General features: G+C 72.9%; 47 protein-coding genes (2 of these 47 only partly in view). 15 read left to right on the top strand and 32 right to left on the bottom strand.

Annotation, left to right across the window (positions count from 1 at the left end; translation table 11 throughout):
• From BS75_RS08935 to BS75_RS08960, 6 genes are all read left to right on the top strand, one after another.
• Positions 1–295, top strand: partial view of an ABC transporter permease gene (locus BS75_RS08935; protein WP_063771470.1) — the 3' portion only. Its footprint begins 515 nt before the window's first position; 295 of the gene's 810 nt are visible here — the last part of the coding sequence; its start codon lies off the left edge, out of view; it ends in the stop codon at positions 293–295.
• Positions 296–316: 21 nt separating this feature from the next.
• Positions 317–1,078, top strand: coding sequence for a hypothetical protein (locus BS75_RS08940; RefSeq protein WP_052069290.1), 762 nt, complete (start codon positions 317–319; stop codon positions 1,076–1,078).
• A 76-nt stretch (positions 1,079–1,154) separates the two neighbouring features.
• A complete protein-coding gene (gene dnaE, locus BS75_RS08945) occupies positions 1,155–4,721 on the top strand; it encodes a DNA polymerase III subunit alpha (RefSeq protein ID WP_231607723.1) in 3,567 nt (1,188 codons plus the stop codon).
• Positions 4,722–4,778: 57 nt separating this feature from the next.
• Entirely contained in the window at positions 4,779–4,991 is a 213-nt protein-coding gene (locus BS75_RS08950) for a hypothetical protein (RefSeq protein ID WP_034087831.1), read from the top strand.
• Between the two features lie 133 nt (positions 4,992–5,124).
• Positions 5,125–5,841 carry a hypothetical protein gene (locus BS75_RS08955; RefSeq protein ID WP_034087832.1) on the top strand — a complete coding sequence of 239 codons (717 nt, stop codon included), beginning with the start codon at positions 5,125–5,127 and terminating at the stop codon, positions 5,839–5,841.
• A gap of 142 nt (positions 5,842–5,983) precedes the next feature.
• Positions 5,984–6,760: a DsbA family protein gene (locus BS75_RS08960; RefSeq protein WP_034087833.1), complete on the top strand. Its 777-nt coding sequence runs from the start codon at positions 5,984–5,986 to the stop codon at positions 6,758–6,760.
• A 30-nt stretch (positions 6,761–6,790) separates the two neighbouring features.
• Here the strand turns inward: BS75_RS08960 and BS75_RS08965 are convergent, their stop codons facing one another.
• The 7 genes from BS75_RS08965 to BS75_RS08995 all read right to left on the bottom strand — a co-directional run bounded on the left by BS75_RS08965 (position 6,791) and on the right by BS75_RS08995 (position 16,766).
• The gene (locus tag BS75_RS08965; protein ID WP_081982197.1) at positions 6,791–8,242 is read right to left on the bottom strand and encodes a M1 family metallopeptidase; all 1,452 of its coding nucleotides are present in this window, start codon (positions 8,240–8,242) and stop codon (positions 6,791–6,793) included.
• A 22-nt stretch (positions 8,243–8,264) separates the two neighbouring features.
• A complete protein-coding gene (locus tag BS75_RS08970) occupies positions 8,265–12,119 on the bottom strand; it encodes a Pls/PosA family non-ribosomal peptide synthetase (RefSeq protein WP_042437654.1) in 3,855 nt (1,284 codons plus the stop codon).
• Positions 12,120–12,439: 320 nt separating this feature from the next.
• The gene (locus tag BS75_RS08975; protein ID WP_034087834.1) at positions 12,440–14,032 is read right to left on the bottom strand and encodes a Na+/H+ antiporter; all 1,593 of its coding nucleotides are present in this window, start codon (positions 14,030–14,032) and stop codon (positions 12,440–12,442) included.
• A 42-nt stretch (positions 14,033–14,074) separates the two neighbouring features.
• Entirely contained in the window at positions 14,075–14,542 is a 468-nt protein-coding gene (locus BS75_RS08980) for a GNAT family N-acetyltransferase (RefSeq protein ID WP_034087835.1), read from the bottom strand.
• Positions 14,529–15,467 carry an RluA family pseudouridine synthase gene (locus tag BS75_RS08985; protein WP_034087836.1) on the bottom strand — a complete coding sequence of 313 codons (939 nt, stop codon included), beginning with the start codon at positions 15,465–15,467 and terminating at the stop codon, positions 14,529–14,531. Before BS75_RS08985 ends, BS75_RS08980 begins: the two co-directional genes overlap by 14 nt.
• A gap of 39 nt (positions 15,468–15,506) precedes the next feature.
• The gene (gene lspA, locus BS75_RS08990) at positions 15,507–16,202 is read right to left on the bottom strand and encodes a signal peptidase II (RefSeq protein ID WP_052069291.1); all 696 of its coding nucleotides are present in this window, start codon (positions 16,200–16,202) and stop codon (positions 15,507–15,509) included.
• 69 nt (positions 16,203–16,271) lie between these two features.
• Complete coding sequence (locus BS75_RS08995) at positions 16,272–16,766, bottom strand: TraR/DksA family transcriptional regulator (protein WP_408022523.1); 495 nt, start codon at positions 16,764–16,766, stop codon at positions 16,272–16,274.
• A gap of 636 nt (positions 16,767–17,402) precedes the next feature.
• Between BS75_RS08995 and ileS the strand changes: the two genes are divergently transcribed.
• The gene (ileS, locus tag BS75_RS09000) at positions 17,403–20,540 is read left to right on the top strand and encodes an isoleucine--tRNA ligase (protein WP_034087837.1); all 3,138 of its coding nucleotides are present in this window, start codon (positions 17,403–17,405) and stop codon (positions 20,538–20,540) included.
• A gap of 358 nt (positions 20,541–20,898) precedes the next feature.
• Here the strand turns inward: ileS and BS75_RS09005 are convergent, their stop codons facing one another.
• The 16 genes from BS75_RS09005 to rsmH form a co-directional block, all read right to left on the bottom strand.
• Complete coding sequence (locus tag BS75_RS09005) at positions 20,899–22,158, bottom strand: DivIVA domain-containing protein (RefSeq protein WP_034087838.1); 1,260 nt, start codon at positions 22,156–22,158, stop codon at positions 20,899–20,901.
• 46 nt (positions 22,159–22,204) lie between these two features.
• Positions 22,205–22,489, bottom strand: coding sequence for a YggT family protein (locus BS75_RS09010; protein ID WP_034087839.1), 285 nt, complete (start codon positions 22,487–22,489; stop codon positions 22,205–22,207).
• Positions 22,490–22,597: 108 nt separating this feature from the next.
• Positions 22,598–23,173: a cell division protein SepF gene (locus BS75_RS09015; protein ID WP_034087840.1), complete on the bottom strand. Its 576-nt coding sequence runs from the start codon at positions 23,171–23,173 to the stop codon at positions 22,598–22,600.
• Positions 23,174–23,358: 185 nt separating this feature from the next.
• On the bottom strand, positions 23,359–24,123 hold the full coding sequence (locus BS75_RS46275) for a YggS family pyridoxal phosphate-dependent enzyme (protein WP_081982199.1): 765 nt from the start codon (positions 24,121–24,123) through the stop codon (positions 23,359–23,361).
• Positions 24,120–24,854 carry a peptidoglycan editing factor PgeF gene (pgeF, locus tag BS75_RS09025; RefSeq protein ID WP_034087842.1) on the bottom strand — a complete coding sequence of 245 codons (735 nt, stop codon included), beginning with the start codon at positions 24,852–24,854 and terminating at the stop codon, positions 24,120–24,122. The genes BS75_RS46275 and pgeF overlap by 4 nt, the downstream gene beginning before the upstream one ends.
• A gap of 48 nt (positions 24,855–24,902) precedes the next feature.
• Positions 24,903–26,198 (bottom strand): cell division protein FtsZ, encoded by a 1,296-nt coding sequence (gene ftsZ, locus BS75_RS09030; protein ID WP_034087843.1) that lies wholly within the window; start codon positions 26,196–26,198, stop codon positions 24,903–24,905.
• 272 nt (positions 26,199–26,470) lie between these two features.
• Positions 26,471–27,244, bottom strand: a complete 774-nt coding sequence (locus BS75_RS09035; protein WP_042437651.1) for a cell division protein FtsQ/DivIB — start codon at positions 27,242–27,244, stop codon at positions 26,471–26,473.
• Entirely contained in the window at positions 27,237–28,331 is a 1,095-nt protein-coding gene (gene murG, locus BS75_RS09040; RefSeq protein WP_034087844.1) for an undecaprenyldiphospho-muramoylpentapeptide beta-N-acetylglucosaminyltransferase, read from the bottom strand. Before murG ends, BS75_RS09035 begins: the two co-directional genes overlap by 8 nt.
• A 6-nt stretch (positions 28,332–28,337) precedes the next feature.
• On the bottom strand, positions 28,338–29,747 hold the full coding sequence (gene ftsW, locus BS75_RS09045) for a putative lipid II flippase FtsW (protein ID WP_081982201.1): 1,410 nt from the start codon (positions 29,745–29,747) through the stop codon (positions 28,338–28,340).
• Between the two features lie 42 nt (positions 29,748–29,789).
• On the bottom strand, positions 29,790–31,250 hold the full coding sequence (gene murD / locus BS75_RS09050) for a UDP-N-acetylmuramoyl-L-alanine--D-glutamate ligase (protein WP_034087845.1): 1,461 nt from the start codon (positions 31,248–31,250) through the stop codon (positions 29,790–29,792).
• Positions 31,247–32,308: a phospho-N-acetylmuramoyl-pentapeptide-transferase gene (gene mraY, locus BS75_RS09055; RefSeq protein WP_034092688.1), complete on the bottom strand. Its 1,062-nt coding sequence runs from the start codon at positions 32,306–32,308 to the stop codon at positions 31,247–31,249. The genes murD and mraY overlap by 4 nt, the downstream gene beginning before the upstream one ends.
• A 47-nt stretch (positions 32,309–32,355) precedes the next feature.
• Positions 32,356–33,774, bottom strand: coding sequence for a UDP-N-acetylmuramoyl-tripeptide--D-alanyl-D-alanine ligase (locus BS75_RS09060; protein ID WP_034087846.1), 1,419 nt, complete (start codon positions 33,772–33,774; stop codon positions 32,356–32,358).
• Positions 33,775–33,781: 7 nt separating this feature from the next.
• Positions 33,782–35,494 (bottom strand): UDP-N-acetylmuramoyl-L-alanyl-D-glutamate--2,6-diaminopimelate ligase, encoded by a 1,713-nt coding sequence (locus BS75_RS09065; protein ID WP_081982202.1) that lies wholly within the window; start codon positions 35,492–35,494, stop codon positions 33,782–33,784.
• A 69-nt stretch (positions 35,495–35,563) separates the two neighbouring features.
• The gene (locus BS75_RS09070) at positions 35,564–37,597 is read right to left on the bottom strand and encodes a peptidoglycan D,D-transpeptidase FtsI family protein (RefSeq protein WP_034087847.1); all 2,034 of its coding nucleotides are present in this window, start codon (positions 37,595–37,597) and stop codon (positions 35,564–35,566) included.
• Entirely contained in the window at positions 37,597–38,010 is a 414-nt protein-coding gene (locus tag BS75_RS09075; protein ID WP_052069292.1) for an FtsB/FtsL family cell division protein, read from the bottom strand. The genes BS75_RS09070 and BS75_RS09075 overlap by 1 nt, the downstream gene beginning before the upstream one ends.
• Before the next feature lie 28 nt (positions 38,011–38,038).
• On the bottom strand, positions 38,039–39,016 hold the full coding sequence (gene rsmH, locus BS75_RS09080; RefSeq protein ID WP_034087848.1) for a 16S rRNA (cytosine(1402)-N(4))-methyltransferase RsmH: 978 nt from the start codon (positions 39,014–39,016) through the stop codon (positions 38,039–38,041).
• A 581-nt stretch (positions 39,017–39,597) separates the two neighbouring features.
• On the opposite strand from rsmH, the gene BS75_RS09085 reads away from it, so the two are divergent.
• The 4 genes from BS75_RS09085 (at position 39,598) to BS75_RS09100 (ending at position 45,200) form a co-directional block, all read left to right on the top strand.
• Positions 39,598–40,170: a beta-class carbonic anhydrase gene (locus BS75_RS09085; RefSeq protein WP_042439289.1), complete on the top strand. Its 573-nt coding sequence runs from the start codon at positions 39,598–39,600 to the stop codon at positions 40,168–40,170.
• Positions 40,171–40,355: 185 nt separating this feature from the next.
• A complete protein-coding gene (locus tag BS75_RS09090; protein WP_042439291.1) occupies positions 40,356–41,366 on the top strand; it encodes an AAA family ATPase in 1,011 nt (336 codons plus the stop codon).
• A gap of 1 nt (position 41,367) precedes the next feature.
• Positions 41,368–42,786, top strand: coding sequence for a DUF58 domain-containing protein (locus tag BS75_RS09095; protein WP_034087849.1), 1,419 nt, complete (start codon positions 41,368–41,370; stop codon positions 42,784–42,786).
• Positions 42,783–45,200, top strand: a complete 2,418-nt coding sequence (locus BS75_RS09100) for a transglutaminase family protein (RefSeq protein ID WP_052069293.1) — start codon at positions 42,783–42,785, stop codon at positions 45,198–45,200. The genes BS75_RS09095 and BS75_RS09100 overlap by 4 nt, the downstream gene beginning before the upstream one ends.
• Before the next feature lie 72 nt (positions 45,201–45,272).
• Here BS75_RS09100 and BS75_RS09105 read toward each other — a convergent pair whose 3' ends face one another.
• The 4 genes from BS75_RS09105 to yczE all read right to left on the bottom strand — a co-directional run bounded on the left by BS75_RS09105 (position 45,273) and on the right by yczE (position 48,098).
• Positions 45,273–45,653 carry a DUF3040 domain-containing protein gene (locus BS75_RS09105; protein ID WP_034087850.1) on the bottom strand — a complete coding sequence of 127 codons (381 nt, stop codon included), beginning with the start codon at positions 45,651–45,653 and terminating at the stop codon, positions 45,273–45,275.
• Positions 45,654–45,972: 319 nt separating this feature from the next.
• Positions 45,973–46,725 (bottom strand): methyltransferase domain-containing protein, encoded by a 753-nt coding sequence (locus BS75_RS09110; RefSeq protein WP_231607724.1) that lies wholly within the window; start codon positions 46,723–46,725, stop codon positions 45,973–45,975.
• 67 nt (positions 46,726–46,792) lie between these two features.
• Entirely contained in the window at positions 46,793–47,353 is a 561-nt protein-coding gene (locus tag BS75_RS09115) for an SAV_6107 family HEPN domain-containing protein (protein ID WP_160312292.1), read from the bottom strand.
• Positions 47,354–47,456: 103 nt separating this feature from the next.
• Complete coding sequence (gene yczE / locus BS75_RS09120) at positions 47,457–48,098, bottom strand: membrane protein YczE (protein ID WP_034087852.1); 642 nt, start codon at positions 48,096–48,098, stop codon at positions 47,457–47,459.
• 131 nt (positions 48,099–48,229) lie between these two features.
• On the opposite strand from yczE, the gene yczR reads away from it, so the two are divergent.
• The 3 genes from yczR to BS75_RS09135 all read left to right on the top strand — a co-directional run bounded on the left by yczR (position 48,230) and on the right by BS75_RS09135 (position 52,324).
• Entirely contained in the window at positions 48,230–49,684 is a 1,455-nt protein-coding gene (gene yczR, locus BS75_RS09125; protein WP_042439293.1) for a MocR-like transcription factor YczR, read from the top strand.
• 550 nt (positions 49,685–50,234) lie between these two features.
• A complete protein-coding gene (locus tag BS75_RS09130; RefSeq protein WP_034087853.1) occupies positions 50,235–50,852 on the top strand; it encodes a DUF4126 domain-containing protein in 618 nt (205 codons plus the stop codon).
• An 11-nt stretch (positions 50,853–50,863) separates the two neighbouring features.
• A complete protein-coding gene (locus BS75_RS09135) occupies positions 50,864–52,324 on the top strand; it encodes a phytoene desaturase family protein (RefSeq protein WP_034087854.1) in 1,461 nt (486 codons plus the stop codon).
• A 10-nt stretch (positions 52,325–52,334) separates the two neighbouring features.
• Here BS75_RS09135 and BS75_RS44065 read toward each other — a convergent pair whose 3' ends face one another.
• Together BS75_RS44065 and metF are read right to left on the bottom strand one after the other, a co-directional pair.
• The gene (locus BS75_RS44065; protein WP_052069294.1) at positions 52,335–53,243 is read right to left on the bottom strand and encodes a hypothetical protein; all 909 of its coding nucleotides are present in this window, start codon (positions 53,241–53,243) and stop codon (positions 52,335–52,337) included.
• Positions 53,244–53,311: 68 nt separating this feature from the next.
• A complete protein-coding gene (metF, locus tag BS75_RS09145; RefSeq protein ID WP_034087855.1) occupies positions 53,312–54,229 on the bottom strand; it encodes a methylenetetrahydrofolate reductase [NAD(P)H] in 918 nt (305 codons plus the stop codon).
• A 159-nt stretch (positions 54,230–54,388) separates the two neighbouring features.
• On the opposite strand from metF, the gene BS75_RS09150 reads away from it, so the two are divergent.
• On the top strand, positions 54,389–55,546 hold the full coding sequence (locus BS75_RS09150) for a polyprenyl synthetase family protein (RefSeq protein ID WP_231607725.1): 1,158 nt from the start codon (positions 54,389–54,391) through the stop codon (positions 55,544–55,546).
• 36 nt (positions 55,547–55,582) lie between these two features.
• On the opposite strand, the gene thiE is transcribed toward BS75_RS09150, so the two are convergent.
• The 3 genes from thiE to BS75_RS09165 all read right to left on the bottom strand — a co-directional run.
• Complete coding sequence (gene thiE, locus BS75_RS09155; protein ID WP_034087856.1) at positions 55,583–56,254, bottom strand: thiamine phosphate synthase; 672 nt, start codon at positions 56,252–56,254, stop codon at positions 55,583–55,585.
• Positions 56,251–56,616 (bottom strand): Rv2175c family DNA-binding protein, encoded by a 366-nt coding sequence (locus BS75_RS09160; RefSeq protein ID WP_081982203.1) that lies wholly within the window; start codon positions 56,614–56,616, stop codon positions 56,251–56,253. Before BS75_RS09160 ends, thiE begins: the two co-directional genes overlap by 4 nt.
• 106 nt (positions 56,617–56,722) lie before the next feature.
• A protein-coding gene (locus BS75_RS09165; protein WP_034087857.1) for an NAD(P)/FAD-dependent oxidoreductase crosses the window boundary here: on the bottom strand, positions 56,723–57,671 show its 3' portion. 257 nt of this gene lie beyond the right edge of the window; 949 of the gene's 1,206 nt are visible here — the last part of the coding sequence; its start codon lies off the right edge, out of view — the gene reads right to left on this strand; it ends in the stop codon at positions 56,723–56,725.

Raw genomic sequence — 57,671 nt, forward strand, 5'->3', positions numbered from 1 at the left:
CGCGGCCTGCGGGCTGCTGGCGAGCCGGCAGGAGATCGCCACCCTGCTGGGCCAGCTGGGCATGTCGGCGGCGCTGCTGCTGGGCGTGCTGCCGCCGACCCACATGCCGGAGGCGATCCGCTGGGTGCGCGACCTGCTGCCGTCGACCTACGGCGTGGAGGCGCTGGCCCGCAGCTTCGACCGGCGCCCGGACTGGTCCGCGGTGGCGCTGGACCTGGCGGTCTGCGGGGCCGTCGGAGTGGTCTCGCTGGCCGTCTCCACGTGGGCCTACCGACGCGCCGCCACCCGCCGCTGATCTCCGTGGGACGATGACGCGATGACCGATCAGAACACCGATGCCGACGGCGGGTCCGGCCCCTCGCCCGAGCCCGGGTCCGGGCAGGCCGCGCCAGTGCCGCTGTCCAAGTCCGCGCCGGAGCCCCTGCCCGAGCCGGCGTCCCCGCCCGAGCCGGAGCCGCTGTCCGCGCCGCTGCCGGGCCACCCGGCCGAGGCCGCCGACGCGCCCGTACGGTTCTCCCGCGAGCTGCGGACCGACCTGCTGCTGGGGCTCGCCCTGATCGCCGGATCGGCCGTGCTGGGCCTGCTGATGGGGCTGCTGTGGGAGCGGGTGGCGCCGAAGGTGCCGCTCTACGCCGACACCTCCGACATCTACCTGTCGGATCCGGAGGGCGAGCAGGCGATCACCGCCGACGCCTACTTCGCGATCATCGGCGCGGTCATCGGCCTGCTGCTGGCGGCCCTGGCGTACTGGCGCACCCGCGCCCGCGACGTGGGCGTCGGGGTGCCGGTCGGGCTGGCCCTGGGCGGGCTGCTCGGCGGCTACCTGGCGATGCGGCTCGGGGTGCACCTGGGCCCGAGCAGCAACATCATCGCCACGGCCAAGAGCGTCGCCCTGGGGAAGACCTTCTACGGGCCGCTGGCGGTGACCGCCAACGGCGTGCTGCTGGCCTGGCCGGGGGTCGCGCTGGTCACCCTGATCGTCCTCACCAGGATCTTCTCGCCGAAGCCGAGCGCCCCGGAAACACTCTGGGCGCAACCCTTGTCACAAGCGTCACCGGAGCGCTCCGACACCCCTTAGCGCGCGCTAGGGTGGGTGCCTACCCCGCGCCGACACCTGGGCCGAACCCTGTGCCCACCCGCGTGCCGACCCTGCCATGAGGAGTGCCCGTACCGTGGCCGACAGCTTCGTTCACCTGCATGTCCACACCGAGTACTCGATGCTGGACGGGGCTGCCAAGAACGGCAAGCTGATCGCCGAGGTGGAGCGGCTGGGCATGCCCGCCGTGGCCATGTCGGACCACGGCAACATGTTCGGCGCGTACGAGTTCCAGCAGATCGGCAAGAAGTCCGGGGTCAAGCCGATCATCGGGATCGAGGCGTACGTCGCGCCGGAGTCCCGGTTCCACAAGAAGCAGGTCTTCTGGGCGCCGGGCGGGCAGCGCGTCGCCAGCAGCGACGGCGAGGGCGGCAAGGACGTCTCCGGCGGCGGCCGGTACACCCACATGACCATGTGGGCGGAGAACGCCGAGGGGCTGCGCAACCTCTTCCGGCTCTCCTCGCTGGCGTCCATGGAGGGCTACTACATGAAGCCCCGGATGGACCGGGAGCTGATCGCCGCCAACGCCAAGGGCATCATCGCCACCACCGGCTGCCCCTCGGGCGAGGTGCAGACCCGGCTGCGGCTGGGGCAGTTCGACGAGGCGATCAAGGCCGCCAGCGCCTACCAGGACATCTTCGGCAAGGAGAACTACTTCCTGGAGCTGATGGACCACGGCCTGGACATCGAGCGCAGCGTCCGCGAGGACCTGCTCCGGGTGGCCAAGCAGCTGGGCATCCCGCTGCTGGCGACCAACGACTCGCACTACGTCACCGAGGACCAGGCGGACGCCCACGACAACCTGCTCTGCGTGGGCGTGGGCAAGAACAAGGACGACCCGAACCGGTTCAAGTTCAACGGCTCGGGCTACTACATCAAGACCGCCGAGGAGATGCGCGAGCTCTTCCGCGAGCTGCCCGAGGCCTGCGACAACACCCTCGCCATCGGCGAGCGGATCCAGCCCTACGACGAGGTCTTCACCTACGTCGACCGGATGCCCCAGTTCGACGTGCCCGAGGGCGAGACCCAGGCGTCCTGGCTGCGGCACAAGATCGCGGAGGGGCTCCCCCGGCGCTACGGCGACAACCCGAGCCAGGAGGTGCTGGACCGGATCGAGCTGGAGATGGGCGTCATCTCCCCGATGGGCTTCGACGCCTACTTCCTCGTGGTCGCGGACATCTGCCAGTACGCCCGCGACAACGGCATCCCGGTCGGCCCCGGCCGTGGTTCGGCGGCCGGCTCGATCGTGGCCTACCTGACCCGGATCACCGAGCTGGACCCGCTCGAACACGATCTGCTGTTCGAGCGCTTCCTCAACCCGGAGCGGATCAACCCGCCCGACGTCGACATCGACTTCGACGACCGCCAGCGCGACCAGATGGTGCGCTACGTCACCGAGAAGTACGGCGAGGCGTACACCGCGCAGGTGAACACCTTCGGCACGATCAAGGCCAAGGCCGCCGTCAAGGACGCCAACCGGATCCTCGGCTACCCCTTCTCCATGGGCGACCGGATCACCAAGGCCATGCCGCCGGACGTGATGGGCAAGGGCGTCCCGCTCTACGCGCTGTTCGACGAGACGCACCCCCGGTACTCCGAGGGCGGCGAGATCCGCGCGATGTACGAGAACGAGCCCGACGTCCGCAAGATCATCGACACCGGCAAGGGCATCGAGGGCCTGACCCGGGGCACCGGCGTGCACGCCGCCGCGGTGATCCTCTCCTCGGCTCCGCTGCTCGACCTCATCCCGCTGCACAAGCGGGACAAGGACGGGGTGATCATCACCGGCTTCTCGTACCCCCAGTGCGAGGAGATGGGTCTGATCAAGATGGACTTCCTGGGTCTGCGGAACCTGGGCATCATCGATCACGCCATCAAGATCATCAAGGCCAACCGGGGCATCGAGGTCGACACCGAGAAGATCGCCATCGACGACCCGGTCACCTACGACCTGCTCGCCCGGGGCGACACCCTGGGCGTCTTCCAGCTGGACGGCGGGCCCATGCGGGCGCTGCTGAAGCTGATGAAGCCGACCGAGTTCGCCGACATCTCCGCCGTCTCCGCGCTCTACCGGCCCGGCCCGATGGGCATGAACTCGCACACCAACTACGCGCTCCGGAAGAACGCCCAGCAGGAGATCACCCCGATCCACCCCGAGCTGGAGGAGCCGCTCAAGGAGGTGCTCGGCCCCACCTACGGCCTGATCGTCTACCAGGAGCAGGTGCAGCGAGCCGCGCAGGTGCTGGCCGGCTACAGCCTCGGCCAGGCCGACCTGCTCCGCCGGGCCATGGGCAAGAAGAAGAAGGAGGTCCTGGAACAGGAGTTCGTGCCGTTCCACGCGGGCTGCCAGGAGCGCGGCTACTCGGACGAGGCGATCCAGGCGGTCTGGGACGTGCTGGTCCCCTTCGCCGGCTACGCCTTCAACAAGTCGCACTCCGCCGCCTACGGCCTGGTCTCCTACTGGACCGCCTACCTCAAGGCCAACTACCCCGCCGAGTACATGGCCGCCCTGCTGACGTCGGTCTCCGACGACAAGGACAAGATGGCGATCTACCTCGCCGAGTGCCGCCGGCTGGGCATCAAGATCCTCTCGCCGGACGTCAACGAGTCGGTGGTCGACTTCACCGCCGTCGGCGACTCGGTCCGCTTCGGCCTCAAGGCCGTCCGCAACGTCGGCGTCCCGGTGATCGAGTCCCTGGTCAAGTCCCGCTCGGAGAAGGGGAAGTACACCTCCTTCGCGGACTTCCTGGACAAGGTCGAGCTGGTGGTCTGCAACAAGCGGACGGTGGACTCGCTGATCAAGGCCGGGGCCTTCGACTCGCTGGAGCACACCCGGCAGAGCCTGGTCGCCGTCTGCGAGACCGCCATCGACTCGGTCACCAGCCTGAAGAAGCAGCAGGCCATCGGCCAGGACGACCTCTTCGGCTCGATGGACACCAGCGACGAGTCCCCCGGCATCGGCCTGGACTTCACCCTCGACGACCGCGAGTGGCCGCGCAAGCACCTGCTCAGCCTGGAGCGGGAGATGCTCGGGCTCTACGTCTCCAGCCACCCGCTGGACGGCGCCGAGCACATCCTGTCCCGCAACCGCGACGTCTCCATCGCCGAGCTGCTCGGCTCCGGCCGGACCGAGGGCGAGGTCAAGCTCGCCGGGCTGATCACCTCGGTCGACCGGCGGATCAACAAGGCCGGCAACGCCTGGGCGATCGTCACCATCGCCGACCGCGACGGCTCGGTCGAGGTGCTGTTCTTCCCGAAGAACTACATGCTGATCCAGCAGGAGCTGATCGAGGACAACGTGGTCTCGGTCCGGGGCCGGCTGAACGAGCGCGACGGCGCGCTGTCCATCTTCGGCTCGGAGCTCGCCCCGCTGGACATCTCCTCGGCCGAGAACGGCGGCAAGCCGCCGGTCTTCCTGACCGTGCCCGAGCAGAAGATCACCCCGCCGCTGGTGGCCGAGCTCAAGCGCTCGCTCCGGGCGCACCCGGGCGACGTCCCGGTCCGGATCCGGATGGAGGGCCGCCGCCGCACCCTGGTCTTCGAGCTCGGCTTCCTGATCAACCCGGACAACGGCTTCGCCAGCGAGATCAAGACCCTCCTCGGCCAGGGCGCCTGGAGCGTCTGACCGGTCGAGTGGAAGGGGTGCCTCCGGCGGCGCAGACTTGCCGCAGGAGGTACCCCCATGAACGAGTACGAGATGCGTGCGGAGTACGAGGACGGGGTCCTCGGCGGCCCCATCCACCAGTGGCACATGACCGTGGAGGGCAACACCGCCGCCCTCTGCGGCCACCCGGTCGACGCCGAGTCGGCCCGCCTCAACGCCGTCGCCTGGGGCGACACCCACGAGAAGTTCTGCTACCTCTGCGGCGCCCTCTACCTCCGCCAGGTCCCCTGACCACCGCCGGGGCGCGGAAGTCCTCATCAATTCCTCAGGGGCGATCCGGCGCAGGCGGTGTCGGCACTGTGCGAGGATTGTCCGGTTCGGCGGACCCGCCGAACGGGTTACGGACGGGCAGGGAGCGGCGACGGTGAGGACGCGTGCGGTACCGCTGCTCGCGGTCGCCCGTGCGCTGCTGTTCACCCTGTTCGCGGTCGTCCTCTCCAGCGGCTCGCACGTGCTGCTGACCGACGAGCCGCTGCCCTGGCCGACCATTCTGGCGGCCGGCCTGGGCGCCTTCGTCCTGGCCCTGCTGCTCGGTCGGCGCGAGCGCTCCTACGCCGGGATCGCCGCGCTGCTGGTCCCGCTGGAGCTCGGGCTCGACACTCTCTTCACCGACGGGCAGGCCAGCTGCTACCGGGCCACCGACGGCGGGCCGCTGCTCGGGCCCTGGCACTCGGTGAACTCGCTGCTCTTCTGCGGCAACGCCGGCCAGGCCGACGGCGCCCTGCGCACCGCCCCCGCGCTGACCGGCCACGTCGGCCACGGGATCACCCCGTGGCTGGTGCTGGCCGCCCACCTGGTGATCGGCCTGATCGCCGCCTGGTGGCTGCGCCGGGGCGAGATCGCGGCCTACCGGCTGGTCCGGGCGACCGGCGCCTACGTCCGGCACCTGGGCGCGCCGCTGCGCAGCGCGCTGCGGCTGCTCCTCGCCGCGCTGCGCGCCCCCGCGCCGCTGCCACGGCCGGACCGCCGACCGCCGCTGCGGATCGACGCCGCCGCCGCGCCACTGCTCCGCTTCGTCCTCGCCCGGCGCGGACCGCCGACCGTGCGCCCGCACGGCCCGGCGCCGCTGCCGATCGGCTGACCGCACCTCCGTCCGCCGACACCTGTCCGGTTGTACCGGGCAGGCAGTGCTGTCCCGTTTTCCGGGACAGGTCCCGCGTCCGCCGTGCCACCGCCGCAGCACCCACGGAACCGGCACCGCGACCCGACAGGACATCACACCCATGAGCGAGAAGAACAACTCCGGCAAGACCACCGCGCGCGCCCGCGTCGAGGCGGCCCGCGCCGCCGAGGCGGCCCGGCAGCGCCGCCGCAAGGGCCTGATCGTCGGCGCCGCCGCAGTCGCGGTGATCGTCGTCGGCACCGGCGTCGGCATCGCCGTGCAGGACTCGCGGAGCAGCAGCAACGCCCCCTACGTCGCCCCGGCCAACGCCGACGGCACCACGATCGTCTACGGCAACCCGAAGGCCCCCAACACCCTGCAGGTGTGGGAGGACTTCCGCTGCCCGATCTGCGACGAGCTGGAGAAGTCGGCGGGCCCGGCGGTCCAGGCGCTGGCCGACAACGGCACCTACAAGATCGAGTACCACATGGCCACGTTCCTGGACGGCAACCTCGGCGGCAACGGCTCCGCCGTGGCGCTGAACGCGGCGGCGGCGGCGCTGAACGAGGGCACCGCCAAGTTCAAGGCCTTCCACGACGTCCTCTACGCCAACCAGCCGGAGGAGACCGACGACGCCTTCAACAGCACCTCCGAGATGCTGAAGCTGGCGGCGAAGGTCCCCGGCCTGGTCACCCCGGCCTTCACCAAGGCGGTCCAGGACGACACCTACAAGGGCTGGGTGAACAAGGTCTCGGACGCCTTCAACACCAGCGGGATCACCGGGACGCCGACGATGAAGCTGAACGGCAAGCAGCTGACGGTGTTCTCCTCCAGCGGCGCCCCGGTGACCGCTGCGCAGTTCACGGCCCTGATCCAGTCCACGCTGGCGGCGAAGTAGCAGCCGGACCGGCGGTGGCAGCGGCGGCGGTTACTGGACGCCGCCGCGCCACCGGGACCAGCGCCGGCCCTCGGCGACCGGCCCGTGGTCGGCAGCCGGCCCGGCGGCCGGTTCCGGCCCGACGGCGGGGGTGACGGGCCCGGGCGCCGGGGCCACCCGGGCGACCGGCAGCTCGGGCAGCTCCGGGTCGTACAGCCAGGCGTTGAAGAACTCGTGCAGCGGCTCCGTGCTGTGGCTCTGGGCGCGGCCGGTGAAGTCGGCCGTGGTGACCACGCCGCCCCGGTGCTCGGCGGCCCACTCCTTGAGCAGGGCGAAGAACGCCGGGTCGCCGAGGACGACCCGGAGCGCGTGGACGACCAGCCCGCCGCGCCGGTACAGCCGGTCGTCGAACATCAGCTTGCGGCCGGGGTCGGCCAGGACCAGGTCCTGCGGCAGCTCGGCCAGCCTGGCGTGCGAGTCGGCGGCGTGCTCGGCGGCGGTCCGGCCGCCGCTGCGCTCGGACCAGAGCCACTCGGCGTACTTGGCGAAGCCCTCGTTCAGCCAGATGTGCCGCCAGTCGGCGATGGTGACGCTGTTGCCGAACCACTGGTGCGCCAGCTCGTGGGCGACCAGCCGCTCGGAACCGCGCCGCCCGTCGATGTGGTTGGCGCCGAAGGTGGACAGCCCCTGGGCCTCGACCGGGACGTCGAGTTCCTCGTCGGTGACGACGACGGCGTACTCGGCGAACGGGTAGGGGCCGAAGAGCTCGGTGAACAGCTCCATCATCTGCGGCTGCCGACCGAGGTCGGCGGTGCAGTCGGCTATCAGCCGGGCCGGGGCGTAGGCGGTCTGCGGGACCGGTCCGGACGCCAGGACCAGCTGCTCGTAGCGGCCGGTCTGCACGGTGACCAGGTAGCTGGCCGAGGGCACCGGCTGCTCGTAGAGCCAGGTGGTGCTGGAGGACTTGGTGGTCCGGGTGAGCAGTCGGCCGTTGGCGACGACGGTGTAGGCGCTGGGGGCGGTCACCGAGATCTGGTAAGCGGCCTTGTCCGAGGGCCGGTCGTTGCACGGGTACCAGGAGGGCGCGCCGACCGGCTGGCTGGCGACCAGCGAGCCGTCCTCCAGCTCCTCCCAGCCGAGACCGCCCCACTCGCTGCGGACCGGGCGCGGGTTGCCGCTGTAGTGGACCTCGACGGTGAAGGCGGCGCCCGGCCGCAGCGGCCGGGCCGGGCGGACCCGGAGCTTGCCGCCCCGGTGGGTCCAGCGGGAGGCGCGGCCGTCGAGCAGTACCCGGTTGATCCGGAACTCGGCGAAGTCGAGCGCCAGCTCGGCCAGCGCCTCGGCTCCGGCCAGGCAGGTCAGCCGGGCGCTGCCGGCCAGCCGGTTCGGCCCCGGACGGTAGTCGAGGGCCAACTCGTAGCGGTGGACGTGGTACCGGAGGTCGCCGTGGGTGGGGAAGTAGGGGTCGGCGGGCTGCTGCGGGTTCTGCTTGGGGCTGCTCAACGCTGATCGGCTCCGGCGTGGTTCAGGTGGTCGGCCAGGCGGCGATGGGGTTGCCGAGCCAGCGGCTGTCCGCCGGGACGGACTCGCCGCGCATCACCAGCGACGCGGGGCCGAGGGTGGTGCGGGCGCCGATGGTGGTCCCGGGCAGGACGATACCGTGCGGGCCGAGGGTTGCACCCTGCTCCAGGGTGACAGTGTCCATCCGCATGATCCGGTCGTGGAAGAGATGGGTCTGCACCACGCAGCCGCGGTTGACCGAGGCGCCGTCGCCGAGGGTGACCAGGTCGGCCTCGGGCAGCCAGTAGCTCTCGCACCAGACGCCGCGGCCGATGTGCGCGCCGAGGCCGCGCAGCCAGAGGTTCATCAGCGGGGTGCCGGGGACGGCGTTGAGCAGCCAGGGCGCGGCCAGGATCTCGGTGAAGGTGTCGGCCAGCTCGTTGCGCCAGACATGGCTGCTCCAGAGCGGGTGCTCGACGGCGGTGAAGCGGCCGATCAGCAGCCACTTCGCGGCGAGCGAGAGCAGGCAGGCGAGCACCCCGGCGGCGAGCAGCACCGTGCCGGAGGCCAGCGCGGCGACCGCGAAGCCGGCCTCGGCGGCGACATTGTACAGCGCGGCGAGGACGCCGAGCGCCAGCGCCACCGCGATCATCACCGGGACGATCCGCAGCAGCTCCACCGCGGCGCGCAGGGTGCGCAGCCGGACCGAGGGGGCGTAGGTGAGGCCGAGGTCGGCCTTGTCGGCGCGGCGGGGCAGCTTCATCGGCGGCATGCCGAGGTAGGAGCTGCCCTTCTTGGCCTTCTTGGGGGTGGACGAGAGCACGCCGACCAGGCCCCGGTCGGGCACCGAGCGGCCGGGCGCGGTCATCCCGGAGTTGCCCAGGAAGGCGCGCTCGCCGATCTCGGCGGCGTCGAGCCGGAGCCAGCCGCCGCCGAGCTCGTAGGGGGCGATCAGGGTGTCGTCGGCGAGGAAGGCGCCGTCGCCGACGGTGGTCATGCTGGGCAGCGCGAGCACGGTGGAGGCCTCGACGTCGCGGCCGACCTTCATCCCCAGCGCGCGCAGCCAGAGCGGGGTGAGGCTGCTGGCGTACAGCGGGAAGAGGCTGCCCCGGGCCAGGTCCATCAGCTGGATCACGGTCCAGGCCTGCCAGGCGTTGCGGCTGTGCAGCGGGTGGTGGCCGGTGCGCAGCCCGATGCCGAGCAGCCGGACGGCGGCCAGGATCAGCAGCGCGTAGGCGATCCCGGCGGCGACGGTGGCCAGCGGGACGCTGTAGAGCAGTGCGCCGACGGTGTGCGGGAAGGCGGCGAGCACGGCGATGCCGGCGGCTGCGGCGGCCAGCGGCAGCAGGGTGAGGCCGAGGCCGCTGGCCCCGTACATCATCGCCCAGCGCTTGCGGCGGGCCGGGCGCTGCTTGGGCCAGGAGTGGTTGGCCCGGCCGGTCTTCGCGGCCGGCGAGCCGGCCCAGCGCTGGCCGGTGGGGACCTGGCCGGTGACGGCCGAACCGGCCACGATCTCGGCGCGCTTGCCGACCCGGGAGCCGGGCAGCAGCACGCTGCGGGTGCCGACGGTGGCGCCCGCGCCGACCCGGACCGGGCCGAGGTGCAGCAGGTCGCCGTCGAGCCACCAGCCGCCGAGGTCGACCTCGGCCTCGACCGCGCAGCCCTTGCCCAGCCGCAGCCAGCCGGTGACCGGCGGCAGGGTGTGCAGGTCGACGTCGTCGCCGACCTTGGCGCCGAGGGCGCGGGCGTAGCGGACCAGCCAGGCGCCGGAGAGGTCGGTCGCGCCGGAGAGCTCGGCCAGCCGCTCGGCGGTCCAGTGCCGCAGGTGGACGCTGCCGCCGCGCGGGTAGGAGCCGGGTTTCACGTCGCGGAGCAGCAGCCGGGCGCCGCCGGCCGCGATCGCGATCCGGCCGACCGGCGTCCACAGCACGGCCGCCCCGGCCGCGATCCACCACCAGGAGAGCGAGGGGGACCAGCCGAGGACGTTGCCGATCGCGGCCAGCGCCACGGTCCAGCGCAGGCCGACCACGGTGAGCAGCGGGATCATCAGCAGGGTCTGGACGATCCCGGTCCGCCGGGGGGTCGGGGTGATGGTGCGGACCGCTCCGGCGCTCTGACTGGAGGCGGCGAGGGTGCGGGCCAGGTCGCGCAGCACCGGGTGCTGGTAGATGTCGCTGACGGCGGCGTGCGGGTAGCGGGCCCGGACCAGGGTGACCAGCCGGGCCGCGCCCAGGCTGCTGCCGCCGATGGCGAAGAAGTCGGCCTTGGCGCTGCCGACCGGCAGGCCGAGCACCTCGGCCCACTGCTCGGCCAGCCAGGCCTCGGTGCCGTAGAGCTGTTCGGCCTCGCCGGGCTGCTCCCCCACCAGCGCGGAGGCGGGCAGCGGCCAGGGCAGGGCGTTCCGGTCGACCTTGCCGGAGGTGCGCACCGGCAGCTCGTCGACCTGGGCGAGCAGCGGCACCATGGCGGCGGGCAGCTCGGACCGCAGGGTGGTGACCGCCGCCGCGTGGTCGAAGCCCTCGGCGGTGACCAGGTAGCCGACCAGCAGCTGGTTGCCGCCGCGTGCGGTGCGGACGGCCGCCGCCGCGCCGGTGACCCCGGGCAGCGCCTGGAGCACCGCGTCGACCTCGCCGAGTTCGATCCGGCGGCCGCCGAGCTTGATCTGCTCGTCGGCGCGGCCGAGGAAGACCAGCCCCTCGGGCTGGGCGAGGACCAGGTCGCCGCTGCGGTAGGCGCGCTCCCAGCCGAGGGACTCCAGCGGGGCGTACTTCTCGGCGTCCTTCTCCGGGTCGAGGTAGCGGGCGAGGCCGACGCCGCCGATGACCAGCTGGCCGCTCTCCCCCATGGGCACGACCTGGCCGGCCTCGTCGACGACGGCGAGCTCCCAGCCGTCCAGCGGCAGGCCGATCCGGACCGGGGCCCGCCCGGTCAGCGGCGCGGCGCAGGCGACGACGGTGGCCTCGGTCGGGCCGTAGGTGTTCCAGACCTCGCGGCCCTCGGTGGCCAGCCGCTCGGCCAGCTCGGGCGGGCAGGCCTCGCCGCCGAAGATCAGCAGCCGGACGTCTCCGAGCGCGTCGGCGGGCCAGAGCGCGGCCAGGGTGGGCACCGTGGAGACCACGGTGATCTCCTGCTCGACCAGCCAGGGCCCGAGGTCGGCGCCGCTGCGCACCTGCGCGCGGGGGACGGTGACCAGGCAGGCGCCGTAGCGCCAGGCCAGCCACATCTCCTCGCAGGAGGCGTCGAAGGCGACCGAGAGCCCGGCCATCACCCGGTCGCCGGGGCCGAGCGGCTCCTCCTGTTGGAAGATCGCGGCCTCGGCGTCGACGAAGGCGGCGGCGGAGCGGTGGGTGACCGCGACGCCCTTGGGCTTGCCGGTGGAGCCCGAGGTGAAGATGATCCAGGCGTCGTCGGCGGTGGTCGGCCGACCGGGCGTGCCGTGCGGCTCGCGCACCCGGGTGACCGTGCGGTCGGCGCCGAGCACGGCGCAGACCTCGGCCTCGCCGAAGACCAGCGCGGCCCGCTCGTCCGGGTCCTCGGCGTCGACCGGGACGTAGGCGGCCCCGGCGGCGAGGACGGCGAGCACGGAGACGTAGAGGTCGGTGGTGCCGGAGGGCACCCGGATCCCGACCCGGTCGCCGACGCCGACGCCGCCCTCGGCGAGGGCGGCCCGCAGCGACTCGACCTCGGCGGCGAGCGCACGGTACGTCAGCACGCTGCGCCCGTCGTCCAGCGCGGGCTCGTCCGGATGCGCGGCGGCGCTGGCGTCGAGGATGTCAAGGAGGGTGCGCGGAGCGGGGGTCCGCCCCCCGGTGAACAGGGCTAGCCCGCTGGGTGCGGCGTCGAGCTCCACCGGGGTGGGCTGGTACACGGCCGTGGTCATGGGTCCTCATCTCGTCAACGACCCGGTCGATCCTAGTCCGCGTCGGGCATCGGCGACATCGCAGCGAATCGCGCAACGGCGGTTTCTGGGGCCATATCTGACTAGTCGTCAGCGAATAGAAGCGGTGCCGTGCGCCAAGCTTGACGGGTCGTCAGTCATTTCTGACATGCCATCAGCAAAAATCCGAAATGAGACCCATGCCACAGCCAAGAACCCGCTCCAATCGGTATCCATCCCTCGATACTGACAAAATCGCGCATAAGCTACTAACTATATCAAACTGGACAATTTTCTGCTGCGGCTACGGCCGACCGAGGGCGCTACCGGGGGTTGCTGCGGAGGTCCAGCCGGCGGATGACCCGGTCCACGAGCTCCGGATCGGCGCCGGGTTCCATCCGGGCCTCCTGCATCTCCTGCCGCCCGGCGGCCAGCATCGCCTGCTCGACCTCGGCGAACTGCTTGACCCAGACCGCCCGCTCCTTCAGCTCGCGGAGCTGCTCCTCGTCGTACATGTCGGGACGGTGGCGGGCGAGGCGGTCGGTCTGACGCTGCTTCAGCCGGTCGACCAGCTCGTCCGGGAGCTCCTCGGTCGCGGCCATCTCCTTGAGCCGGCGCAGGCCGGCCTTGCCGGCGCGGTACCAGAGCTGGCGCTCGGCCGCGTCCTCGGCGTCCTGGTCGCGGCTGAGGCCCAGCCAGCGGACCACCACCGGCAGGGTCAGGCCCTGGACCAGCAGGGTGAACAGGACCACGCAGAAGGCGATGAAGATGATCTCGGAGCGCTCCGGGAACGGTCCGCCGCCGTGCACCGTCAGCGGGAGGGCCAGGGCCAGGGCGACCGAGGCCACACCGCGCATGCCGGACCACCACAGCACCACCGACTCGCGCCAGCCGATCGGCGCGGCCTCCTCGGTGTGGCCGTGGGCGCGGTCCCAGCTGTGGGTGACCCAGGCGCCGGGCAGCAGCCACAGCAGCCGGATCCCGACCACCACCACGATCACCAGGAAGGCGTCGCTCAGCATCGAGGTCCAGTGGCTGCCGACGGTGTTCAGCACGCTGGCCAGCTCCAGCCCGATCAGGCCGAAGGCCATCCCCGAGATCAGCAGCTCGACCACGTCCCAGAAGGCCTCGCCGACCAGCCGGTAGCCGACGTCGTCGGCGCCGACCGTCTGGTCGTTGATCCAGAGCGAGCAGACCAGCACCGCCAGCACGCCCGAGCCGTGCAGCTCGTCCGCCAGCACGTAGGCCGCGAAGGGCACCAGCAGGCTCAGTGCGACCTGCAGCGTCGGGTCGTGCAGCAGCGACATCACCTTGCCGCTGAGCCAGCCGAGCCCGACCCCGAAGACCACCGCCAGCACCGCCGACAGCACCAGCCGCTCCACCGCCTCCAGCGTGGAGAACTCACCCTTGACCACGGCCTCGACCGCCAGCCCGTACACCACCAGTGCGGTGACGTCGTTGAACAGGCCCTCGGTCTCCAGGATGCCCATCAGCCGGCGCGGCAGCCCGACGCTGCCGGCCACCGCCGCCGCCGCGATCGGGTCCGGCGGGGAGATCAGCGCGCCCAGCGCGATCGCGGCGGCGAGCGGCAGCGCGGGCATGATCCAGTGCAGGGCCAGCGCCACCGCGGCCGTGGTGACCAGCACCAGCACCACCGCGAGCAGCAGGATGACCCGGTAGTTCGCCCGGAAGTAGCTGGCGGTGGAGCGCTGCGCGGCGGCGTAGATCAGCGGCGGCAGCACCATCGGCAGGATCAGCTCGGGCGAGATGGTGATGTTCGGCACGAACGGCAGGACCGCCAGCACCATCCCTATCAGGGTCATCAGCACCGGCTGCGGAATCCTGACCCGCTCCGCGATCGGGGTGCTCACGATCGCGGCCAGCAGAATGAAGAAGAGGAGCATCAACTGCGTCATTCCGCCGGACACTCCTCTACCTCAGCTCCTCGTCCGCTGGTCTCAGGGTGTCAGGGCCCGGGTCATGGTGCGGTGCGGGATTCCGCCGTCCAGGTACTCCGGGCCGTGGGCGGCGTAGCCGAGGCGCTCGTAGAAGCCCAGCGCCTGGACCTGCGCGTGCAGCTCCATCTCGGTCCCGCCGTGGGCCCGGCCGGCCTCCTCGACGGCGCGGACCAGCGCCGCGCCCAGGCCGGTGCCCCGGCCGGGCTTCAGCACCGCGAGCCGTCCCAGCAGCACGGTTCCGGGGCGGCCGGCGATCGCCAGCGCCTCCGGGCCGTGGATCAGCCGGGCCGTGCCGAGCGGCGCGCCGTCCTCGTCCAGGGCCAGCAGGTGCACCGAGGTCGCGTCGAGCTCGTCCCACTCCTCGTCCTCGGGGACGCCCTGCTCGACGATGAAGACCTCGCGCCGGATCGCGTGGACGGTCGCCAGCTCCTCGGCGGCGGCGGCGGTGCGGATGTCAGCTCTCGGCACTGATGATCTCCAGGGCTCGGGCCAGGTCCTCGGGGTACTCGGTGCGGAACTCCACCCACTCGCCGGTGGACGGGTGCTCGAAGCCCAGCTGGACGGCGTGCAGCCACTGCCGGGTCAGCCCCAGCCGCTTGGCCAGGGTCGGGTCGGCGCCGTAGGTGAGGTCGCCGACGCAGGGGTGGCGCAGCGCCGACATGTGCACCCGGATCTGGTGGGTGCGGCCGGTCTCCAGCTTGATGTCCAGCAGCGAGGCCGCCCGGTACGCCTCGATCAGGTCGTAGTGGGTGACCGAGGGCTTGCCGCTGGCGACCACGGCCCACTTCCAGTCGCTGCTGGGGTGGCGGTCGATCGGCGCGTCCACGGTGCCCGACATCGGATCCGGGTGGCCCTGCACCAGGGCGTTGTACTTCTTCTCCACGACCCGGTCGCGGAACTGCTGCTTGAGCGAGGTGTAGGCGAGCTCGGACTTGGCGACCGCCATCAGCCCCGAGGTCCCGACGTCGAGGCGGTGCACCACGCCCTGGCGCTCGGAGGCGCCGGAGGTGGAGATCCGGTAGCCGGCGCCGGCCAGGCCGCCGATGACCGTGGGACCGGTCCAGCCGGGGCTGGGATGGGCGGCGACGCCGACCGGCTTGTTCACCACGACGATGTGCTCGTCGTCGTAGACGATCGCCATGTTGTCGATCCGCTCGGCGACGATCTGCACCGGCGCGGGCGGGGCCGGGAGCTCGACCTCCATCCAGGAGCCGCCGATGACCCGGTCGGACTTGCCGACGGTCGAGCCGTCCACCGTCACCTTGCCCTCGGCCGCCAGTTCGGCGGCCTTGGTACGGGAGAACCCGAACATCCGGGCGATGGCGGCGTCGACACGCTCGCCCTCCAGGCCGTCGGGCACGGGCAGACTGCGGAGCTGAGGATCGGTGGTCACCTGAACGAGTATGCCGGACCGCGACGGTCCGCCCCGCCATCAGGCCTTGTCGTCGCCGTCCTGCTCGCCCGGCCGTTCGGTTCCGGCGCGGGTCGCGGCGGCCTGGACCGAGCCGTCGGGGTTGGTGCCCAGGAAGGAGAGGATGACGACCAGGATCCCGCCGCAGACGATCGCCGAGTCGGCGAGGTTGAACACCGCGAAGTCGCGCACCGAGATGAAGTCCACGACCTCGCCCCGGAAGATCCCGGGCGAGCGGAAGATCCGGTCGGTCAGGTTGCCGAAGGCGCCGCCGAGCAGCAGGCCCAGGGCGATCGCCCAGGGCAGGCTGTAGAGCTTGCGGGCGAGCCGGCAGATGACCACGATCACCGAGGCCGCGATGATCGTGAAGACGATCGTCATCGCCGCGCCCATGCCGAAGGCCGCACCCGGGTTCCGGGTCGCCTGCAGCATGACCCAGTCGCCGCCGATCAGGTGGATCGGGTTGTGGTACTCCAGCTTCGCCACCACCAGCAACTTGCTGCCGAGGTCGAGCAGGTAGGCGCACAGCGCGACGGAGAGCAGCACACCGATCCGGCGCCGGCGCCGCACGGTGGCTGCGGCCGGCTCCGCACCGTCGGCGACCGGCGGGTTCGTGTCCGCCGGGGCCTTCTGGAAACCTGGGGTACTGATGATGCGCTCCGCTGCGGCGAGTCGGGTCGAGTCGGTGGGACCTACGTCCTTGAGCGTACGGTACAGCGGCGCTTCCGCACCGGGGGACCGGGTCCCGTTCCCCTGCCCCGCCCGGGGGCGGGCGGCCGGCGAGGGTCAGCGGCGCTCCTGCTTCTGCTTGCACTGGACGCAGAGGGTGGCCCGGGGGAAGGCCTGGACCCGGGCCTTGCCGATGGGCTGGCCGCAGGACTCGCACAGCCCGAACGCCGTCCCGGCGAGCCTGACCAGGGCGCGCTCGGTCTGCTCCAGCATCTCGCGGGCGTTGGCCGCGAGCGACATCTCGTGCTCGCGGGAGATGTTCTTGGTCCCGGCGTCGACCTGGTCGTCGCCGGCGCCGTCGCCGGAGTCCCGCATCAGTCCGCTGACCGCCTCCTCCGAGGCGTGGATCTCGGCGCGCAGCGTCGCCGCGTCGGACTGGAGCTCCTGTTCCAGCTCGGCGACCTCGGCCGCGGTCCACGGGTCCTCGCCCGGACGCACCGGGAGCGTGGCCGGCGGGTCGTCCGCCGAGCGGGCCGGCGCGACGGTCGCCGACTCGGCGCGGGCGCGGGTGGCGGCGGGCTTGGCCGCGGCCGCACTGGTCTTGCCTCGCACGGTGGTCCCCTCTCCCGTCCCCAGCACCGACGTGTCCAGCACGGACATCCCAGCCCGGCGTGCGCGTGCAGCCCCGCTTCTTGCCTTGTCGGCCATGCCTCAGACCCCTTCACGCCGCAATGATTCAGTGCCGGAAAGATAATGCGTGACAAACGGCATCACAACCAGACATACCGCAGCACGCGCCTCGGCTTGCTCGACGAATGTGTGCCCAGAACGTGACCCGATAATCGCCATCCGTCATCGTTACCGGCGCGTCACCCGGGCGCAGCAACACCACCGGCGCACCGGCGGAGCGCCGGTGCGGCCGGGGCGGCGGCGCGAAAATCGCCTTGCCGATCCCTATAGACTGGCGGGGCAAGGCGTGGATGGGGACGAGTACCGCCGAACGCAGCCGAGAGCGACCCGGGGACGGTGGAAGCCCGGGGGTGTGCGCGTCGGGAAGATCACCCCGGAGCCGCCGGAGGAAAGGCCCCCTCGGGGGCCCGGTAGAACCGGCCGCAGCCCCTAATGAGGGGGTCGTGCCCAGGCACGGCCAAGGAGGGTGGTACCGCGGGGCCCGCACCTGGCCTCGTCCCTCCGTCGGAAGCCGAATGCAGAACGCCGCACTCTCGCGCCCGCCGGAGGAACCAGCAGATGTCAGCACCCCAGTACCGCCCCGTCCCCGCCCAGGTGGACCTGCCCGTGCTGGAGCACGGCATCCTCTCCTTCTGGCAGGACAACAAGATCTTCCAGCGCACCCTGGAGCAGTCCGAGGGCCGCCCGGAGTGGGTGTTCTACGAGGGCCCGCCGACCGCCAACGGCATGCCCGGCGCGCACCACATCGAGGCCCGGGTCTTCAAGGACGTCTTCCCGCGCTACAAGACCATGAAGGGCCACCACGTCGCCCGCAAGGCCGGCTGGGACTGCCACGGCCTGCCGGTCGAGCTCGCCGTCGAGAAGGAGCTCGGCTTCTCCGGCAAGCAGGACATCGAGGCCTACGGCATCGCCGAGTTCAACGAGCGCTGCCGCGCCTCGGTGACCCGGCACACCGACGCCTTCGCGGAGCTCACCAACCGGATGGGCTACTGGGTCGACCTGGACGACGCCTACCGCACCATGGACCCGGACTACATCCAGTCCGTCTGGTGGTCGCTCAAGCAGATCTTCGACAAGGGCCTGCTGGTCCAGGACTTCCGGGTGGCGCCCTGGTGCCCGCGCTGCGGCACCGGCCTGTCCGACCACGAGCTGGCCCAGGGCTACGAGACCGTGGTCGACCCCTCGGTCTACGTCCGGTTCCCGCTCACCTCGGGCCCGCTGGCCGGCCGCGCCGCCATGCTGGTCTGGACGACCACCCCGTGGACGCTGGTCTCCAACGTCGCCGTCGCCGCCCACCCCGACGTCACCTATGTCGTCGCCACCGACGGCAACGAGCAGCTGGTGGTGGCCGAGCCGCTGCTGGCCAAGTCGCTCGGCGAGGGCTGGACCGCCACCGGCGAGCGCTTCACCGGCGCCGAGATGGAGCGCTGGACCTACGACCGGCCGTTCTCGCTGATCCCGGTCGAGGGCGCGCACTTCGTCGTCAACGCCGAGTACGTCACCACCGAGGACGGCTCCGGCCTGGTCCACCAGGCCCCCGCCTTCGGCGCGGACGACCTCGCCACCTGCCGCAGCTACGGCCTGCCGATGGTCAACCCGGTGCTGGCCGACGGCACCTTCGAGCCGGACGTCCCGCTGGTCGGCGGGCAGTTCTTCAAGAAGGCGGACGAGGCGCTGGTCGCCGACCTCGACGCGCGCGGCCGGCTCTTCCGGCACGTCCCCTACGAGCACAGCTACCCGCACTGCTGGCGCTGCCACACCGCGCTGCTCTACTACGCGCAGCCGTCCTGGTACGTCCGCACCACCGCCGTCAAGGACGCGATGCTGCGGGAGAACGAGAAGACCAACTGGTTCCCGGAGACGGTGAAGCAGGGCCGCTTCGGCGACTGGCTGAAGAACAACATCGACTGGGCGCTGTCCCGGAACCGCTACTGGGGCACCCCGCTGCCGATCTGGCGCTGCGAGGACGACCACCTGACCTGCGTCGGCTCGCTCGCCGAGCTCAGCGAGCTGACCGGCCGCGACCTCTCCGACCTGGACCCGCACCGGCCCTACATCGACGAGGTCACCTTCCCCTGCACCACCTGCGCCGCCCCGGTGGTCCGGGTGCCGGAGGTCATCGACGCCTGGTACGACTCCGGATCGATGCCCTTCGCCCAGTACGGCTACCCGCTGAAGAACGCCGAGCTGTTCGAGAAGCGCTACCCGGCGCAGTTCATCTCCGAGGCGATCGACCAGACCCGCGGCTGGTTCTACACGCTGATGGCGGTCGGCACCCTGGTCTTCGACCGGTCCTCCTACGAGAACGTGGTCTGCCTGGGCCACATCCTGGCCGAGGACGGCCGGAAGATGTCCAAGCACCTGGGCAACATCCTGGAGCCGATCTCGCTGATGGACCAGCACGGCGCGGACGCCGTCCGCTGGTTCATGGCGGCCGGCGGCTCGCCCTGGTCGGCGCGCCGGGTGGGCCACAACACCATCCAGGAGGTGGTCCGCAAGACCCTGCTGACCTACTGGAACACCGTCGCCTTCCAGGCCCTCTACGCCCGCACCGCCGGCTGGGCGCCGAGCACGGCCGATCCGGCCCCGGCCGACCGGCCGATGCTGGACCGCTGGGTGCTCTCCGAGCTGAACACCCTGGTCCGCGACGTGGACTCGGCGCTGGACGGCTTCGACACCCAGCGGGCCGGCAAGCTGCTCTCCGCCTTCGTCGACGACCTCTCCAACTGGTACGTCCGGCGCGCCCGCCGCCGCTTCTGGCAGGGCGAGCCGGCCGCGCTGGCGACCCTGCACGAGGCGCTGGAGACGGTCACCCGGCTGATGGCGCCGCTGACGCCGTTCATCACCGAGCAGGTCTGGCAGGACCTGGTCGTCCCGGTGACCGCCGACGCCCCGGCCTCGGTCCACCTGGCCGAGTTCCCGGTGGCCGACGAGGCGCTGATCGACCCGGCGCTCTCCCGCCACATGACGCTGGTCCGGCGACTGGTGGAGCTCGGCCGGGCGACCCGCGCCGACTCCGGGGTGAAGACCCGTCAGCCGCTGTCCCGGGCCCTCATCGCGGCCCAGGGCTACGAGGAGCTGCCGGCCGAGCTGCTGGCGCAGATCACCGAGGAGCTCAACGTCACCGCGCTGGAGTCGCTCTCCGCCGTCGGCGGCTCGCTGGTGGACACCACCGCCAAGGCCAACTTCCGTGCCCTGGGCAAGCGTTTCGGCAAGGGCGTGCAGGAGGTGGCCAAGGCGGTCGCCGCCGCCGACGCGGCCGCGCTCGGCGCCGCGCTGCGGGCCACCGGCACGGCCACCGTCGAACTCGACGGCGAGCCGGTGGAACTGACGCCGGAGGAGGTCGTCATCACCGAGACCCCGCGCGAGGGCTGGGCCGTCGCCAACGAGTCCGGCGCGACCGTGGCGCTCGACCTCCACATCACCCCCGAGCTGCGGCTCGCGGGTGTGGCCCGGGACGCCATCCGCCAGGTGCAGGAGGCCCGGAAGAACAGCGGCCTCGACGTCTCCGACCGGATCGTGCTCCGCTTCACCACCACCGACCCGGCCACGGCCGAGGCGCTGGCGGCGCACGCCACCCTGATCGCCGACGAGGTGCTGGCCACCGACTTCGCCGAGGGGGCAGCCGACTGGGACCAGCCGACCGCCTTCACCGACGAGGCGCTGGCGCTGACCTTCTGGCTGCACAAGGTCTGACCGGAGCACCGGTGCCCGGGGCGGGGCCGCGAGGCCGCCGCCCCGGGCACCGTCGTGTCCGGACCTTCCCGGACGGAGGCCGATCGTTCGCCGGGCAGGGCACCGGGCCCGGGGCAACATCCAGGTGCTGACGGTCCGCGAGGGCCTGATCACCGCCACCCGCGACTACCACCACCATGTCGCCGTCGCCGCCGCGACCGGCAGGCTCCCGGAGCTGCCGGCCGCCCTGGAGCAGTAGCCCCCGGACATGCCGCCGCCCCCTGCTGGAACGTTCCAGCAGGGGGCGTGGCTGTGTCGCGGCAGGCGCGAGGGAGGCATGGGTCCGCGAGGGACCCTCAGCCCCGACCGGTGGTGCCGGTCAGCCCTCGTCGTCCTGGTCGATCAGGAAGCCGCGCATCGGCTGCGGGGCCTGCTGCAGCGGAGGCTGCGGACGGACCGCGGCCATCGGCTGGGTCATGGCCGGGGACATCTGCTGCTGGCCGCCGACCGACTGGTGCTGCTGGCCGGGGTTGAAGCTGTTGCCGCCGAAGCTGGGCTGGCTGCCGCCGCCGGGGTTGAACCCGCCGTTGCCGCCACCGAAGCTCTGCTGCCCGCCGAAGGTCTGACCGCCCATCGGCGAAGCGCCGACCGGGGCCATCGAGGGCTGCGGGATCGCGGCCGGGGGCAGCGAGGCCGTGGCCGGCTGGCGCGCGGGGGCGAGCGAGTCGTCCGCCTGCGACTCCAGCTGGCGCAGCTGGGTCTCCAGGTAGGACTTCAGCCGCGTGCGGTACTCGCGCTCGAAGGCGCGCAGGTCCTCGACCTTGCGCTCCAGGGTGGCGCGGGCGGACTCCAGCGAGCCCATGGCGACGCGGTGCTTCTCCTGGGCGTCCCGCTCCAGGGCGTCGGCCTTGGCACGGGCGTCGCGCTCCAGACCCTCGGCGCGGCTGCGGGCCTCGCCGACGATCTTGTTCGCCTCGGAACGGGCCTCGGCGATCGCCTGGTCCGCTGTCTGCTGGGCCAGGCCCAGGACGCGGGCGGCACTGTCGCCACCGGGGTTCTGCTGCTGCTGCGGGAAGGGCTGCTGCATCTGCTGCATCTGCGGCGGCATCTGCTGCTGCATCGGCTGGAGCTGGCCGCCCATCTGCTGCGGCTGGCCCATCTGCTGCTGGCCCATCTGGCCGACGAAGCCCTGCTGGCCACCCATGGTGCCGCCCTGGAGCTGCGGCGGACCCTGGAGCTGCGGGGCGCCGGGCAGCTGCGGGGCACTGGGCAGCTGCGGCGGGCCGGGGTGGCCCATCTGCTGCTGCTGTTGCATCTGCTGCTGCGGCTGCATCTGGGTCTGCTGCATCTGCGGCGGCATACCCTGCTGCGGCACCGGCGGGCCGGATATGGCCGCCGGGACGGGCGGGCCAGGACGCTGGTGCTGTTCCTGTTCCTTCCGCATGTTCTGCTGGTTCTGCGCGGCCGCGCGAGTCGCGGCGGCCAGTTTGGCGCGCAGGTCCTCGTTCTCGCGGAGCAGTCGGGTCAGCTCTCCTTCGACCTCGTCGAGGAAGGCATCGACCTCGTCCTCGTCATAGCCTTCGCGGAGGCGGACGGTCGTGAACTGCTTGTTCCGCACGTCCTCGGGGGTCAATGGCATCTCTTCACCTCAACGTGATCGTCGGACAGCCGGACGTCTGCGTGGTTCACAGGCCCGCCACGACGGAGATCAGGATCGAAACAATAATGATCAGTACGAGGAAGGACAGGTCGAGCGCCACGCCCCCGAGCCGCAACGGCGGGATGTACCGCCGCAGAAACTTGAGTGGCGGATCGGTGACGGTGTAGATGCACTCCAGCACGACGATCATGGCGCGGCCCGGTTGCCAGTCGCGCGCCAGTTGTCGAACCCAGTCCATCACCAGACGGGCGAGCAGAATGCCGAGGAAGCAGTACAACGCGATGTACAGCACCTGCCATACAACGTTCACTGCCGCTCCCCTCGCCCTGCTCGGTCCATCCGGTCCACCGCCCGCCCGCCGGGGGCGAGTTGATCGCTACCCGGCGTCACGTGATCCACACGTATCGTCCTGCTTCGGTCAGCTCTGGTTGAAGAACCCACCCTCGGCAATCCTGGCCTTGTCCTCCGCCGTGACATCGACGTTAGCAGGAGAGAGCAGGAACACCTTCTGCGTCACCCGCTCGATGCTTCCATGGAGCCCGAAGACCAGTCCAGCCGCGAAGTCTACGAGGCGCTTGGCGTCCGTGTCGTCCATCTCCGTGAGATTCATGATCACGGGGGTGCTTTCACGGAAGTGTTCCCCGATGGTACGGGCCTCGTTGTAGGTACGGGGGTGCAGCGTGGTGATGCGGTAGGGCTCCCGCTCGGACGCGGCCTTGGACATGATCACCGGGGCGCTCTTCTCGACATTTCGACGTTCAGGTGTGATGGACGACACTGGGGCCATCCTCGGCTCGGAGCGCATCGGCGCCACGAAAGCCGCCGGCGCGGTCGGCGCGGGGACGGGTCGGGGCACCTCCTCGGTGCGTCCGGTTCGCAGCGGCTCGGGCTCGGGGCCGTAGTCCTCGTCGTCCGGGTCGTAACTCTGGACGTCGTAGCCATCGTCCTCCAAGAGGCCGAGGTAGATCGCCATCTTGCGCACAGCGCCGGCCATACTCCTGTCCTCCGCTCTGTGGTGGATCGGCTTTGTCACCGGTACGCGCCCCGCCTTGGGCCGCTCGTTCACGAGTCGCTCAGTGCGGCGGAGTGGTTCCACGATCCACGGTCTGCCCCTCAGTTGAAGGGGAGATTCCTTCTTGTCCTGATTTGTTCTGCGATCTGATCTTCTACCCGGTGACGTTACCCGAGGGGTGGCCGCGCACCCAGTACCGCCGTACCGACGCGCACATGTGTCGCCCCGGCTGCGATGGCCTGTTCCAGGTCCCCGCTCATCCCTGCGGAGACCATCGTGGCAGCAGGATGCGCCTCCCGTACACGGGATGCGATTTCCGCGAGCCGGTCGAAGGCCGCGCGCGGATCGCCCGCGAAGCGCCCGTGCAGCGGCGCGACAGCCATCACACCGTCAAGTCGCAAGCCGGGCGCGGCAGCCAGCGCCTCCGCCAGCATCGGGACCTGCTCCGGAAGGGCGCCGCCGCGACCGGGTGCGTGGCCGGATTCGGCTGCTGCCGAATCGGCGCCGAGGTCGACCTGGACGAGGCAGCCCAATTCCGGACGACCCGCTTTCAGCACCCCCTCGGAGAGGGCTTCCACGAGTCGGATCCGGTCGACCGAATGAACGAGGTCGGCATAACGGAGGACGGAACGGACCTTATTTGTCTGCAATTGGCCGACAAAATGCCAGCGGAGGTCGAGATCACGACATTCCTCGGCTTTCGGGGCGGCGTCCTGGTCGCGGTTCTCGGCGACGTCGGCCACTCCGAGACCGGCCAGCAGCCGGGTGTCCGAGGCCGGATAGGTCTTGGTGACCACCACCAGGGTGACGCTGTCGCGTGCGCGCCCGGCGGCGGCGCACGCGTCGGCGACGCGCTGCTCCACCGAGGTGAGGTTGGCGCGCAGCTGTGCCAGGCGCGCCCGGGCAGCAGATTGATCGTTCACGTGGGTCATCGCGGGTCCAGCCAGACGTAGCTCGCGAGGCGGCCGGTCCGCTGCTCGCGTCGGTAGGAGAAGTGATCGGCGGATTCCAGGGTGCAGGTGTGCGGCTGCGGGTGCACGGTCACGCCGAGCGAGCCGAGTTGGGCCCGGACCCCGGCCGGCAGGTCGAGTGCGGGCGTCCCCCAGGAGGTCTCGCCCGCCGTGGCCGGCTCCAGCGCGGCCACCTCCGCGCGCAGCGCGGCCGGTACCTCGTAGCAGCGGCCGCAGACCGAGGGGCCGATCACCGCCGTGGTCCGCTCCGGGCGCGCACCCTGTTCGACCATGGCGGCCACGACCGCCGGGACGACGCCGGCCGCGAGCCCGGGGCGCCCGGCGTGGGCGGCGCCGACGACGCCGGCCTCCGGGTCGGCGAGCAGCACCGGGACGCAGTCGGCGGTGAGCACCGCCAGCGCCAGCCCGCGCCCGGCGGTGACCAGGGCGTCCACGGTCGGGGCGGTCCCCTCGGGCTGACGCTCCGCCACCACCGCCGTCTCCCGGCCGTGGACCTGGTTCATCCAGACCACGTCGGCCGGGTCCAGCCCGAGGTCGGCGGCGGCGAGGCGGCGGTTGGCGCGGACGGCGGCGGGGTCGTCGCCCACCGCCCCGCCCAGGTTGAGCTCCTGGAACGGCGAAGTGCTCACCCCGCCCCACCGGTCGGTGAAGGCGAAGTGAGCACTGTCGAGGGAGATCCGGTGGCCGATCATGCTGGTCAGCCTAGTGGCTGCGGCCCGCAGGACCGGCGGCCGGGAGCGCTACTTGAGGAAGTCCGGAACGTCCAGTTCCTCGGCCGGGGTGTCCACGTAGGGCGGCCGGGTCTGCGGGACGTGCGGCGCGGCCGGCGGTTCCGGGTGGCGCGGGGCCGGGTCCTCGGCACGGGGGACGCTGCCGATGGTGTGCATGCTGCGCCCGGCGGCGGTGGAACCCGAGCGGTTGAACTCGGAGCGGCTGAAGTCCGCGCGGTTGAAGTCCGAGCGGTGCGTGTCCGTGCGGTGGGGATCGGTGCGCCCCGGCTCGGAGCGGTTGAACTCGCTGGGACGTTCCTGCTGCGCGGACTGGTTCTGACCGGAGCGAACCACCGGCTCACGGACGATGGTGGGCGGCTGCCCGCCGTCGAAGCCGGCCGCGATGACGGTGACCCGGACCTCGTCGCCGAGGGCGTCGTCGATCACCGCACCGAAGATGATGTTGGCCTCGGGGTGCGCCGCCTCGGCGACCAGCTGGGCCGACTCGTTGATCTCGAACAGGCCGAGGTCGGAGCCGCCGGAGATGGAGAGCAGCACGCCGCGCGCGCCGTCGATGGAGGCCTCCAGCAGCGGCGAGGAGATCGCCATGATGGCGGCGGCCTTGGCGCGGTCCTCGCCCCGGGCCGAGCCGATCCCCATCAGCGCCGAACCGGCGTCCGACATGACCGACTTGACGTCGGCGAAGTCGAGGTTGATCAGGCCCGGGGTGGTGATCAGGTCGGTGATGCCCTGGACGCCGGAGAGCAGCACCTGGTCGGCGGAGCGGAACGCGTCCAGCACCGAGACCTGGCGGTCGGAGATCGACAGCAGCCGGTCGTTCGGGATCACGATGAGGGTGTCGACCTCCTCGCGGAGTTGCGCGATGCCGTCCTCGGCCTGGTTGGCGCGGCGGCGGCCCTCGAAGGTGAACGGCCGGGTGACCACGCCGATGGTGAGCGCGCCGAGCGAGCGGGCGATGTTGGCGACGACGGGCGCGCCGCCGGTGCCGGTGCCGCCGCCCTCGCCGGCGGTGACGAAGACCATGTCGGCCCCCTTGAGGACCTCCTCGATCTCCTCGCGGTGGTCCTCGGCCGCCTTGGCGCCGACATCGGGGTTGGCTCCCGCGCCGAGGCCGCGGGTGAGTTCACGGCCGACGTCGAGCTTGACGTCGGCGTCGCTCATCAGGAGGGCCTGCGCATCGGTGTTGATCGCGATGAACTCGACGCCCTTGAGCCCGACCTCGATCATCCGGTTGATGGCGTTCACGCCACCGCCGCCGATGCCGACGACTTTGATGACTGCGAGGTAGTTCTGGGGTGCTGCCACGTCGAAGGCCTCTCGCCTCGGATGTACGGTGCCGAAGGGACGGGAACTCGTGGAGACGAGGTCCGGACCCGAACCCTGACCCTGAGGTTTAGGGTTAATGCTGTGTCACTCTTTCCGTCTGTCACAGGACACTAGGTCTCAAGGCGGGTCCATTCAACGGACACGCCGAGCGTCTCGATTTTTCTTGTGAGCCTATGTGATCAATCGTCCGGGGTGTCCACCGGGGTGGTCTATCAGATTCGTGGCTGGACCGGCGATCCGTCAAGCGTGCGTCAACCGCGCACTGCTGGGTCGTCGGGCGCGGTGACGTCGTAGGTCGTACCGCCCTGCTTCAGCAGTGCCGCGAGCACCACCGCCTTGCGCGCGTCCCTTTCCGGACTCCCCCACAGCACCGTTGCGCCACCGGCGAGTTGCAATTCCATATCGTCGTACGAATGCACCACGACCGCAATCGTCCCGCGGGCGACCGCGGGCGGGAGCGCCTTCGCGATCTGCACCGCCGAGTCCACCAGCTCGGCCTCGGAGAACTCCGGCAGGGAGCTCCGGCCGACCGGGGAGAGCGCCAGTTCGACCACCGGCACACCGGCCGGGATGCCGGGACCGGTGGCGAAGCCCACCCCGCCCGCGTCGACCTGCTCGTAGCCGTTCGCGGTCCTGACCGCGGCGACCGCGACCCGCTCGGTGATCCGCAGCCGGACCGTGTGCGGCCACTCGGTGCTCACCTGCACCCGCGCCACCCGGGGCAGCGCCCGGAGCACCCGGGCCCGGACCGCCCCGGTGTCGAGCCGCTCCAGCGGACCGCCCAGCGGCACCCGGGCGGCGGCCAGCACCTGCGCCGGCGTCAGCACCCTGACCCCGCTGACCAGGACCGTCCTGACGTTCAGCACCGAGGAGAAGAACACCAGCCAGCAGGCGGTGGAGACGAGTGCGGCGAGCAGTCCGGCGAGGACCCCGACACCGCGCCGGGACAGCCGCAGCCGCGGGGCGGACGGGGGCGCTGCCCCGTCCGCCGCCGCGGTCGCCTCCGGCGCGAGGGCCTCAGGCACGGCGGTGCTTGGCGATCGCCCGGTACACCATGTCGACCAGCAGGTCGTCGGCGTCACGGCGGCCGAACTCGGCGGCGGCCCGGCTCATGTCCCAGAGCCGCTGAGGGTCGGTCAGCACCGGCAGCAGCTGGCCCAGCACCCAGTCGACCGACAGTTCGGCGTCGTCGACCAGCAGCCCGCCCCCGGCCCGGACCACGGGCTGGGCGTTGAGCCGCTGCTCGCCGTTGCCGATCGGCAGCGGCACGAAGGCGCCGGGCAGCCCGACGGCGGCCAGCTCGGCCACGGTCATCGCGCCGGCCCGGCAGAGCATCATGTCGGCGGCGGCGTAGGCCAGGTCCATCCGGTCCAGGTACGGGACCGCGCGGTAGGGCGGCATCCCCGGGATGTCGTCGATCCGCGGGATCTCGTTCTTCGGGCCGACCGCGTGCAGGATCTGCACGCCGTACTGCTGGAGCCGGGGGGCGACCGCCTGGATGGTCTCGTTGAGCCGGCGGGCGCCCTGGGAACCGCCGGAGACCAGCAGCGTGGGCAGCCGCTGGTCCAGGCCGAAGTAGGCCCGGGCCTCCGGCCGGGCCGCGTTCCGGTCCAGGGTGGCGATGGTGCGGCGCAGCGGGATGCCGATGTACTGGGCGTCCCTGAGCTTGCTGTCCGGGGTGGAGACGGCGACGAAGTCGGTGTAGCGGGAGCCGATCTTATTGGCCACCCCGGGGCGGGCGTTGGCCTCGTGGACCACGATCGGCACGCCGGAGCGCTTGGCCGCGAAGTAGGCCGACATGGCGACGTAGCCGCCGAAGCCGACCACCGCGTCGGCCCTGGTCCGCTCCAGCACGTCCTGGACGGCCTTGACCGTCCCGCGCAACCGCCCGGGGAGGGTGATCAGCTCGGGGGTGGCCTTGCGCGGCAGGGCCACCTTGGGGATCAGTGCGAGTTCGTAGCCGCGTTCCGGGACCAGTCTGGTCTCCAGTCCGCTCTCCGTGCCGAGCGCTGTGATGCCGACCGAGGGGTCGCTCCTGCGCAGCGCGTCCGCAAGGGCGAGCGCGGGCTCGATGTGGCCGGCGGTCCCTCCGCCGGCGAGTACGACATGCACCGAAATTCACCGCTCCCTGCGCTTCCGGGCCTTCCCGAGCCGCGCGATGGTCCGTTGGGGCAGCCCGAGGATGCCTCGGGCCGGGCTGTTCCGTTTGGCCAGCCTGCTCCGGGCGGCCAGGGCCGCCTTGGCGGAGGGTTCGCTGCGTGCGAAGCAGAGCAGCATCCCCACCGCGAACATGGTCGGCAGCAGCGCCGAACCCCCGTAGGAGAACATCGGGAGCGGGACTCCCGCGATGGGAAGGAGTCCGAGCACCGCACCAATGTTGATCACGGCCTGAGCCATGATCCAGGTGGTGGCGCCTCCCGCTGCGTACCTGGTGAAGGGGTCCTTCGTGCGTCCGGCCACGCGGATACCCGCATACCCTAGTGCCGCGAAGAGGGCGAGCACCGACAGCGTCCCCGCCAGACCCAGTTCCTCGCCGGTCACGGCGAAGATGAAGTCGGTGTGCGGCTCCGGGAGTTGGCCCCATTTCTCGACGCTGGCGCCGAGGCCGGTGCCGAACAGACCGCCGGTGGCCAGGGCGTACACCCCGTGAACAGCCTGCCAACAGGACCCGTCGGCGGGCATGTGGGTGGCGCCGATGCAGTCGAGCCGGCCGAGCCGGTGCGGCACCAGCACGATCAGCACGGCGCTGAACGCCAGGGCGATGGCGGCGGCCCCGGCGAAGAGCCGCATCGGGGCGCCGGAGAGCCAGAGCTGACCGAACAGCAGCGCACAGATGATCATGGCGGTGCCCATGTCGCCGCCGACCAGGACCAGGGTGAGCAGCAGCACGCCCATCGGGACCAGCGGCACCAGCAGGTGCTTCCACTGGTCCAGCATCTTCAACTGCTGCTTCCGGGCCAACAGGTCGGCTCCCCAGAGCACCAGCGCGAGCTTGGCGAACTCGGAGGGCTGGATCTGCACCGGGCCGCCGAGCCTGATCCAGTTGCGGTTGCCGTTGACCGAGGTGCCGACGCCGGGGACGGCGACCAGCAGCAGCAGTCCGATCACCGCGATCAGCAGCGGGTAGGCCAGCGCCCGGTGCAGCCGCACCGGCATCCTGACGGCGACGAACATCAGCCCGCTGCCGATCAGCACCGAGGTGAGCTGCTTCTCGAAGAAGTAGGCGAAGGGCAGGCCGTCGCTCCTGGCCTCGATCTGGGAGGCGGAGAACACCATCACCAGACCGAGGACCAGGATCATCGCCGAGGAGCCGAGCAGCAGGTAGTAGGGCGTCAGCGGGCGCTCCAGGCCCCGCTGGAAGCGCCGCCAGGCCGAGGAGGGGCGGCCGAACACGCCGTACGAGCGGAAGACCGCCACGTGCGCCTCGGCGGCCTGCGGCGGGACCGCCGAACGGCTCCGCGGCCGGGCCGCCGGGCGGCTCGGCGTCCGGGCCGCGGGGCGGCCGTGGCCGTCGCCGGGTGCTGGCACGGCTACCCCTCTCCCCTGGTTCGAACGCGCTGCCCGCCGGCGCTAGGCCGGGCCCCGTTCCGCCAGCGCCAGTGCGGCGGCGGCGAAGAGGTCGCCGCGCTCACCGTAGTTGGTGAACATGTCCATCGAGGCGCAGGCCGGGGCCAGCAGCACGGTGTCGCCCGGCCGGGCGAGTCCGGCGGCGGCCCGGACGGCCGCGTCCATCGCCGGAGCACCAGTCTGGCCGTCGGGCAGCTCGATGACCGGGACCTCGGGGGCGTGTCGCGCCAGCGCCGCCCGGATCAGCGCCCGGTCCGCGCCGAGCAGCACCGCGCCGCGCAGCCGGGAGGCGGCGCCGGCCACCAGGGCGTCCAGGTCGGCGCCCTTGGCGAGCCCGCCGGCGATCCAGACCACCGACTGGTAGGCGGCCAGCGAGGCGGCGGCGGCGTGCGGGTTGGTGGCCTTGGAGTCGTCGATGTAGACGACCCCGTCGACCTCGGTGACCCGGGCGATCCGGTGGGCGTCGGGACGGAAGGCGCGCAGCCCGTCACGGACGGCGCGCGGCTCCACCCCGTACGCCCGGGCGAGCGCGGCGGCGGCCAGCGCGTCGGCGATGTTGTGCGGAGCGGACGGCTGGACGTCGCCGACGGCGGCCAGTTCGGCCGCCGCCCGGTGCCGGTCGTCGATGAAGGCGCGGTCGACCAGCAGCCCGTCGACCACGCCGAGCTGCGAGACGGTGGGCGCGCCGAGGGTGAAGCCGACCGCCCGGCAGCCCTCCTCCACGTCGGCGGCGCGGACCAGCTCCTCGGTGGCCGGGTCGGCGGTGTTGTAGACGCAGGCGACCCGGTTGCCCTCGTAGATCCGGCCCTTGTCGGCGGCGTAGGCGTCCATCGAGCCGTGCCAGTCCAGGTGGTCGGCCGCGATGTTGAGCACCACGGCCGAGTGCGGGCGCAGCGAGGGCGCCCAGTGCAGCTGGTAGCTGGACAGTTCCACGGCCAGCACCTCGTAGGGCTCCTCGGCGAGGACCGCGTCCAGCACCGAGACCCCGACGTTGCCGACGGCGGCGCTGCGCCGGCCGGCGGCTTCGAGGATCGAGGCGAGCATCTGGACGGTGGTGGTCTTGCCGTTGGTGCCGGTGACGGCCAGCCAGGGAGCGGGCTCGCCGGTCGAGACCAGCGGGGCGCGCAGCCGCCAGGCGAGCTCGACATCACCCCAGACCTGGACGCCGGCCGCCTCGGCGGCGGCGAACAGCGAGCTGTGCGGCGGCCAGCCGGGCGTGGTGACGACCAGTCGGGTGCCCTCGGGCAGGCTCTCGCCGTCGCCCAGCCGGACGCTGACGCCCAGTCCGCGCAGCTCGGCGGCCTGCGCCTGCTGCCGGGGGCCGGTGCCGCCCTCGACCACGGTGACCCGGGCGCCGAGCCCGTGCAGCACCCGGGCGGCCGGCACCCCGGAGATGCCCAGGCCCGCCACGGTGACCGGGAGGTCCTTCCAGTCCGGGGTGGGGGTGTCCGCGACCGCGGTCATGCGCTCACCCAGCCCGCGTAGAACAGGCCGAGACCGACCGCCACGCAGAGCCCCTGGATGATCCAGAACCGGACCACGATCAGCACCTCGGACCAGCCCTTGAGTTCGAAGTGGTGCTGCAGCGGGGCCATCTTGAAGACCCGCTTGCCGGTCATCCGGAAGGAGCCGACCTGGATGATCACCGACAGCGTGATCAGCACGAACAGGCCGCCGAGGATGGCCAGCAGCATCTCGGTGTGCGAGCAGATGGCGAGCCCGGCGAGGGCGCCGCCGAGGGCCAGCGAGCCGGTGTCGCCCATGAAGATCTTGGCGGGCGAGGTGTTCCACCAGAGGAAGCCGAAGCAGGCGCCCATCAGCGCGGCGGCGACCACCGCCAGGTCCAGCGGGTTGCTCACCTGGTAGCAGTTGGGTCCGGCGGTCGCCGCGGAGCTGCAGGTCTGGCCGTACTCCCAGATGCCGATGAAGACATAGGCGCCGAAGACCATCACCGAGGCGCCGGTGGCCAGGCCGTCCAGACCGTCCGTCAGGTTCACGCCGTTGGACATGGCCAGGATCATGAAGATCGCCCACAGCGCGAACAGCACCGGGCCGAGCGACCAGCCGATGTCGCGGACGAAGGAGAGCTTGGTCGAGGCCGGGGTGGTGCCGCTGCTGTCGGCGAAGTTCAGCGAGCCGACCGCGAAGACGATGCCGACGATCAGCTGGCCGGCCATCTTCGCCTTGGCCCGGAGGCCGAGCGAGCGCTGCTTGACGATCTTGATGTAGTCGTCCAGGAAGCCGACCAGGCCCATGCCGGTCATCAGGAACAGCACCAGCAGCGCGGAGGCCGAGGGCACCGAGCCGACCATCAGCTTGGTCAGGCCGTAGGCGACCAGGGTCGCCAGGATGAAGGCGATCCCGCCCATGGTGGGGGTGCCGCGCTTGCTGTGGTGGGCCTTGGGCCCGTCGTCCCGGATCATCTGGCCGTACCCGTGCCTGGCCAGAATCCGGATCAGTATCGGGGTGCCGACGAGCGACAGCACCAGGGCGATCGCGGCGGCGAAGAGGATCTGCCGCATCGGCGAGCTGCTGGAGGAGGCCAGCTCGACCATGGCGAGACGGTCGGTCACGAGGACGCTCCGTCCACCGCGTCATCGGACAGCAGCGCCTCGGCCACCCGTTCGAGCCCGACCGAGCGCGACGCCTTCACCAGCACCACGTCCCCCGGCCTGACCCGCTCCCGCAGCAATCCGATCGCCGCACCCACATCGGACACCAGCACCGACTCCTCACCCCACGAACCTTCGTTCCTCGCGCCCAGCTCCATGCAGGCCGCATCCCGGCCGCCCACCGCCACCAGCGTGGTGATGTTCAGCCGTACCGCCAGCCGGCCCACCGCGTCGTGCTCGGCGAGGGAGTCCTCGCCGAGTTCCCGCATCTCCCCCAGCACCGCCCAGGTTCGGCGTGCCTCGGGCCCTCTGCCGCCGATCGCCGCGAGCGCCCGCAGGGCGGCCCGCATCGACTCGGGATTGGCGTTGTAGGCGTCGTTGACGACGGTGACACCGTCCGCACGCTCCGTCAGTTCCATCCGCCAGCGCGAGAGGCTGCCCGCCCCGCCGAGCCCGGCGGCCACCTCCGCGACGCCGAGACCGCACTCCAGCGCCACCGCGGCGGCGGCCAGTGCGTTCGACACATGGTGCTCACCGTAGAGCCGCATGGCCACCGGAGCGGAACCGGCAGGTGTGACCAGGGTGAAGGCCGGGCGTCCCGTGCCGTCCAGGCGGACGTCGACCGCCCGCACCTGGGCGTCCGGGGACTCGCCGAAGAAGACCACCCGCGCCCTGGTCCGCGCCGCCATCGCCCGCACCAGCGGGTCGTCGGCGTTGAGCACCGCGACCCCGGTCGGGTCCAGGCCCTCCACCAGCTCGCCCTTGGCCTCGGCGATGGCCTCCCGGCTGCCGAACTCCCCGACGTGCGCCGAGCCGACGTTCAGCACCAGGCCGATCCGCGGCGGCACGATCGCCGACAGCGCGGCGATGTCGCCCTTGTGCCTGGCGCCCATCTCCAGCACCAGGAACCGGGTGTCGGCGGTCAGCCGCAGCGCGGTGACCGGGGCGCCGATCTCGTTGTTGGCGTTGCCCAGGGTGTAGACCGTCGGGCCGGCCTGCTGCAGCAGCTGGGCGATCAGGTCCTTGGTGCCGGTCTTGCCGGCCGAGCCGGTGAGCGCCACCACGGTGGTTCCGGCCGCCTTCTCGGCGACCGCGTGGGCGAGCCGGCCGAGCGCCTCCACCACGTCGTCGACGACCACGGCCGGAACGCCGATCCGCCGCGAGGCGAGCACCGCGACCGCACCGCGCTCCACCGCGCCGACCGCGTAGTCGTGACCGTCCACGCGCTCGCCGACGACGGCCGCGAACAGCGCGCCGGGCTCGACCTCGCGGGAGTCGTGCACGACCGGACCGGTGACCGGCGCCTGCGGGTCGGGCGTGTCAAACAGGGTCCCGCCGGTGGCCTGGGCCACCTCGGCGAGGGTGAGCGGGATCACGTTGGCTCTACTCCTTGGCGTCGCCGTGCCGGGTACGCACGGCGTCAATGGTCGGGCTCGACCTCAGGATCGCCTCGCGCAGCACCGCGCGGTCGTCGAAGGGTCGGATCTCGTCATGGACGTACTGGCCCAGTTCGTGGCCCTTGCCGGCGACCAGCACGCAGTCGCCGGGACGGGCCAGGGCTACCGCGGCGGCGATGGCACGGGCCCGGTCGGGCTCCACCAGGACCGCCCCGCGCTCGGCCTCGGGAACCTCCACCGCGCCGCCGAGCATGGCGACGAGGATCGCCAGCGGATCCTCGGTGCGGGGGTTGTCGCTGGTCAGGATGGCGGTGTCGGCGCGGCGGGCGGCGATGCCGCCCATCGGGCCGCGTTTGAAGGGGTCGCGGTCGCCGCCGCAGCCGACCACCACGTGCAGCCGGCCCTTGGTGACCTCGCGCAGCGAGTCCAGTGCGGCCTCCAGCGCGTCCGGCTTGTGGGCGTAGTCGACGACGGCGACGTAGGGCTGTCCGGCGTCCACCCGCTCCATCCGTCCGGGCACCCCGGCCACCGCGGCCACACCGGCCGCCGCCTCGGCGAGCGGCAGTCCGGCGACGGCCAGCGCGACGATCGCGGCCAGCGCGTTGGCGACGTTGAAGGGACCGGGCAGGGCGACCGAGGCGTCGACCGACGCACCGTCAGGGCCCGCCACCCGGAAGACCGATCCGGCGGGGCCCAGCTGGAGGTCCACGGCCCGCCAGTCGGCGTCCGGATCGCCCTTGGCCGAGTAGGTGACCACCGGGATCGTCGCCTCGGCGGCCAGCCGGCGGCCGTAGGGGTCGTCCAGGTTGACCACTCCCCGCCGGGCCCGCCGGGGCGTGAACAGCCCGGCCTTGGCCCGGTAGTAGTCCTCCATGTCCGGGTGGAAGTCCAGGTGCTCCGGCGTCAGGTTGTTGAACACCGCGACGTCGTAGACCACGCCGTCGACCCGGCCGAAGACCAGGGCGTGGCTGGAGACCTCCATCACCAGGGCGTCGACCGCGCGCTCGCGCATCACCGCGAGCACCGCGTGCAGGTCGGTGGCCTCGGGCGTGGTCCGCTCGCTCTTGATCCGCTCGTAGCCGATCCGGAGCTCGACCGTCCCGATCAGCCCGGTGGACCGGCCGGAGCCGCGCAGCCCGCCCTCGACCAGGTAGGCCGTGGTGGTCTTGCCGTTGGTGCCGGTGATCCCGACGGTGAGCAGGCCGTCGGCGGGCCGGCCGTACAGCGCGGCGGCCAGGTCGCCCATGACCGTCCGGGGCGCGTCGACCACCAGCAGCGGCAGTCCGCAGCCGGCCGCCCGAGCGGCGCCGTCGGCGTCCGTCAGCAGCGCGACCGCGCCGTTCCCGGCGGCCTGGGCCGCGTAGTCCGCGCCGTGCGCGTGCGCGCCCGGCAGGGCGGCGTAGAGGTCGCCCGGACGGACCGCACGGGAGTCGTGGGTGATCCCGGTGACCAGTACCGCTTCGGCGGCGGCGGGGAGCCCCAGCAGGGCGGCGAGCTCGGCGAGCGGGGTGGGGCGGGTCCGCGCGGGGCGCGGCGGGGCACTGGAGTGGATCTCCTCCGCCACCGCTTCGTCGAGGGGCTCTGGATCACGTGAGGGCACGGCCGTGAGGTTACCCGTATCGACGGGCCCGGGGCCAAGCCAGGGGGGCCTCGGGCCGGTCCCGGAGGATTCGTCGCCCTGCGATGTGACGGAGGTCATATCGTCAACTCCGCTTCGTAGTGTCTGTGCAGCTGATACCGACCGACCGTGGGTCTCTCCTGATAGGACTCACCAGTTGACCGGGAGGTTCGCCGCCGCCGCACCGGTCGGCGGCACCTGCAGGCTCTTCAGGGCGAACTCCATCACCTGCTTGAAGACCGGGCCGCACAGCTCGCCGCCGAAGTGCCCGTTCACCGGGTTCTGGACCACGCAGGAGACGGTGATCCGCGGCCGGTCGGCCGGTGCGAAGCCGATGAACGAGGAGGTGTAGCCGCTGTAGCGGCCGGTCGTCGGGTCCACGCGGTTGGCCGTGCCGGTCTTGCCGGCCACCAGGTAGCCGGGGATCTGCGCCATGATGCCGGTCCCCTCCTGGCTCGCCACCACCGACTGCAGCATCTCCGCCACCGTCTTCGCGGTCTGCGCGCCGACCACCCGGGTCTCGGCCGGCGCCGGGGCCGGCACGAACACGCCGTTCGGCCCGGTCACCCCGGCGACCAGCGAGGGGGCCACCCGGACCCCGCCGTTGGCGATGGTGGAGTAGACCGAGGTGGTCTGCAGCGCGTTCACCGAGAGCCCCTGCCCGAACGGGATGGTGTACTGCTGCGAGGCCGACCACTGGTCCGGCGGCGCCAGGATGCCCGGCGTCTCGCCCGGGAAGTCGAGGCCCGAGGGCTGCCCGATGCCGAACTTGGTCAGGTAGCCGTAGAGCACCCGGTTCGCCTGCTGCTGGGTCGGGCCGAGCTGCTCGGCGGCCAGGATGGTGCCGATGTTGGACGACTGCGCCAGCACCCCGTTCAGGGTCAGGTGCTCGGTGCCGTGCGCCACGTCGTCGTGGAACAGGGTCCCGCCCCGGGGCAGTGTCCCCGGCACGGTGACCTTGGTCAGCGGCGTCGCCACATTCTGCTGGAGCACCGCCGACATGGTCATCAGCTTGCTCACGCTGCCCGGCTCGTAGGCGTCCTGGAGCGCGGTGTTGCCCAGGTCGGCGGGGTCGGCCCGGGCCAGGTCGTTGGGGTCGAACCCGGGCGCGGTCGCCATCGCCAGGATCTTCCCGTCGGTGACGTCCTGGACGATCACGTAGCCCTGCTGCGCCCCGGCCGCCCGCACCTCGGCGGTGATCGCCTGCTGGGCCTCGTACTGGATGTCCCGGTTCAGCGTCAGCCGGATGCTCGACCCCGGGACCGGGGCGGTCTCGCTGCCGCCGGCCGTGGGCACCTCCTGGCCGCCGGACTGGGCATAGGTGGTCTTCCCGTTCCTGCCGCTCAGCAGGGCGTTGTACTGCTCCTCCAGCCCGCCCGAGCCCGCCCCGTCGGCGTTGACGAAGCCGATCACGTTGGCGGCCAGCGAGCCGTCCGGGTAGACCCGCTTGGTGTCCTTCTGCCGGAAGACCCCGTTCAGCACGTTGGCGCAGTCCTCGTCGACCCGGCCGGCGTCCCCGGCCTTCAGCGCCAGGTTGTTCTCGGTCAGGCAGTGGCCGCTCCAGGCCTGCGCCACCAGGGTGTTCTCCAGCGCCGTGACCTGGTTCCAGGTCTGCGGCGACTGCTGCTTGGCCAGCAGGGCGTAGCGGTCGCCGGGGCCGGTGTAGGTGAGCCGCCGGGTCAGCGTCGGCACGTCCACGCCCAGTATCGGCGACAGCAGGTCGGCGGCCCGGGCCGGGCCGTCCGGGATGTGCGCCTGCCCCGGGGTGAACATGTACGGGTCGGCGGTGATGTCGTAGGCGTCCACGGTGGTGGCCAGGACCACCCCGTCGGCGTCGGTGATGGTGCCGCGCTGGGCGGGCAGGGTGACCGTCTGGTAGAGGTTCACATTGGCCTCGGCGGCCAGCGCCGTCGAGTCGACCAGCTGGAGCTGGACCAGTCGGCCCACGAAGAGCGCGAAGGCCGCGCCGAGCGCCACGGTGACCAGACGCAGCCGCCGCTGGGGGCTGGCCAGCTGCAGCGGTCCGGAGCCGGCGGGCCGCTGCGGACCCCGCCCGGACCGGGCGGCGGCGGGACGGCGGCGCGGCTCGACCGCACGGCGGGCCGGCTGCGGCACCTGGCGCGGGGCGCGGGGGCGGCCCGGGCGCGGGGCGCGCGGCGGCTGCGGGGAGCGCGGAGTGCCCATCAGTTGCCGCCCCCGCCGACCAGCGGGGCCGGGCTGCCCAGCACCGTGCCGTCGTCCTCGATGAAGGCCGGCACGCCGCCCGGGACCATGCCCAGCTGGTGGGCGCGGGCGGCCAGCGCGTCCGGGTCGGACCAGCCGGCGATCTGCTGCTGCATCCCCTGCTGCTCGTCCGTCAGCTTCGTGGTCCGCTGCTGGAGTTGGGACAGCTGGAAGGAGCCCTGGTTCAGCGCCGTGTTCAGCATCAGCAGCGCGATCAGTCCGCCCGCCAGCATCAGCACCACCATGAAGGCGAAGGGGCCGCGCCCGCCCGTCCGCGCGGAGCCGCGCCGCGCGGTGCGCCGCGCGTCCGGCCGCCCGGCGCCGCGGCGCGGTCCGACCGGGGCCGTCGTCCCCGCCAGTCTTCCCACCGCCACCGCTGTCCCCTCCTGCCCGTCCTGCGGACTACTTCACCGACAACCTGATTCTCTCTGCTGCGCGCAGCCGAGCCGGGGTGGCGCGACGGTTCTCCGCAATCTCTTCATCGGTCGGCAGCTCCGCGCCCCGGGTCAGCAGCTTGAACCGGGGCTGGTGCTCCTCCGGGACGATCGGCAGTCCGGGCGGCGCGGTGGTCGCCGCGCCGGCCGCGAGGAACTGCTTGACCAGCCGGTCCTCCAGCGAGTGGTAGGCCAGCACGGCGATCCGGCCGCCGACCGCGAGCGCGTCCAGCGCCCCGGGGACGGCCCGTTCGAGCACCGACAGCTCGCCGTTGACCTCGATCCGCAGCGCCTGGAAGGTGCGCTTGGCGGGGTTGCCGCCGGTCCGGCGGGTGGCCGCGGGGATCGCGTTGCGCACCAGGTCGACCAGCCGGGCGCTGTTGGTGAACGGTTCCTTCTCGCGCTCCCGCAGGATCACCGAGGCGATCTTCCCGGCGAAGCGCTCCTCGCCGTAGACCTTGAGCACCCGGGCCAGGTCGCCGTGCGAGTAGGTGTTCAGCACCTCGGCGGCGCTGATCCCGGTGGACTGGTCCATCCGCATGTCGAGCGGGGCGTCCTGGGCGTAGGCGAAGCCCCGGTCGGCCTCGTCCAGCTGCATCGAGGAGACGCCGAGGTCGAACAGCGCGCCCTGGATCTCCGGGATCCCGAGCTCCGCCAGCACCTGCGGGATCTCGTCGTAGACGGCGTGCACCAGGGTCGCGCGCTCCCCGAACGGCGCCAGCCGCTCCCGGGCCAGCCGGAGCGCCTCCGGGTCGCGGTCCACCGCCACCAGCCGGGCCTCGGGGAAGGTGCGCAGCAGCGCCTCGCTGTGGCCGCCGAGGCCCAGGGTGGCGTCCACGACGACCGCGCCGGGGCGTCCCCGGAGGGCCGGGGCCAGCACGTCGAGGCAGCGCTGGAGCATCACCGGCACATGCTTGGCCTGGGGGGCCTGGGGGCCGGTGCTCATCGAAGTGCCTCTCGTAGGGCGCACGCACCGCCTGGTCCCCGCCCGCTCGCCTTGGGGAAGGGGCCCTCTGGCACCGGGGAAGGGGCGTCAGCGGGCGAGGAGCGGGTGGAGGCCGGGCCGGTACGTGTGGGCCGGGTCCGGGAGCGGGGGTCCGCTGCGGGTGTCTCAGGGATGGAGTCTCGGGGGTGGAGTCTCGGGGGTCGTGCGGTCCGGGACGCGCTCCCGGCGGGGCGGATGGCCGACAGCCCCTCCGGGCGCAGGACCGCTCTCGCCCGATGTCGCGTCACTTTACTCCACGGCTCCACCGGGTCAACTGGATGCGACGGCGCACGCCCCCTCGGGAGCCGAGGAGAAACCGCAGGTCAGATCGGATCGACCGGAGCTGGAAGGGCGCGCGCCGCAGCTCGGCGCGCCGTCCGCCACGCCCGCCCGGACCGAAGTCCACGCGAACGGAGCAGGGCCCGCCCGCCCCGGCGGCCGGTCGCGGCCGGACGGCCCGCGCCTATGGGGTGCGTCACAGCGCCCTGCTGTGCCTCCTGCGGAACCCACCGCGGGCACCGGTTCCCACTACGGTCACAGGTATGACCGTGAACCCTGACCTGTCCCGCATCCAGGCCACCCGTGCCCCGGCCACCGACAGCAGTTCCACCGACGCCGACACCGTCTCGATCATCGACAGCTTCGTCGCCCGCAACCGGTCCTACGCCGCCGGGTACCGCGACGGCGGCATGGGCGCCCGTCCGGTCCAGCGGGTCGCCGTGGTGGCCTGCATGGACGCCCGGCTCGACGTCCACGCCGCACTCGGCCTCGCCCTCGGCGACTGCCATGTCATCCGCAACGCCGGCGGCGTCGTCACCGACGACACCATCCGCTCGCTGACCGTCAGCCAGCGCGCCCTCGGCACCCGGTCGATAGCCCTGATCCACCACACCGGCTGCGGCCTGCTCGGCCTCACCGAGGACTTCCGGCAGGAGCTGGAGGCCGAGGTCGGCATCCGCCCCACCTGGGCGCTGGAGTCCTTCACCGACCTGGAGCAGGACGTCCGGCAGTCCATGGCCCGGGTCAGGACCTCGCCCTTCCTGCTGCACCACGAGGACATCCGCGGCTTCGTCTTCGACGTCACCACCGGACTGCTGCGCGAGATCGCGCCGTAACCGGCCCGACAAAGGGCCTGGTGGACCGCCCGATACCCCGGCAAAAGCCGCACACCGACCGTACGAACACGATCGGATAGCCCGGTCGAGTGACGGGAGCGGCTCCCACAGGGAACAATGCGGTCACGGGAGGGCCCGCGCCGGGGACAAGGCGGGGGCCAGCAATCGGGCCGAGGAGTATCCGGGTGACGACGTTCAACGAGCAGGCCAGCCTTGACCAGCCCCGAGCGGCGGGACTGGCGAAGCCGGGACTGGCCGAGCTGGGGGCGGTGGTGGAGCGGATCCGCTCCTCCATCGAGAGCGTCCTGGAGGGCAAGCCCGAGGTCGTCAGACTCGCGCTCACGGTGCTGCTCGCCGAGGGCCACCTGCTGATCGAGGACGTGCCCGGGGTCGGCAAGACCATGCTGGCCAAGGCACTCGCCCGCTCGGTGGACTGCACGGTGCGCCGGATCCAGTTCACCCCCGACCTGCTGCCCTCGGACATCACCGGCACCAGCGTCTTCGACCAGAACCGTCGGGACTTCGAGTTCAAGCCCGGCGCGATCTTCGCCCAGATCGTCGTCGGCGACGAGATCAACCGGGCCTCGCCGAAGACCCAGTCCGCGCTGCTGGAGTCCATGGAGGAGGGCCAGGTCACCGTGGACGGCGTCAGCTACCCGCTGCCGTCCCCGTTCATGGTCGTCGCCACCCAGAACCCGGTGGAGATGGAGGGCACCTACCCGCTGCCGGAGGCCCAGCGGGACCGCTTCATGGTGCGGATCTCGGTCGGCTACCCCAGCCCCGAGGCCGAGCTGCAGATGCTCGACGTCCACGGCGGGGTCTCCCCGCTGGACGACCTCAGCCCGGTCGCGCACGCCGACGACGTGAAGAAGCTGATCGAGGTGGTCCGCCAGGTCCACGTCGCCGAGGAGCTGCGCCGCTACGCCGTCGCCATCGTCGGCTCCACCCGGACCTCGCCCGAGCTGCGGCTCGGCGCCTCGCCCCGGGCCACCCTGCACCTGCTCCGGGCCGCCCGCGCCGCCGCCGCGCTGGACGGCCGCGAGTACGTCATCCCGGACGACCTCCAGGGCCTGGCCGCGCCGGTGCTCGCGCACCGGCTGCTGCCGACCGCCGAGACCCAGCTGGGCCGGCGCACCACCGAACAGGTCGTTCGCGACCTGGTGCTGCAGCTGCCCATCCCGCGCCTGGGCCGCTGAGGTGGCGGGCACCTCCAACTGGCGGACCGCCCTGCACGGACTGACCACCCGCGGCCGGTCCTTCCTCGCCGCCGGGCTCACCGCGATCCTCTGCTCGGTGCTGCTCGGCCAGCCCGCCCTGCTGCGGATCGGGCTGCTGCTCACCGTGCTGCCGCTGGCCAGCGCCGGACTGCTGCTGCGCACCCGCTACCGGGTCGCCAGCGGGCGGCGGCTCACCCCGACCCGCACCCCGGCCGGCCAGGAGGCCCGGGTCCACCTGCGGGTCGACAACATCTCGCGGATCCCCACCGGCCTGCTGATGCTGGAGGACAAGGTCCCCTACGTGCTCGGCCCGCGCCCCCGCTTCGTGCTGGACCGGGTCGAGCCGCACGGCCACCGCGAGGTCTCCTACCGGGTCCGCTCCGACCTGCGCGGACGCTATCCGCTGGGCCCGCTCCAGCTGCGGCTCGGCGACCCCTTCGGGCTCTGCGAGCTGACCCGCTCCTTCACCGCCGCCGACACCCTCACCGTCATCCCGCAGGTCCAGCCGCTGCCGGCGATCCGGCTGAGCGGCGAGTGGACCGGCTACGGCGACAGCCACTCCCGGGCGGTGGCGCTGGCCGGCGAGGACGACGCGGTGCCGCGCGAGTACCGGCACGGGGACGACCTGCGCCGGGTGCACTGGCGCTCCACCGCCAAGTACGGCGAGCTGATGGTCCGCCGCGAGGAGGCCCCGCTGCGCAGCCGGGCCACCGTGCTGCTGGACACCCGCGCCGCCGGACACCGGGGCAGCGGCCCCGCCTCCTCCTTCGAATGGGCCGTCAGCGCCTGTGCCTCGCTCGGCCTGCACCTGCTCGAACGCGGCTACACCGTGCGGCTGCTGACCGACACCGGCGACGCGGTCACCGGGCTCGGCACCGGCGGCCTCGGCGGCGCCTCGGCCGAGGCCGCCGGCGTGCTGCTGGACACCCTCGCCATGGTGCAGACCTCCACCGGCGCCGGCCTGGCCCCCGCCGAGCAGGTGCTCAGGATGGGTGGCGAGGGCCTGGTGGTGGCGCTGCTCGGGGCGCTGGACGACGCCCAGCTGGCCGAGCTGGCGCGGCTGCGCCGGCGCACCGCCGCCGCGGTCGCGGTGCTGCTCGACACCGACAGCTGGTCGCTGCTGCGCGGGATGGGCACCTCCGCCGGCCCGAACGGCGGCGGGAACGGCGGCCGGGCCGGGAACGGCGCCGTGCCGGTCGACCGCGCCGAACGGCAGTCCCAGCTGCTCCGCGAGGCCGGCTGGATCGTCCTGCTGGCCTCCTCCGGCGACACCTTCCCCGCCCTGTGGCAGCGGGCCGACCGGCTCGCCTCCGCGGGCCTGAGCTCCTTCACCGCCACCGGCACCGCTGGTGCCGCCGGCGGCGCCACCAACCGCGCCACGACTAAGGACAAGCCATGAACGGCCGCCTCCGGATCGCCCTGTGCGCGGCCACAGCGACCTTCCTGACCGCACTCTGCCTCTGGCCGCTGGTCATCCCGTCCGGCTGGCTGTTCCAGGCGCTGGCGCTGCTGCTGGTGGTCTGCGGCGTGGGCACGCTCCTCCGCCGGATATCCGCCCCCCGCACGCTGGTGCCGCTGGTCCAGCTGCTGACCGTGGTGCTGCTGCTGACGGCGATGTTCGCGAGCTCCCAGGCGCTGCTCGGCTGCCTGCCCGGACCCGCCGCCTGGACCGAGTTCTCCGACCTGCTCAACAGCGGCTTCAACTCGATGAACCAGTACGCCGCACCGGCCCCCGCGCTGCCCGGCCTGAGGCTCATCCTGGTCGGCGCGGTCGTGCTGATCGGCCTGGTCGTGGACGCCCTCGCGGCGACCTACCAGCGGGTGGCGCTGACCGGGCTGCCGCTGCTCGCGCTCTACTCGGTCGGCACCGGACTGCACGACAAGGGCCCGCTCTGGATCTGGTTCCTGCTGTCCAGCCTCGGCTACCTGGCGCTGCTGATGGTGGAGGGCCGGGACCGGCTCGCCCGCTGGGGCCGGGTCTTCCACGGCACCCCGGCCACCCTCGCCGGGGTCTCCGGCGGCAACCCGCTCCGGGCCATCGGCTACCGGATCGGCGCCATCGGCGTGGTGGTCGGGCTGCTGCTGCCGCTGGGGCTGCCCTCGTTCGGCTCCGGGCTGGTCGGGCACCTCGGCGGCTCCGGCGACGGGCTCGGCAACTCCATCATCACCTCGGTCAACCCGCTGGCCTCACTGGCGCAGACGCTGGACCAGTCGAGCAACCGCACCGTGCTCACCTACACCACCAACTCGACCTCGGTCGCGTACCAGTACCTGCGGATCGTCGACCTGAACGAGTTCAACGGGGTCGCCTGGACCACCGGCACCCAGAAGGTGGAGCCGCTGCCGAACCAGCTGCCCGCGCCGCAGGGGCTGACCCCCGCCGTCCAGCAGGCCGACATGCGGACCGACATCACCACCCAGGCCGGCTACAACCAGCAGTGGCTGCCGATGCCGTACCCCGCGACGGACGTCACCGTGAACGGCGACTGGGACTACGAGGCCGAGGGCCGGACCCTGATCGGCGCCGACTCCGGCACCAACGCCGGGGGCCGCTCCTACACCGTGACCAGCCTGATCCTCAATCCGACCGCCGCCCAGCTGCAGGACGCGCCGGCCCCGCCGGCCGCGTTCCTGAAGACCTACACCGCGCTGCCGGCCCACATGCCGGCCAGCGTCAAGGCCGACGCGCTGCAGGTGACCCAGGGCGCCACCAGCGCCTACGCCAAGGCCGTGGCCCTGCAGGACTGGTTCACCACCGGCGGCGGGTTCAGCTACAACACCCAGATCTCCGGCGACACCGGCACCAACGCCATCGCCGAGTTCCTGGTCAACAAGCAGGGGTTCTGCGTCCAGTTCGCGGCCACCATGGCGGCCATGGCCCGCACCCTGGGCATCCCGGCCCGGGTGGTCATCGGCTTCACCCCGGGCAGCCAGCAGAGCGACGGCAGCTGGGTGGTCGGCACCAAGAACGCCCACGCCTGGCCCGAGCTCTACTTCTCCGGGATCGGCTGGCTCCGCTTCGAGCCCACCCCGGGCATCGGCGTCGCCCCCGGCTACTCGCTCAACTCCGCCTCCAGCACCGCCGCCCCCACCCCCGGCGCCAGCGGCGGCTCGACCGCAGGGGCGGCGCCGAAGCCCACCGGCGCACCGGCCTGCCCCCGGATCGAGCAGCGCCAGGGCGGCTGCACCCCCGCGAAGGCCCAGGCCGCCGCCTCCGCCGCGCAGAGCTCGCAGCTGAGCGACCCGCTGCTGCCGGCGATCGTGGCGGCGGCACTGGTCCTGCTGGTGCTGTTGCTGCTGGTTCCGATGGTGTGGCGGCTGCGGCTGCGCCGCCGCCGGATGCGGCCGCGGAGCCCCGAGCTGAGCGAGCAGCAGGTGCTCGACGCCTGGCGGGAACTGCTGGACTCGGCCTGGGACCTGGGGATCACCCCGGACGAGGCGGAGACGCCGCGCCGGACCGTGGCCCGGATCAACGAGCTCGGGGGCCTCGACACCGACCGGCGGGCCGCCGCCGGACGGCTGGCGCTGGCCACCGAACAGGTGCTCTACGCGCCGTTCCCGGCCGCCTCGGCGACGCTGCGGGAGGACGTCCTGTCCGTCCGCTCGGGGCTGCGGGAGTCGGTGGGCCGGGGGGCCAGGGCCCGGGCGGTGCTGCTCCCGGCGTCCCGGCGGCGGCTGCACGAGCAGCTGCGGGCGGCCGTCGGCCGCGCCTACCGGAAGGTGGTCGGCACGCCGCTGGAGACGGCGGCGCGCCGGACCCGGTCCGCGGCCGGGCGGTTCCGCCGGCGCGGGGACGGAACCGCGGGGCAGTAGCGGTCCGGACGCGGCAACGCCCGCCCCGACGGGGCGGGCGTTGGGGTCGAGGTGCCGCCGACGGCGCGGCGGCTAGCGCTGCCCGTCCTGGCGGCGCTGCCAGCGCTGCTCCATACGATCGACCACGGTGGCCTTGCGTCGGCGCTGCGGGGCGCCGGTGCGCGGGTCGGCGACGCCCAGGCGCGGGGCCCGGCGCCAGCCCGCCACCGCGACGGCGGCGCAGCCGATCATCACCACGGCGCCGACCAGCGCGGCCCAGTGGTACTTGGTGACCATGCCACCCGTCAGCAGGGCGACACCGACGACGAAGCCGGCGGCGGCCAGATAGACCGTCCGGCGGGTACGGGCGCGCAGCCCTGACCCTTCGAGCGCTGTCGCGAACTTGGGGTCCTCGGCGTACAGCGCTCGCTCCATCTGCTCGAGCAGACGCTGCTCGTGCTCCGAGAGCGGCACGTCGTCCTCCTCCTCTGGTCGCCACGGGCGACCACCGCCGTCCCAGCAGGACGAACAGTTCTCCTCAGGATAGGCGCGGAGTCTCCTCCGGGAAACCCACCCCGTCTGCACACCGCCCCGGCCGTGACCAGGCACACACTCGCGAGGACGTACGGATGATCCCGCCGATCCCGCTGTGATGCGTATGCCCCGGGCGCGGGGCCGTCATGCGTTGCTTGCCATAGCCGAATCATACGGTTCACCGCGGTATTTCGGGACGGCAAGGACGAGGCCCGATGCCGTCTTCCGCGGTACTCGGGCCCGACGGCGGAGAACGGTGTCAGCGCAGCTCGGCGAGCAGGTGCAGCTGGGTCGCGACGGCGTGGAAGGAGGGCTGCTCGGCGGCGGCCTGCTCCAGCGCCAGCAGGGCGTCCATCGCCCCCGGCTCGGTGTCCACCAGGACGCCAGGGACCAGGTCGGCGAAGATCCGTACGCCGTGCACCGAGGCCACGTCCAGGCCGGCCGCGTCGGCGAGGCCGCGCAGCTCCTCGACGGTGAACCGGCGGGGCATCGGGTCGGTGTCGCCCCAGCGCCCGTCCGGGTCGCCGAGGAGGGTGCGGGCCTCGTTGAAGTGGCCGGCGATGGCGCGGGCGAGCACCGCGCCGTTGCGGTTGGCGGCGAGCAGGCTGACCAGGCCGCCCTTGCGGAGGACCGCGGCCAGCTGGCCGAGGGCCTCGGCCGGGTCGTCGACGACCTCCAGCACGCCGTGGCAGAGCACCGCGTCGACGCTGCCGGGCTCGATCAGCTCGGGCAGGGTCTGGGTGTCGCCCTGGAGCGAGCTGACCAGGTCGGTGACGCCGGCCTCGGCGGCCCGGCGCTCCAGCGCGAACAGCGCGTCGGGGCTCGGGTCGACCACGGTGACCCGGTGGCCCAGCCGGGCCACCGGCACCGCGAAGTTGCCCGTGCCGCCGCCGGTGTCCAGCACGTCGAGCACCGGTCGGCCGAGCTCCTCGGCGCGCCGGGCCAGGGCCGCGCGCAGTATCTCCCAGACGACGGCGGTCCGGAGGGAGCTGCGGGGACGCGTCGAGTACACGGGTGGGCTCCTCGGCCGGGGGAACAGCGGTCGGCTCCACCTTAGAGGTTCCGTCGGCGGGGCCCGTTCAGCCGGTCCGGGGCATCCGCCCGGAGTCGGCGGGAGAGGCGGGTTCGAGCGCCAGCAGCCGCTGGACGATGCGGAGGAACAGGGCGGTGTTACGGATCAGGTCGTCGGCCTCGCGCATGGTCGCCGCCGAGGTGATCCCGGCCTCCGCCGAGGCCCGCTTGGCCGCGCCCGCCGCGTAGTAGACGGACCATTCGGCGAGCTCCGGGGCGACCTCCGGGAGGACCTCCCACGCGCTGCGGATCCGCTTGCGCCGGCGCGGGTTCTCCTCGGGGCGGCCACGCACCGCCAGCACGGCGGCGGAGCCGCGCAGCGCCGCCAGGTGCGCGGTGGCGTAGCGCTCCAGCGGGCCCTCCAGCTCCCGGGCCTCGGCCAGCCCCCGGTGCGCCTGGGCGAGCAGGTCCAGGGCGGCGGGCGGGGCGCCGGCCCGGCGCAGCACCGGGTGCACGTCCGAGGACGGGCGGTAGGGTTTGGCCGCGCCGCCGAGCGCGCTGCCGGTGCCGGTCGTTGTCTGCAACGGCAGCAGCAGTACCTGCGCCGTGGGGTCCGCCTTCTCGTTCATGATTCAGCCCTCCCGTGCGGTGACGTCGGCAAGCGGTCGAGGAAGTCTCCGAGCCCTCATCGACATGCTGCACCCCGCCACTGACAACGCCCCGGGCCCCGATCTACGGACCGACCCCGACCTGCGCGTTCACCAGCGGTGCGGGCGTCGGCCCGACCGCCGCCGGGGCCGGCTGCGCCACCGCGAACAGCGGCAGGAAGAACTGGACCAGCGGGCCGATCGCCAGCGCGTAGACCACCGTGCCGACGCCGATGCCGCCGCCCAGGACCACCCCGACGACCAGCACGGTCACCTCGATGGAGGTGCGGACCACCCGGACCGAGTAGCCGGTGCGTCGGCAGAGGCCGGTCATCAGCCCGTCCCGGGGGCCGGGGCCGAGCCGGGCGCCGATGTACAGCCCGCCGGCGACGCCGTTCAGGACGACGCCGCCGACCATGGACGCGATCCGCAGCGGCAGCCCGTGCAGCGGCGGCAGCAGGGCCAGCGCCTCGTTCACCGCCAGGCCGATGACGAAGACGTTGCTGACGGTGCCGAAGCCCGGCCACTGGCGGAGCGGGATCCACAGCAGCAGCACGGCCGCGCCGATCGCCATGGTCATCACCCCGAAGGAGAGCGGGAGGTGCCGGGTCAGGCCCTGGGTGAAGACGTCCCAGGGATCGAGTCCGAGGGCGGCGCGGATCAGCAGGGCCATGCTGCCGCCGTAGAGGACGAGGCCAATGTAGAGCTGGACGAGGCGTCGGGCCATGGAGTTGCTCCCCCTTGGTTGCCTGGATGTTCGGTTGCCTGGATGTTCGGTTGCCTGGATGCGCTGACTGCTGCCAGTCTGGAAGCGATTGGACTGCTTCTCCATAGCCAATCGAGGAAGGGTGGACTGGCATGGCCGCACGAACCGCCATCAGCGCGGCGCAACTGGACCGCACGCTCGGCGTCTGGCAGCGGGGCCGCGACAGTGCCTACCGCTCCCTGGCCGGCTCGCTGCGGACGCTGGTGCTGGACGGGCGGGTGCCCGTCGACGTCCGGCTCCCGGCCGAGCGCGAGCTGTCCGCCGTGCTCGGGGTGAGCCGGACCACGGTCGCCGCCGCGTACGAGGTGCTGCGCACCGAGGGCTTCCTGGCCAGCCGCCGGGGCGCGGGCAGCTGGACCGCCCTGCCGGCCGGCCGGCCGATGCCGGTGGCCGGCCTCTCCCCGTTCCCGACCGACAGCGGCGGGGTGATCGACCTCGGTGTCGCGGCGCTGTCCGCCCCGGAGCCGTGGATCACCACCGCGCTCACCGCGGCCGTCGCCGAACTCCCGGCCTACACCCGGACCCACGGGGACTTCCCGCTCGGGCTCCAGGTGCTGCGCCAGGCCGTCGCCGACCGCTTCGTCCAGCGCGGGCTGCCCACGACGGCGGACCAGATCATGGTGACCAACGGCGCGGCCGGGGCGCTGTCCCTGCTGCTGCGGCAGCTGGCCGGCCCCGGGGAGCGGATCGCCGTCGAGTCCCCCAGCTACGCCAACGCGCTGCAGGCCATCCGCCTGTGCGGGGCGCGGCCGGTGCCGGTGCCGCTGGCCGAGGACGGCTGGCGGCTGGACGCCTGGGCCGGCACGCTGCGCGCGGCGGCGCCCTCGCTGGCGTACGTCATCCCGGACTTCCACAATCCGACCGCCCTGGTGATGCCGGAGGAGCAGCGCGCCGAGCTGGTCTCGCTGGCCCGGGCCACCGGCACCCAGCTGATCGTGGACGAGACCATGGTGGAGCTCTCGCTCGACCCGGAGACCCCGCTGCCGCTGCCGCTGGCCGCCTTCGACCGCACCGGCAGCGTGATCACCGTCGGCTCGGCCGGAAAGACCTTCTGGGGCGGGCTGCGGATCGGCTGGATCAGGGCGCGCCCCGAACTGGTCCAGCGGATCGCGGCGGACCGGGCCAGCCTCGACGTCTGCTCGCCGCTGGTGGAGCAGCTGGCCGTCCGCCACCTGCTGACCGAGAGCCTGCCGGAGGTGCTGGCCCACCAGCGGCGCCGGGTCACCGAGCAGCGGGACGCGCTGGTCGCGGCGGTGCACGAGGCGCTGCCCGACTGGACCTTCCGGGTGCCGCAGGGCGGCCTGTCGCTGTGGGTGCGGACCGGGGAGGACGGACCGGGCGGCAGCGCGCTGGCGACGGCGGCCCAGCGCTTCGGCGTCTGGATCGGCTCGGGGCCGCGGTTCGGGGTGGACGGGGTGCTGGAGCGCTTCGTCCGGCTGCCCTACGCCCAGCCGCCGGAGGTCTCGTGGGAGGCGGTGCGCCGACTCGCGGCGGCCGCGGCCACGGAGGCCGTACCCGCCCCGGCCCCGGACTTCAGCCTGCTCTGAGCGGCGCGCTCCGGGCGGTCGGGCGCACCCGGGAAATGTCGGAGCGGCGTCCGGGTCCCGGCGGATCCCCTCCGCCGGCGCACAGACGCCGCCCCTCCCCCTGGTCCCCCCTCGCCCCCGCCCCACCGGTATCGGTCCCCCGACCCCACCGGTGGGTCGCGCCCTGGCCGGGCGGCTGCTCCGCCGCCCCGTGTCGGCGGTGCAGTGCCTGGCCAGTCGTACGGCACACGCTCCCCGGTCCCCCGTGGAACGCTCCCGTTGCTCCCCTGGTTGGAGAGCCCCCCGTCAGCGTTCGCGACCGGTGGTCGCATGCCTTCCCCGGATGGCGGACCAGGTGGACCCTTCGGTCCCCAGCTCCTTCCCGGTGACCACAACTCTGCCCTTCCCGCAGGTCGCGGCATATCCGTTCGGCTACTCATCCGTTTCCCTGGGTACACCTGGGTACGGATACTCAGAGATCTTGGTCCCGGCCCTCCCGGCAGCCGTGCGGTGCAGCGACGTGTCACTGTCCTCCGCTAGCGTGTCCGGTGATCGAACCAGGGGGCCGGACATGTCTGTCATTCCATTGATCTTCACCAGCGGCTGGGCCAGCGGCATCAACGCCTATGCCGTGGTCCTGCTGCTCGGCCTGTTCGGCCGCCTCGACCACGTCGCCGCCGTCCCGTCGGCCCTGGAGCGGACGGATGTGCTGCTGGTCGCGGCGGTGCTGTGCCTCTGCGAGGTCGTCGCCGACAAGATCCCCTACGTGGACTCGGCCTGGGACGCCGTGCACACCGTGATCCGGCCGATCGCCGGGGCGACCGTGGCCGTGCTGATCGCCGGGCACGCGCACGGCTCGCTCGGCGAGATCGCCGCCGGCGCCCTGGGCGGCACCACCGCGCTGGCCAGCCACGTGGTCAAGGCGAGCCTCCGGCTGGGGGTCAACGTCTCGCCCGAGCCCTTCAGCAACATCCTCACCAGCCTGGTCGAGGAGCTGCTGGTGGCCGGGGTGGTGGTGCTCGCGATCTTCCACCCGGTCGCCGCCGCCGTGGTCGCCGGGGTGCTGCTGGCGCTGGGGCTGCTGCTGGTCGTCCTCACCTTCTCGCGGATCCGCCGCTTCTGGCTCCGCCGCCGCGAGCGGCGCGAGGCGCGGGTGGGCGCTCGCGGAGGTGTGGGCGTCGGCGCATAGGATCGTCTGCCATGGCACGGATCCTCGTCATCGGCGCAGGTATGGGCGGACTCGCGACCGCAGCACGGCTGGCGACGGTCGGGCACCGGGTGACCGTCTGCGAGGCGGGCCCGACCCACGGGGGAATGCTCGGGCAGTACCAGCGGGAGGGCTTCCGCTTCGACACCGGGCCGACCCTGCTGACCCTCCCTGCGGTCTACCGCGACCTGATGCTGAAGACCGGCCGCACCCGGCTGGAGGACGAGGTCGAGCTGCTGCCGGTCGACCCGGGCAGCACCCATGTCCTGCCCGACGGGACCCGCTTCGACCTGGCCAACGCCTCCCGGGCGAAGGTGCTCCGGGCACTGGACGACGCCCTCGGCCAGGAGGCCGGCCGCCGCTGGGGCGAGCTGCTGGAGCGCGGCCGCGGCGTGTGGGAGGCCACCCGGCGCCCGCTGCTGGAGGAGCCGCTGCCGGACGACCCCACGCCGCTCCACCGCGACCCGTACCTCCCGTTGAAACGGCGCTGGCCGCTCGGCCGGCCGACCGCCACCGCGGCCGAGGTCGCCGAGCGCGAGCTCCGGCTGCCCGGACTGACCTCGCTGCTCGACGAGTACGCGCTGCGCTTCGGCTTCGACCCGCGCCGGGCCCCGGCCTCGCTGACCTCGATCCCGTACATGGAGCAGAGCTTCGGCGTCTGGTACGTCACCGGGGGGATGCGCGCCCTCGCCGACGCCGTGCTCCGCCGGTGCGAGCAGCGCAGGGTCGAGCTGCGCTTCGACGCGCCGGTGGAGGGGGTGCTGGGCGACGACCGGGCCACCGGCGTGCTGCTGGCCGACGGCAGCACCCTGGACGCGGACGTCGTCGTCGCCGACACCCGGGTCCGGGTGCTCGCCCGCCCGCAGCCGGACGCGACGGAGGGGGAGCAGCCCGCCCCCGGCCGCTTCAGCGTGCTGCTCGCCCTGCGCGGCGCCCGCCCGCCGGGCACCCCGCACCGCACCGTGGTCCACGCCGCCGACCGGACGGCGGAGTTGGACGCGCTCTTCGGCCCCTCCGCGCGGCTGTACGACCGGCCGACCGTCCAGGTACTCCGCCCGGGGGACGCGACACTGGCCCCGGAGGGGCACGAGACCGCGGTGCTGACCGTGACCGTCCCGGCGGCCGGCCAGGGACCGCGACAGCTGCCCTGGTCGGCGGCGGAGGCCGACGCGTACGCGGACGCCGTCCTGGCGCACGCCGCGCCCGGGCTGCGCGAGCGGGTGCTGTGGCGGGAGCTGCGGACCCCGGCCGACACCGAGCGGGAGACCGGCGCCCCGGGCGGCTCGGTGCCGGGACCGGCCCTGGCGGGCGCCGGCGGCGCCTTCCTCCGGGCCGGCAACCGAACCGCGTTCCCCGGCCTCTACCGGGTCGGCGGCGCGGCCCACCCGGGCGGCGGGCTGGCCCGGGTGGGGATGTCGGCGACGGTGACGGCGGAGCTGATCGGCACGCCGTGACGCACTGTGCTCAGCCGTGGTTCCAGGACTCGGGCGGCGGCTGCTGCCCGTAGTCCTGGTAATGCTGGTACGGCTGCTGGGGCTGCTGCGCCTGCTGCTCGTACTGGTACGTCCCCTGGGGGTTGTAGCCGGTGCTGTCGTAGTCGTCCGGCTGGTACGGCGGTTGCTGCGGCTGGGCGTACTGCTGGTGGTACTGCTCCTGCCCGTACTGCTGGGCGTACGGCTGCTCCGGGACGCCCTGCTGCCCGTACGACGGCTGCTGCCCGTACGCCTGCTGCCCGTACGGCTGCTCCGCGAAGGCGGGTTGGGCGTATCCCGGCTGGGCGTACCCCTGCTCGGCGTAGGCCTGCTGCCCGTACCCCTGCTGGCCGTACCCCTCCTGGCCGTAGTAGGGATCGGCGTACTGCGGCTGCTGCCCGTACCCCTGCTCCGCGTACTGCGGCTGCGGCTGCGGCTGCGGCTGCGTCGGGAACGGGGACTGCGACGACGCCTCCTCCAGTTCGACGGTGAGCAGCGCGGGCGCCTCCTCCAGCTCGATCGGTCCCACCGCGCCGACCTGTTCGACCAGGGTGACCTCGCCCGGCTCCGGGACCTCCCCGGCCGGGAAGACCCGGCCCAGCAGCGGCAGCCGGGCCAGCGGCCCCGGCAGCGAGCCGTCCCGGCCGCGCAGCGACCAGTGCGGTCCCGAGCCGCGCTTGACGGCGCGGGTCACCAGCAGCTGGCCGGCCGCGAACGCGGCCACCCCGCCCGCGATCACCGCCACCGTGCCGGTCTGCACGCCGTCCGCCAGGCCGAGGAAGCCCAGCAGCGCGAGCGCCCGCCAGTGCACCGGGGCCCGGAACTGGAGCAGCAGTTCCCCGAGAAGCCACAGGGCCACCACCGCGAACGCGGGATACAGCACCGCGAGTCCGACGTTCAAGGCCTACCTACCTCAGTGCTCAGCGGGGCGCGTGACGCACACCGTACCCGCTGGAACCGGGGGAATCGTCAGCCCGGTCGGTGCAGGCCGAGGTTCTGGTAGATCTCCGAGGTGACCGTGGAGAAGTTCATGGTCATGAAGTGCAGGCCAGGGGTGTCCTCGGCGATCAGCTGACGGCACATGTCGGTCGCGTGCTCGATGCCGATGGCCCGCACGGCGGCCGGGTCGTCCCGGTGGGCCAGCATCCGGTCGCTGAACTCCCGGGGGATGACCGCGGTGCTGAGCGAGGGGATGCGTTCCAGCGAGCGGATCGTGGTGATCGGCATGATCTCCGGGATGATCGGGACGTCGCACCCGGCCGCCGCGACCCGGTCGCGGAACCTCAGGTAGCTCTCGGTCTCGAAGAACATCTGGGTGATCGCGTAATCGGCGCCGGCCCGGCATTTGTCCACGAAGTGACGGATGTCGCTGTCCCAGTCCGGCGAGCGCGGGTGCATCTCCGGAAAGGCCGCGACGCCGACGCAGAAGTCGCCCGACTCCTTGACCAGGCGCACCAGTTCGGCGGCGTAGTCGACGCCCTGGGGGTGCTTCACCCAGGGGCCGAGCGGGTCGCCGGGCGGGTCGCCGCGCAGCGCGAGGACGTTGCGCACGCCCTGGTCGGCGTAGTGGCCGAGGATGTTCCGCAGTTCCGCGACGCTGTGGTCGACCGCCGTCAGATGGGCGACGGTGGTGAGCGTGGTCTCCTGGGTGATCCGTCCGGTGATGTTGACGGTGCGACCGCGGGTGGAGCCGCCCGCACCGTAGGTCACCGAGACGAACGTCGGCGACAGCGCCTCCAGGCGGCGGATGGCCTTCCAGAGCCCGACCTCGGCCTCCGCGCTGCGGGGCGGCATGAACTCGAAGGAGTAGGAGCGGGTCCCCGCCGCCAGGAGTTCGCGGATGGAGATCGCACGGTCTGTCCTGGTGCTGGGGATCCCTAGAGCCATGCAAGCAGGTTATCCGGCTGCGGAGGGTAATTCTCAACTTCGTCCACAGGGTGATACCGCTTGGCGGCCGAACAGTCGGCCCACAGCCGGGGAGGGCTCCAGTGGCCCGCCGAGCCCTCGGGTTACGCTGGTTTTCCGCGTACTGCTCGGAGATCACCGGTGTCCCTCGCCCGCCCGCCCCACCCCCTCGACGCCCTCGGCAACATCGGCGTCCTCGCCGCCTCCGCCAACCCCGTCGACGAGGAGCGGCTGCGTGAACGGGTCGACGCCGCGCTGGTCCGGTTCCTGGACGGCAAGGACGCCCAGCTGTCGATGATCTCCCCGCAGCTCGGGCCGGTGACGGCCGTCCTCCGGGACTTCCTGCTCGACGGCGGCAAGCGGCTGCGTCCGGCCTTCTGCTACTGGGGCTGGCGCGGCGCGGGCGGCGACGGCCGGGACGAGGGGGCGGTGGCCGCCGCTGCGGCGCTGGAGCTGCTGCAGGGCGGGGCGCTGGTCCACGACGACCTGATAGACCGCAGCGACACCCGGCGCGGACTGCCGGCCGTGCACCGGCGCTTCGAGGCCCTGCACGCCGCCGAGGGCTGGCGCGGCGACGGGGCGCAGTACGGTGCGGCCTCGGCGGTGCTGCTCGGGGACATGCTGCTGGTGTGGAGCGACGAACTGCTGGCCGACTGCGGTCTGGACCGGGCGGCGGTACGCCGGGCCAAGCCGCTGTTCGACCTGATGCGGACCGAGGTGATGGCCGGCCAGTACCTGGACCTGCTGGAGCCGGCCACCGCCGCCACCGCGCACCCGGACGTGGACGGTCCGATCGAGCGGGCCCGCACGGTGATCCACTACAAGTCGGCCAAGTACACGGTCGAGCGCCCGCTGCAGCTCGGCGGGCTGCTGGCCGGGGCCGACCCGGCGCTGGTCACCGCCTACGGGGCCTTCGGGCTGCCGCTCGGCGAGGCGTTCCAGCTCCGCGACGACCTGCTCGGGGTGTACGGGGACCCGGCCGTCACCGGCAAGCCCGCCGGGGACGACCTGCGCGAGGGCAAGCGCACCCTGCTGGTCGCCGAGGCGCTGGCCGAGTGCTCGGCCGCGGACGCCCGGCTGATCGACGACCTGCTGGGCGCGCCCGAGCCGGGCGAGCGGGAGATCGGCCTGCTCCGGTCGGTGATCACCGCCAGCGGTGCGCCGGAGCGGGTGGAGGCCCGGATCACGGCGCTGCTGCGGGAGTCGCTGGGGGCGCTGGACGAGGCCCCGATCGCGGACGAGCGGGCCCGCCGGGCGCTGCACCGCCTCGCCGACGCGGCGACGGCGAGGCGGTACTAGCGCGGGACCGGCTGCGGAAGCCCTGCGGGGAACCGCTCAGTCGCGTTCGCGCACCCGGCGGGCCAGGTCGACGGCGGCGGCGTGCGGATCGGCCGCGGCCGTCAGCGCGCGGACCACGACCACCCGGCGGGCGCCGGCGTCGAGCACCTGGTCGAGGTTGCCGGCGTCGATCCCGCCGATGGCGAACCAGGGCCGCTCGGAACCGCTCCCGGCGGTGCGCTTCGCGGCGTACTCGACCAGGCCGAGGCCGGGTGCGTGCCGTCCCGGCTTGGTGGGCGTCGGCCAGACCGGGCCGGTGCAGAAGTAGTCCACCCCGGGCTCCACCAGCGCCGCGTCCACCTCGGACTCGGCGTGGCAGGAGCGGCCGATCAGCATGTCCGGGTCGAGGACCGCCCGGGCGGCGGCGACCGGGAGGTCGTCCTGGCCCAGGTGCAGCACCTCGGGCCGGGGCGAGTGCGCGACCCGGGCCGCGTGGGCGACGTCGGCGCGGTCGTTCACCGCGAGCATCCGTCCGTGCCGACGGCAGGCGTCCGCGAAGACCTCCAGGAACTCCAGCTCCTGCCGGGCCTCCAGGCCCTTGTCCCGCAGCTGGACGATGTCCACGCCGCCGGACAGCACCGCGTCCAGGAACTCGGCGAGGTCGCCCTGCTCCCGGCGCGCGTCGGTGCACAGGTACAGCCGGGCCGAGCGCAGCGCGGCGACGGTCACAGGGCCATCGCCTGCGCGCGGCGCTTGACCTCGGTGCCGCGGTTCTCGTTGAGCGCCTGGGCGGGGGTGCCGGGCAGCGAGGGGTCGTCGGTGAACAGCCACTCCAGGGCTTCCTCGTCGCTGAAGCCGCTGTCGCGGAGCAGCGTCAGCAGGCCGCAGATGCCCTTGACGGTGCCGTTGGGGCCGATGAAGGCGGCGGGGACCTGCAGCGCGTTGTTCTCGCCGCGCCGGACGCCGATCAGCGTGCGGTCGTCGACCAGCCGCCGGACCTTGGTCACCACCACCCCCCACTGCTCGGCGATGTCGGGGATGTACATCCACTCGGGAATCAGGGCGTCAATCTTGGGATCAATCTGGCTCACACCCCCAGACTGCCATCCCGGAGCGCCCTCGCGCACCACGGACGCCCCGGCGGGGCTCCCCGCGGACGGCTCCGGGGCCCGCCGCAGCCGCCCCGGCGGACCCCGGCTACCCGGCGACGGCGGCCTTGAGCTGCACCGACGGGTCCGCCGCCCGGGTCAGGTCGAGCGGGGTGCGGCGTTCCAGCAGCCGCCGTCCCTGGGCCAGGTCACGCGGGCGGTCGACGGTGAGCAGGGCCACCGGCACCTCGCCGCGCAGCCAGAGCGCGGTCCAGCCGGCCGCGTCCGGGTCCTGCCGCCAGAGCAGGTCGTCGCCGGGGGTGTGCCGGCCGGCGTACTGGACCATCCGACCGAACTGCTCGGACCAGAAGTAGGGCACCGGGTCGTAGGCCTCGTCCCCGCCGAGGACGTTGGCCGCCGCGACCCGGGCGCCCTGGAGCGCGTTGTCCCAGTGGTGCACGGCCAGCCGCTCGCCGTAGCGGGCGGAGGGGAAGGAGGCGCAGTCGCCGACCGCGAACACGTCCTCGACCGTGGTCCGCAACCGGTCGTCGGCGGCGACCGCGCCCCGCGGGTCGAGGGCGACCCCGGAGCCGGCCAGCCAGCCGGTGTCCGGACGGGCGCCGATGCCGACCACCACCACGTCCGCGCCCAGCTCGGTGCCGTCGGCCAGCCGGACCGCCGTGCCGGACGGGCCGGGGGCCCGGTCGAAGCCGCTCACGCCGACGCCGGTGCGCAGCTCGACGCCGGCCTCGGCGTACCAGGCCCGGGTGCGGTCGCCGAGCTCGGCCGGGAGCGCGCCGGCCAGTGGCGCGCCGGCCGCCTCGACCACGGTGACGGCGCAGCCGAGCTGCCGGGCGACGGTCGCGGCCTCCGCGCCGATCCAGCCCGCGCCGACGATCACCACCCGCGCGCCGGGGCGCAGCGCGGCCTTGAGCCGGAGCGCGTCGTCGTGGGTGCGCAGCAGGTGGGAGTCGGCGGGCCGGCCGGGCAGCGCGACCGGGGCCGCGCCGGTGGCGAGGACCAGCCGGTCGTAGGGCAGTTCGCCCTCCTCGGTGCGC

The sequence above is a fragment of the Streptacidiphilus albus JL83 genome (assembly GCF_000744705.1).
In the GTDB taxonomy this organism is placed as follows: domain Bacteria; phylum Actinomycetota; class Actinomycetes; order Streptomycetales; family Streptomycetaceae; genus Streptacidiphilus; species Streptacidiphilus albus.

Excerpts from the sequence above, each read along its gene's own strand:
- BS75_RS08940 (WP_052069290.1), top strand. The coding sequence starts at position 317 with ATGACCGATCAGAACACCGATGCCGACGGCGGGTCCGGCCCCTCGCCC.
- dnaE (WP_231607723.1), top strand. The coding sequence starts at position 1,155 with ATGAGGAGTGCCCGTACCGTGGCCGACAGCTTCGTTCACCTGCATGTC.
- BS75_RS08950 (WP_034087831.1), top strand. The coding sequence starts at position 4,779 with ATGAACGAGTACGAGATGCGTGCGGAGTACGAGGACGGGGTCCTCGGC.
- BS75_RS08960 (WP_034087833.1), top strand. The coding sequence starts at position 5,984 with ATGAGCGAGAAGAACAACTCCGGCAAGACCACCGCGCGCGCCCGCGTC.
- BS75_RS08970 (WP_042437654.1), bottom strand. The coding sequence starts at position 12,119 with ATGACCACGGCCGTGTACCAGCCCACCCCGGTGGAGCTCGACGCCGCA.
- BS75_RS08975 (WP_034087834.1), bottom strand. The coding sequence starts at position 14,032 with ATGACGCAGTTGATGCTCCTCTTCTTCATTCTGCTGGCCGCGATCGTG.
- ileS (WP_034087837.1), top strand. The coding sequence starts at position 17,403 with ATGTCAGCACCCCAGTACCGCCCCGTCCCCGCCCAGGTGGACCTGCCC.
- BS75_RS09005 (WP_034087838.1), bottom strand. The coding sequence starts at position 22,158 with ATGCCATTGACCCCCGAGGACGTGCGGAACAAGCAGTTCACGACCGTC.
- BS75_RS09015 (WP_034087840.1), bottom strand. The coding sequence starts at position 23,173 with ATGGCCGGCGCTGTGCGCAAGATGGCGATCTACCTCGGCCTCTTGGAG.
- BS75_RS46275 (WP_081982199.1), bottom strand. The coding sequence starts at position 24,123 with ATGACCCACGTGAACGATCAATCTGCTGCCCGGGCGCGCCTGGCACAG.
- pgeF (WP_034087842.1), bottom strand. The coding sequence starts at position 24,854 with ATGATCGGCCACCGGATCTCCCTCGACAGTGCTCACTTCGCCTTCACC.
- murD (WP_034087845.1), bottom strand. The coding sequence starts at position 31,250 with ATGACCGCGGTCGCGGACACCCCCACCCCGGACTGGAAGGACCTCCCG.
- mraY (WP_034092688.1), bottom strand. The coding sequence starts at position 32,308 with ATGCGGCAGATCCTCTTCGCCGCCGCGATCGCCCTGGTGCTGTCGCTC.
- BS75_RS09065 (WP_081982202.1), bottom strand. The coding sequence starts at position 35,494 with ATGACCTCCGTCACATCGCAGGGCGACGAATCCTCCGGGACCGGCCCG.
- BS75_RS09070 (WP_034087847.1), bottom strand. The coding sequence starts at position 37,597 with ATGGGCACTCCGCGCTCCCCGCAGCCGCCGCGCGCCCCGCGCCCGGGC.
- rsmH (WP_034087848.1), bottom strand. The coding sequence starts at position 39,016 with ATGAGCACCGGCCCCCAGGCCCCCCAGGCCAAGCATGTGCCGGTGATG.
- BS75_RS09085 (WP_042439289.1), top strand. The coding sequence starts at position 39,598 with ATGACCGTGAACCCTGACCTGTCCCGCATCCAGGCCACCCGTGCCCCG.
- BS75_RS09100 (WP_052069293.1), top strand. The coding sequence starts at position 42,783 with ATGAACGGCCGCCTCCGGATCGCCCTGTGCGCGGCCACAGCGACCTTC.
- BS75_RS09115 (WP_160312292.1), bottom strand. The coding sequence starts at position 47,353 with ATGAACGAGAAGGCGGACCCCACGGCGCAGGTACTGCTGCTGCCGTTG.
- yczE (WP_034087852.1), bottom strand. The coding sequence starts at position 48,098 with ATGGCCCGACGCCTCGTCCAGCTCTACATTGGCCTCGTCCTCTACGGC.
- yczR (WP_042439293.1), top strand. The coding sequence starts at position 48,230 with ATGGCCGCACGAACCGCCATCAGCGCGGCGCAACTGGACCGCACGCTC.
- BS75_RS09130 (WP_034087853.1), top strand. The coding sequence starts at position 50,235 with ATGTCTGTCATTCCATTGATCTTCACCAGCGGCTGGGCCAGCGGCATC.
- BS75_RS09135 (WP_034087854.1), top strand. The coding sequence starts at position 50,864 with ATGGCACGGATCCTCGTCATCGGCGCAGGTATGGGCGGACTCGCGACC.
- metF (WP_034087855.1), bottom strand. The coding sequence starts at position 54,229 with ATGGCTCTAGGGATCCCCAGCACCAGGACAGACCGTGCGATCTCCATC.